Annotated in this window: 51 protein-coding genes and 1 pseudogene (1 of these 52 running past the window's edge); 11 read left to right on the top strand and 41 right to left on the bottom strand. The window is 40.2% G+C overall.

The annotated features are described in order from the left end of the window. From clpX to tig, 3 genes are all read right to left on the bottom strand, one after another. Positions 1-149 carry the 5' portion of an ATP-dependent Clp protease ATP-binding subunit ClpX gene (gene clpX / locus NBH15_RS03045; RefSeq protein ID WP_186959412.1) on the bottom strand. It extends 1,081 nt beyond the left edge of the window, so the window shows 149 of its 1,230 coding nt (coding positions 1-149); the start codon lies at positions 147-149; its stop codon lies beyond the left edge, outside the window. Between the two features lie 58 nt (positions 150-207). Then, positions 208-876: an ATP-dependent Clp endopeptidase proteolytic subunit ClpP gene (gene clpP / locus NBH15_RS03040; protein WP_009859577.1), complete on the bottom strand. Its 669-nt coding sequence runs from the start codon at positions 874-876 to the stop codon at positions 208-210. 190 nt (positions 877-1,066) lie between these two features. Beyond that, on the bottom strand, positions 1,067-2,419 hold the full coding sequence (gene tig / locus NBH15_RS03035; RefSeq protein WP_250821962.1) for a trigger factor: 1,353 nt from the start codon (positions 2,417-2,419) through the stop codon (positions 1,067-1,069). Positions 2,420-2,744: 325 nt separating this feature from the next. Here tig and rbp point away from each other — a divergent pair, with 325 nt between their 5' ends. After that, complete coding sequence (gene rbp, locus NBH15_RS03030; protein WP_009859579.1) at positions 2,745-2,990, top strand: RNA-binding regulator; 246 nt, start codon at positions 2,745-2,747, stop codon at positions 2,988-2,990. A gap of 82 nt (positions 2,991-3,072) precedes the next feature. Continuing rightward, positions 3,073-3,963: a CPBP family intramembrane glutamic endopeptidase gene (locus tag NBH15_RS03025; RefSeq protein ID WP_250821961.1), complete on the top strand. Its 891-nt coding sequence runs from the start codon at positions 3,073-3,075 to the stop codon at positions 3,961-3,963. Positions 3,964-3,975: 12 nt separating this feature from the next. Here the strand turns inward: NBH15_RS03025 and lptB are convergent, their stop codons facing one another. Next, complete coding sequence (lptB, locus tag NBH15_RS03020) at positions 3,976-4,728, bottom strand: LPS export ABC transporter ATP-binding protein (protein WP_009859581.1); 753 nt, start codon at positions 4,726-4,728, stop codon at positions 3,976-3,978. A 357-nt stretch (positions 4,729-5,085) separates the two neighbouring features. Between lptB and NBH15_RS03015 the strand changes: the two genes are divergently transcribed. Together NBH15_RS03015 and NBH15_RS03010 are read left to right on the top strand one after the other, a co-directional pair. Further along, positions 5,086-5,634 (top strand): hypothetical protein, encoded by a 549-nt coding sequence (locus tag NBH15_RS03015; protein ID WP_128135589.1) that lies wholly within the window; start codon positions 5,086-5,088, stop codon positions 5,632-5,634. 14 nt (positions 5,635-5,648) lie between these two features. Beyond that, on the top strand, positions 5,649-5,957 hold the full coding sequence (locus NBH15_RS03010) for a helix-turn-helix domain-containing protein (RefSeq protein WP_128135588.1): 309 nt from the start codon (positions 5,649-5,651) through the stop codon (positions 5,955-5,957). Positions 5,958-6,177: 220 nt separating this feature from the next. Here the strand turns inward: NBH15_RS03010 and NBH15_RS03005 are convergent, their stop codons facing one another. The 17 genes from NBH15_RS03005 to NBH15_RS02925 form a co-directional block, all read right to left on the bottom strand. Continuing rightward, positions 6,178-6,621, bottom strand: a complete 444-nt coding sequence (locus NBH15_RS03005) for a hypothetical protein (protein WP_128135587.1) — start codon at positions 6,619-6,621, stop codon at positions 6,178-6,180. Next, complete coding sequence (locus tag NBH15_RS03000; RefSeq protein ID WP_250821960.1) at positions 6,618-7,103, bottom strand: D-Ala-D-Ala carboxypeptidase family metallohydrolase; 486 nt, start codon at positions 7,101-7,103, stop codon at positions 6,618-6,620. The genes NBH15_RS03005 and NBH15_RS03000 overlap by 4 nt, the downstream gene beginning before the upstream one ends. After that, positions 7,100-7,294 (bottom strand): hypothetical protein, encoded by a 195-nt coding sequence (locus tag NBH15_RS02995; protein ID WP_128135585.1) that lies wholly within the window; start codon positions 7,292-7,294, stop codon positions 7,100-7,102. Before NBH15_RS02995 ends, NBH15_RS03000 begins: the two co-directional genes overlap by 4 nt. Before the next feature lie 11 nt (positions 7,295-7,305). Next, positions 7,306-7,749 (bottom strand): HU family DNA-binding protein, encoded by a 444-nt coding sequence (locus tag NBH15_RS02990; protein WP_128135584.1) that lies wholly within the window; start codon positions 7,747-7,749, stop codon positions 7,306-7,308. Between the two features lie 209 nt (positions 7,750-7,958). Then, positions 7,959-8,426: a hypothetical protein gene (locus tag NBH15_RS02985; RefSeq protein WP_224264352.1), complete on the bottom strand. Its 468-nt coding sequence runs from the start codon at positions 8,424-8,426 to the stop codon at positions 7,959-7,961. 78 nt (positions 8,427-8,504) lie between these two features. Continuing rightward, on the bottom strand, positions 8,505-9,446 hold the full coding sequence (locus NBH15_RS02980) for a beta-barrel domain-containing protein (RefSeq protein ID WP_128135583.1): 942 nt from the start codon (positions 9,444-9,446) through the stop codon (positions 8,505-8,507). A gap of 15 nt (positions 9,447-9,461) precedes the next feature. Further along, positions 9,462-11,351 (bottom strand): glycosyltransferase, encoded by a 1,890-nt coding sequence (locus NBH15_RS02975; RefSeq protein ID WP_128135582.1) that lies wholly within the window; start codon positions 11,349-11,351, stop codon positions 9,462-9,464. An 11-nt stretch (positions 11,352-11,362) separates the two neighbouring features. Beyond that, positions 11,363-13,561 carry a peptidase domain-containing ABC transporter gene (locus NBH15_RS02970; protein WP_128135581.1) on the bottom strand — a complete coding sequence of 733 codons (2,199 nt, stop codon included), beginning with the start codon at positions 13,559-13,561 and terminating at the stop codon, positions 11,363-11,365. A gap of 36 nt (positions 13,562-13,597) precedes the next feature. Then, positions 13,598-15,151, bottom strand: coding sequence for a vitamin K epoxide reductase family protein (locus NBH15_RS02965; RefSeq protein WP_250821959.1), 1,554 nt, complete (start codon positions 15,149-15,151; stop codon positions 13,598-13,600). Positions 15,152-15,164: 13 nt separating this feature from the next. After that, positions 15,165-16,385, bottom strand: a complete 1,221-nt coding sequence (locus NBH15_RS02960) for a DUF4934 domain-containing protein (protein WP_250821958.1) — start codon at positions 16,383-16,385, stop codon at positions 15,165-15,167. Positions 16,386-16,615: 230 nt separating this feature from the next. Next, entirely contained in the window at positions 16,616-16,729 is a 114-nt protein-coding gene (locus tag NBH15_RS02955) for a TIGR04149 family rSAM-modified RiPP (protein ID WP_250821957.1), read from the bottom strand. 118 nt (positions 16,730-16,847) lie between these two features. After that, positions 16,848-18,296, bottom strand: coding sequence for a glycosyltransferase family 2 protein (locus tag NBH15_RS02950; protein WP_244050687.1), 1,449 nt, complete (start codon positions 18,294-18,296; stop codon positions 16,848-16,850). After that, positions 18,293-19,201, bottom strand: coding sequence for a hypothetical protein (locus NBH15_RS02945; protein WP_128135751.1), 909 nt, complete (start codon positions 19,199-19,201; stop codon positions 18,293-18,295). The genes NBH15_RS02950 and NBH15_RS02945 overlap by 4 nt, the downstream gene beginning before the upstream one ends. A 498-nt stretch (positions 19,202-19,699) precedes the next feature. Further along, a complete protein-coding gene (locus tag NBH15_RS02940; protein WP_128135752.1) occupies positions 19,700-21,781 on the bottom strand; it encodes a glycosyltransferase in 2,082 nt (693 codons plus the stop codon). A gap of 153 nt (positions 21,782-21,934) precedes the next feature. Next, positions 21,935-22,288 carry a DUF3244 domain-containing protein gene (locus NBH15_RS02935; protein ID WP_250821956.1) on the bottom strand — a complete coding sequence of 118 codons (354 nt, stop codon included), beginning with the start codon at positions 22,286-22,288 and terminating at the stop codon, positions 21,935-21,937. A gap of 149 nt (positions 22,289-22,437) precedes the next feature. Beyond that, positions 22,438-24,426: a tetratricopeptide repeat protein gene (locus tag NBH15_RS02930; RefSeq protein WP_250821955.1), complete on the bottom strand. Its 1,989-nt coding sequence runs from the start codon at positions 24,424-24,426 to the stop codon at positions 22,438-22,440. A 123-nt stretch (positions 24,427-24,549) separates the two neighbouring features. Then, on the bottom strand, positions 24,550-26,586 hold the full coding sequence (locus tag NBH15_RS02925; RefSeq protein ID WP_250821954.1) for a methyltransferase domain-containing protein: 2,037 nt from the start codon (positions 26,584-26,586) through the stop codon (positions 24,550-24,552). 283 nt (positions 26,587-26,869) lie between these two features. Between NBH15_RS02925 and NBH15_RS02920 the strand changes: the two genes are divergently transcribed. Continuing rightward, positions 26,870-28,777 (top strand): glycosyltransferase family 10 domain-containing protein, encoded by a 1,908-nt coding sequence (locus NBH15_RS02920; protein ID WP_128135230.1) that lies wholly within the window; start codon positions 26,870-26,872, stop codon positions 28,775-28,777. A gap of 18 nt (positions 28,778-28,795) precedes the next feature. On the opposite strand, the gene NBH15_RS02915 is transcribed toward NBH15_RS02920, so the two are convergent. Next, positions 28,796-29,983: a DUF4934 domain-containing protein gene (locus NBH15_RS02915; protein WP_128135229.1), complete on the bottom strand. Its 1,188-nt coding sequence runs from the start codon at positions 29,981-29,983 to the stop codon at positions 28,796-28,798. Between the two features lie 327 nt (positions 29,984-30,310). Between NBH15_RS02915 and NBH15_RS02910 the strand changes: the two genes are divergently transcribed. Continuing rightward, complete coding sequence (locus tag NBH15_RS02910) at positions 30,311-30,904, top strand: HU family DNA-binding protein (RefSeq protein WP_250821953.1); 594 nt, start codon at positions 30,311-30,313, stop codon at positions 30,902-30,904. Between the two features lie 396 nt (positions 30,905-31,300). On the opposite strand, the gene NBH15_RS02905 is transcribed toward NBH15_RS02910, so the two are convergent. From NBH15_RS02905 to NBH15_RS02895, 3 genes and pseudogenes are all read right to left on the bottom strand, one after another. Continuing rightward, positions 31,301-32,167: a nucleotidyl transferase AbiEii/AbiGii toxin family protein gene (locus NBH15_RS02905; RefSeq protein ID WP_128135228.1), complete on the bottom strand. Its 867-nt coding sequence runs from the start codon at positions 32,165-32,167 to the stop codon at positions 31,301-31,303. Next, a complete protein-coding gene (locus tag NBH15_RS02900; RefSeq protein WP_244050684.1) occupies positions 32,164-32,748 on the bottom strand; it encodes a type IV toxin-antitoxin system AbiEi family antitoxin domain-containing protein in 585 nt (194 codons plus the stop codon). Before NBH15_RS02900 ends, NBH15_RS02905 begins: the two co-directional genes overlap by 4 nt. 166 nt (positions 32,749-32,914) lie before the next feature. Next, positions 32,915-33,651: pseudogene (locus tag NBH15_RS02895) on the bottom strand (ATP-binding protein). A gap of 172 nt (positions 33,652-33,823) precedes the next feature. On the opposite strand from NBH15_RS02895, the gene NBH15_RS02890 reads away from it, so the two are divergent. The 5 genes from NBH15_RS02890 to NBH15_RS02870 all read left to right on the top strand — a co-directional run bounded on the left by NBH15_RS02890 (position 33,824) and on the right by NBH15_RS02870 (position 38,821). Then, entirely contained in the window at positions 33,824-34,543 is a 720-nt protein-coding gene (locus NBH15_RS02890; protein WP_250821952.1) for an AAA family ATPase, read from the top strand. A gap of 164 nt (positions 34,544-34,707) precedes the next feature. Next, positions 34,708-35,133: a DUF234 domain-containing protein gene (locus tag NBH15_RS02885; RefSeq protein WP_250821951.1), complete on the top strand. Its 426-nt coding sequence runs from the start codon at positions 34,708-34,710 to the stop codon at positions 35,131-35,133. Between the two features lie 12 nt (positions 35,134-35,145). Next, positions 35,146-37,215, top strand: a complete 2,070-nt coding sequence (locus NBH15_RS02880) for a cation:proton antiporter (protein ID WP_250821950.1) — start codon at positions 35,146-35,148, stop codon at positions 37,213-37,215. An 82-nt stretch (positions 37,216-37,297) separates the two neighbouring features. Beyond that, positions 37,298-38,044, top strand: a complete 747-nt coding sequence (locus NBH15_RS02875) for an MlaE family ABC transporter permease (protein WP_044245154.1) — start codon at positions 37,298-37,300, stop codon at positions 38,042-38,044. A 3-nt stretch (positions 38,045-38,047) separates the two neighbouring features. Beyond that, positions 38,048-38,821 carry an ABC transporter ATP-binding protein gene (locus tag NBH15_RS02870; RefSeq protein ID WP_250821949.1) on the top strand — a complete coding sequence of 258 codons (774 nt, stop codon included), beginning with the start codon at positions 38,048-38,050 and terminating at the stop codon, positions 38,819-38,821. A 91-nt stretch (positions 38,822-38,912) separates the two neighbouring features. Here the strand turns inward: NBH15_RS02870 and NBH15_RS02865 are convergent, their stop codons facing one another. The 16 genes from NBH15_RS02865 to NBH15_RS02790 form a co-directional block, all read right to left on the bottom strand. Beyond that, the gene (locus NBH15_RS02865; RefSeq protein WP_250821948.1) at positions 38,913-41,825 is read right to left on the bottom strand and encodes a M16 family metallopeptidase; all 2,913 of its coding nucleotides are present in this window, start codon (positions 41,823-41,825) and stop codon (positions 38,913-38,915) included. Positions 41,826-41,903: 78 nt separating this feature from the next. Continuing rightward, positions 41,904-42,977, bottom strand: a complete 1,074-nt coding sequence (locus NBH15_RS02860) for a FimB/Mfa2 family fimbrial subunit (RefSeq protein WP_250821947.1) — start codon at positions 42,975-42,977, stop codon at positions 41,904-41,906. A 19-nt stretch (positions 42,978-42,996) separates the two neighbouring features. Beyond that, the gene (locus NBH15_RS02855) at positions 42,997-47,331 is read right to left on the bottom strand and encodes a hypothetical protein (RefSeq protein ID WP_250821946.1); all 4,335 of its coding nucleotides are present in this window, start codon (positions 47,329-47,331) and stop codon (positions 42,997-42,999) included. A 106-nt stretch (positions 47,332-47,437) separates the two neighbouring features. Beyond that, complete coding sequence (locus NBH15_RS02850) at positions 47,438-48,844, bottom strand: hypothetical protein (protein ID WP_250821945.1); 1,407 nt, start codon at positions 48,842-48,844, stop codon at positions 47,438-47,440. A 46-nt stretch (positions 48,845-48,890) separates the two neighbouring features. Continuing rightward, positions 48,891-49,637 (bottom strand): hypothetical protein, encoded by a 747-nt coding sequence (locus tag NBH15_RS02845; protein ID WP_244050682.1) that lies wholly within the window; start codon positions 49,635-49,637, stop codon positions 48,891-48,893. Positions 49,638-50,016: 379 nt separating this feature from the next. Then, positions 50,017-51,303 carry a methionine adenosyltransferase gene (gene metK / locus NBH15_RS02840; RefSeq protein WP_009859617.1) on the bottom strand — a complete coding sequence of 429 codons (1,287 nt, stop codon included), beginning with the start codon at positions 51,301-51,303 and terminating at the stop codon, positions 50,017-50,019. Positions 51,304-51,551: 248 nt separating this feature from the next. Continuing rightward, on the bottom strand, positions 51,552-51,743 hold the full coding sequence (locus NBH15_RS02835) for a hypothetical protein (protein ID WP_009859618.1): 192 nt from the start codon (positions 51,741-51,743) through the stop codon (positions 51,552-51,554). 55 nt (positions 51,744-51,798) lie between these two features. Then, complete coding sequence (gene folK, locus NBH15_RS02830; protein ID WP_128135713.1) at positions 51,799-52,248, bottom strand: 2-amino-4-hydroxy-6-hydroxymethyldihydropteridine diphosphokinase; 450 nt, start codon at positions 52,246-52,248, stop codon at positions 51,799-51,801. A 10-nt stretch (positions 52,249-52,258) separates the two neighbouring features. After that, positions 52,259-53,308 carry a tRNA preQ1(34) S-adenosylmethionine ribosyltransferase-isomerase QueA gene (gene queA / locus NBH15_RS02825; protein ID WP_010800578.1) on the bottom strand — a complete coding sequence of 350 codons (1,050 nt, stop codon included), beginning with the start codon at positions 53,306-53,308 and terminating at the stop codon, positions 52,259-52,261. Positions 53,309-53,422: 114 nt separating this feature from the next. After that, positions 53,423-54,130 (bottom strand): tRNA pseudouridine(55) synthase TruB, encoded by a 708-nt coding sequence (truB, locus tag NBH15_RS02820; RefSeq protein WP_250821944.1) that lies wholly within the window; start codon positions 54,128-54,130, stop codon positions 53,423-53,425. Between the two features lie 6 nt (positions 54,131-54,136). Further along, positions 54,137-54,937 carry an undecaprenyl-diphosphate phosphatase gene (locus tag NBH15_RS02815; protein ID WP_186959440.1) on the bottom strand — a complete coding sequence of 267 codons (801 nt, stop codon included), beginning with the start codon at positions 54,935-54,937 and terminating at the stop codon, positions 54,137-54,139. Further along, positions 54,934-55,176 (bottom strand): DUF3098 domain-containing protein, encoded by a 243-nt coding sequence (locus NBH15_RS02810; RefSeq protein WP_128135715.1) that lies wholly within the window; start codon positions 55,174-55,176, stop codon positions 54,934-54,936. Before NBH15_RS02810 ends, NBH15_RS02815 begins: the two co-directional genes overlap by 4 nt. A gap of 13 nt (positions 55,177-55,189) precedes the next feature. After that, positions 55,190-56,068, bottom strand: a complete 879-nt coding sequence (locus tag NBH15_RS02805; protein WP_009859624.1) for a cell division protein FtsX — start codon at positions 56,066-56,068, stop codon at positions 55,190-55,192. Positions 56,069-56,389: 321 nt separating this feature from the next. Beyond that, on the bottom strand, positions 56,390-56,560 hold the full coding sequence (locus tag NBH15_RS29195; RefSeq protein ID WP_287626341.1) for a DUF3874 domain-containing protein: 171 nt from the start codon (positions 56,558-56,560) through the stop codon (positions 56,390-56,392). Further along, on the bottom strand, positions 56,554-56,991 hold the full coding sequence (locus tag NBH15_RS02795; RefSeq protein ID WP_250821942.1) for a hypothetical protein: 438 nt from the start codon (positions 56,989-56,991) through the stop codon (positions 56,554-56,556). Before NBH15_RS02795 ends, NBH15_RS29195 begins: the two co-directional genes overlap by 7 nt. 52 nt (positions 56,992-57,043) lie before the next feature. Continuing rightward, on the bottom strand, positions 57,044-57,671 hold a 628-nt coding region (locus NBH15_RS02790; RefSeq protein WP_250821941.1), incomplete at its 5' end, for a transglutaminase-like domain-containing protein.

Raw genomic sequence — 57,671 nt, 5'->3', positions numbered from 1 at the left:
CTTTTCCTGGCAGGTTGTTGTTCTTTTACAATTTCATACGCTTGCTGTGCGCATTCATCACAGATGGCACCGGATATCCCATTTATCAGCATATTAACGTCCCGACTGCTTCTTCCACAAAACGTACAAACGTCGCCTGTTTTGGCCATAGATATTTTATTTATTTGTCGAAAAAGACAAGGCGCAAAGGCCTTGTCTCTATGTTTGTTATTTACTATTACGGACCAGGATCTCGTCTACCATTCCATAAGCTTTCGCTTCTTCGGCAGTCATCCAGTAGTCGCGATCGCTATCGCGTTCTACTTCTTCATAAGGTTTTCCTGAGTGAGTTGAAATAATAGTATACAGTTCTTTCTTTACCTTCAGGATTTCACGAGCAGTGATCTCGATATCCGAAGCTTGTCCCTGTACACCGCCCAGAGGTTGGTGGATCATCACGCGAGAATGCGGCAAAGCCATACGTTTGCCCTTAGTTCCGGCTACCAGCAATACGGCGGCAAAAGAAGCGGCCATACCTGTACAGATAGTAGAAACATCACATCCGATAAACTGCATGGTATCATAAATACCATAACCTGCATATACCGAACCGCCCGGCGAATTAATATAAATAGATATATCCTTGCCGGGATCGCTGGAATCCAGATATAATAATTGCGCCTGAATCACATTGGCCGAATAATCGTCGACCTGTGTTCCCAGGAAGATAATACGATCCATCATCAAACGAGAAAACACGTCCATCTGCGCAACATTCAGCTGGCGCTCTTCAATAATTGTCGGAGAAATATAACTGCTGGTGATATTCATATAACTATCCAGCGCATTACTGTTCATCCGCAAATGCTTTGTTGCATACTTTCTAAAATCGTCCATAGTTTACTGTTTATTGTATAACCGAAAGTCATAAAAAAAGGGATTTCCCTCTGACTTATCGGAATAACAAAGTTATAAATAAATTTCTGAAAGAAACAACTTATTTGCTATCCGCTAAGATATTTTTTAGAGAGGAACCCCTTTTTCTTGCTGAAACCTTAGTAAATACTACGATTTCTGAAGAATAATATTATTCAAAGAGTTTGTTGAACTCTTCTGCTGAAACTTCTTTTACGTCCAGTTCTACCTGTTCTTTCAACCAGGCAGCCAGTTTTTCTTCTACTGCACGGTCGATAACATTCTGTAAAGTCTGTTTGTTTTTCAACATATCTTTTGCATAGTTGGCCAATACATCTTCAGGAACAGAAAGCATGCCGTACTGTGCAAATTGAGCTTTTGCCACACGTTTTGCAAAGTTTTCAATATCTGCATCTTCTACCTTCAGGTTATTGCCTTTCACCAGGTTTTCTTTGATCAACTGGTATTTCAGGTCTTCGATAATCTTCGGATACTCTTCATCCAGTTTTTCAGCTGTATTCTTTTCATTTGCAGCCAGCAACCAACGTTTCAACAGGTCGTCGGCAAACTTCAGTTCGCCTGCTTTCTGTACCAATACTTCACGGGCATCCAACAGGAACTTGAAGTCGCTCTGAGGAGTGAACTGTTCTGCCAATGCATCCTTAATCTTATTCTTGAATTCTTCTTCGCTGGAAACAACACCTTCACCGAATACTTTGTCGAACAATTCCTGGTTCAGTTCTGCCTTTTTATGACGTGTGATTTCTTTAATCTCGAAGCTGAAATCTCCGGTAAGACCGGCAACAGCTTCTTTGTCAACCTTCAGCAAAGAAGCGATCTCTGCTTCAGCACCTTCGTAAGCCTTATTCGGGTTGAACACGATTACAGTGTTAGCTTTTGCACCGATGAATTTAGCTTTTTCAGCTTCATCCTTCAGATAAGAAGGCATCAGCACTGCATCTTCCACAACGATACCACCTTCTTTCGGAGAACCGTTTTCAAGTTCGGCAATAGTACCTTTAACCAGGTCTTTTTCTTCTACTTCTTCAGCAGTGTCATAAGATCCGAAGTTTGCAGTATAAGCGTCAACCTGCTGGTTCAACATCTCTTCGTCGATGGCAACCTGATAATAAGGAAGCTTGTCGCCCTTACTCAGTTCGATTTTGATTTCCGGAGCCAAAGCTACGTCAAAACAAAATTCGAAATCTTCCTGTGTATCGAAATTAATAGGCTGTTGTTCTGTTTCGTTAGGCATCGGTTCGCCTAAAACGTTCAACTTATTCTCGTTGATATATTTGAACAGATTTTCGGAAACCAACTTGTTGACTTCTTCAACCAGTACATGTTTTCCATACATCTTTTTCACCATACTCATCGGTACCATTCCCTTACGGAAACCCGGTACATTTGCTTTCTGACGGAAGTTGCGCAGGCTCTTTTCAACCTGTTCAGCATAGTCAGCCTTCACTATTTCTAATTTCACAATACCGCTAACGGCATCAATGTTCTTAAGCGAAACGTTCATTCTGAATGATTTATTTAATTAATAGTCGTATCGAATTTTAGGCTGCAAAATTAGAGTTATTCTTTTAATCTCGCAAATTGTTTACTTAATTTGTTATAAGTAAGCCAAAATTAGACACATATTAATTTTTTCAACCTAAAATCTTGTATTTCTAAAATAAATGTATTCCTTTGTAATGTGAAAGGGGATTTACCTTGAACGTAAATAACATTGTTTTTTATTTCTTCATTTACTTGTTACTTGTCGATTTATCTATCACTGTTACGAAATTCCGGTTTATTACTTTCATCAGTAACAATTTTATTTTTTAATTATTTCTATTTTTATGAACATTTACATTGGTAACCTGAACTATCGTGTTCGGGAAGAAGATCTGAAACAAGTAATGGAAGAATACGGAGTGGTAGATTCTGTAAAGATCATCAAAGACCGTGAAACAGGTAAATCAAAAGGCTTTGCTTTTGTTGAAATGCCTGATGATGCAGCAGCTAAAAAAGCTATTGGAGAATTGAACGAGGCTGAATTCGAAGGTCGTCAGATGGTTGTAAAAGAAGCCAGACCAAAAATGTAATTCATTCTTTCCTGAAGAAATAAAAACTTCTACCTATATTTGGGCAGAAGTTTTTTTATGTCCGTACATTAATATTATAGATATGGTATTAAAAGGTATATATGCCGGAAAACCGGCCATGTTCCAGTTATGGCTCCTGCTGGTCAGTCTTTTGTTCGGAGCAGTCCTGTCATCCCTGATCGGAACGGGAATCTTTGTTTTGTCACACGGTGTATCCGTCAATATAACGCAATACCCCGATATGATGCGGATGATGCAGTTGTTGTCAGCCATCGGGACTTTCCTGTTCCCGGCACTGGCGGTAGCCTGGCTGTGCAGTGCGGACCCGGCCGCCTACCTTTGTATAAAGCACAAAGTGGACACTAAAATCCTGCTGCTAGCACTGGTCAGCATGTTCCTGATGTCCCCGGCGATCACACTGACAGCTTTGCTGAACAAACAAATGATATTACCGGAGTTCATGGCCCCGGTCGAAAGCTGGATGAAAGCGCAGGAAGCCCTCGCCGAACAAATTACCAATACACTTTTAGCCGGCGACGGTATGCTCACATTCCTGTCGAATCTGTTTGTCATCGCTATAATGGCCGGTATTACAGAAGAATTTCTGTTCCGTGGTGCCCTACAACGGATTATAGGTCAATGGACATCCAATCATCATATAGTCATCTGGTCTGCCGCTATTCTATTCAGCGCATTCCATTTGCAGTTCTACGGGTTCCTCCCCCGTATGTTACTGGGAGCATATTTCGGTTATTTGTTATATTGGAGCAGAAACATCTGGGTTCCGGTCTTCGCCCATTTCGTCAATAACGCTTTTGCCGTTATCAGCATGTCGGATATCCATCTGCGGGAGAATGAATTTATCACCGGAGATATATCCAACGCAAACCTGTTGCCTTACTCGGCATTAGCCGTAGTGACATTAGTCCTGTTCTTCTTATGCACCCGGCACATCAGGAGACTTTTGCAATAAAATAAGTTGAATTTATAAATCTTTTTTCCGCAGCACGAAGTCTTTCCCCAAATACTTTTCGCGTACGATCTCGTTTTCTGCCAATTGCTCTGCTGTTCCCTGGAAAAGCACTTTTCCTTCGAACAGCAAATAAGCACGGTCGCAAATGCTCAATGTTTCGTACACATTATGGTCGGTAATCAGGATACCGATATTCTTATGCTTTAACTTGGCAACGATCGTCTGGATATCCTGCACCGCAATCGGGTCGACACCGGCAAACGGTTCATCCAACATAATAAACTTAGGGTCGATCGCCAGACAGCGGGCAATCTCGGCACGACGGCGTTCACCACCAGACAACTGGTCTCCCAGGTTCTTTCTAACCTTGTTCAAGCCAAACTCAGCGATCAAGCTTTCCAGTTTTTCTTTCTGATATTCAGGAGTAGTTTCCGTCATTTCCAAAACAGAACGGATATTATCCTCAACCGTCATTTTACGGAAGATAGAAGCCTCCTGCGCCAGATAACCGATCCCATTACGGGCACGTTTGTAAACCGGGAATTTCGTAATTTCCATATCATTCAGGAATATCTTCCCCTCATTAGGAGTCACCAACCCCACAGTCATATAGAATGTAGTCGTCTTTCCCGCCCCATTCGGACCGAGCAATCCAACAATCTCCCCTTGTTTCACATTAATAGAAACATGGTTCACCACCGTTCGCGTTCTATATTTCTTCACCAGGTCCTCCGTCCGGAGCACCATCTGTTGTTCGTCTGCCATATCCTAATAATTTACGGGTACAAAGAAACGCAATTAATTAGTTTTCCACAAGACTATTATCATTTCTTACAATTCCATTACCACCAGCACCGGATTATCATCTTCACCAACATCGGCTATTCCCTCTTCGGCCGCAGTGGCTGCATCTATAAATGAAGCGACTATATTATCCTTAATATACAATGATCTCGTATTAAGTAAAACTCAGAAGTTAATACCTTTTTGACCTAAAGTTTTATCCAACTGATGGTATACTTTTCAATTTGAGTAATTTGAGGGAGATTTTAGCCAAAACACAACTTATAAGTTGTACATTTGAATAACTTGTATTACATTTGCAATGTAAAAAATGGGATTATGACATTTGACGATATAACAGAAGATGGTCGACTATGGGCTGTACGCTATGATGGAGAAAAGGACAATGCACTTTATACATTGTTCAATAGATGGAGCGATGTGATGTGGTTGCGTTCATTTTTCAAAGCTAATTGGCAGGACTTGACTTCGTATTTCAAGATTACCGATGTCAATCAAGCCATTAAAGATACTATAGAGGACAGCGACAGATTGCAGGGCATCATTATGGACATTTCCCCTGATGCTAATCTGGATGAGATATTCCATCCGTTGGAGAACTTCAGAACAGCGGACATTCTTCTGGGTAAAGAAAAGGCAAGACTGAAAAAACAAAAACGTCATTCATCATGGCTCCGCATCTATGCCATCAAACTTTCAGAAGGTGTATATGTTATTACAGGAGGAGCCATCAAGTTGACACTTAAAATGGAAGAACGGGAACATACCCGTCAGGAAGTGGTAAAATTGGAAAAAGTCCGCTCCTTCCTATTGAATGAAAACATTATTGATGATGACAGCTTTGTAGAATATATGAATACAATATAAACAAGGAGGTGAATATGAACAATATTGTACAGAAGCTCAGCGAGCACAGGTCTTCAACTCCTTCAAAATGGAGAGAAGAAGCGGAATTCAGAGCCACCAATAAGAGTTGGCAACACTACTCCCAGCACATCGCCATGATGATGCTTGACAAGATGGAAGAACTCGGTCTTACTCAAAAATCATTGGCAGAGAAAATGGGATGCAGCCAACAGTATGTATCAAAGATACTGAAAGGCAAGGAAAACCTTTCTATCGAAACACTATGTAAGATAGAAATTGCATTAGAACTTTCATTGCTTCCACAGACGACAGAAGCATACTGATACCGACAAAGGGGCGTGGGAAATAATCCATGCCTCTTGTTTTTTACTCCTTGCAGTGAAAAATTTGTTAGGATTTCCGCAACAGGCAAACAGAACATTTCCACATGCTAATTACTAATAACTCATTCCAAGAAGCTATAACATCATAATTTACCCTCGTCTGATTAAAAATGCACTCTCATAGTGCAAAAGAAATAACTTCACTCCGCTAAGAACTCATCTATTTTATCCGTCGCAATTTTCGTAGCAGACAGATTAAAATGATCAAAACAAGAATTAATATCCACCAGACAATCCGGCTCGTTTTTCTTCTGGTCACTTCCTGCTCGACAGAGACGGATGAAGTAACACCCTGCTCATTAACCGTATTGGCAGACACAGACACCAATTCTGTCGAATCTGCCATTCCCCATTCTTCAGTAGCATATACAATACGTTCTACATACTGTTTACCGGTACTGTCGGGTACGGAAAGGGAGACCTCCCTCAAACGAGACCACCCCTGCAACTGCATCCCACGATTATAATGCAGGCAAGAAGTGTCCAACCGTGTATACGATATCGAATCCCTGAACGAACGAAGTTCTCTCCTGCTTCCGGGATTACGCGATGCACAGCCGGACAATCCTGCTATAAGTAATAAAAAACAAATACCACCTCTCATTTGATTATCACCTGGCGACGGTTCTTACCCGTCAATTTCAATGACAAATGAATAAAACCACGACGACGGTAATAAATCGCCTGATCAAAATTCAACCGACTTTGCTGTAAAGCCTCCAGCAAACGACAACTGCCGAACGTATAAATATCCGCCGCCTCCCCTTTCATATGCTGGGAATCGGCGACACCACCCACCAGATGATTCAATTCTTCACAACGATACCCACTGGAGATATGCATCCCCATAGGACAATCCGCATACTCCCGAAGCGGCTCCAATAATTTTCTAACCAGATTTCTGATTGCCCGCTGCGCTTCCGGTGGCGGCGTATTGTCCAGGCCCTTCTCCACAGCAACCGCACTGTAGATAAACTCACCCATGTAAAAATGATCACTGATCCAATCCGGATGATTTCTTCTCCACTTCATTTGTTCCGACGTCAAATGTTCCTCTATTGCATATTGACAAAATTTCGTTTTCATTCTTTTCTTATTTTATATGAATAATCCACTCCAAACAAGGCTCCGGCAAACGTACTGATCTCCCCGAACGCGACTAAAACGCTATTATGTATTTCCCCTGTCGGAGCCACCCAAAAACCGGAAAAGATCAGGATAAGACCGGCTGCACAAAGCAGCACGGCCATTACCAATTGAACATTCGTTCTTTTCATCCTCAACCGGTTTACTCGATTTCCGGACGATCCTCACCACCTCCGGGATTCTCCGTTTTTTCAACTTCCGGAGTAATCAAAGAATAACCCATCGTTTTCTTAGTCTCACGCAAATCAAACCCGGGAGTGAAAACAATCTTCGGAGCACGAATCATACTTGCAGAGAACTTCTTTTTATCCTCCACGCCCTCGCTTCCGACCGTAATACGGAAATTACCGAATTCCCCCAACTGAACAATACGACCATCCTGCAATTCCAGATCCAGAACATAATTTAGGTTATCCAGTACCGCCTTCACATCCGCACTCGACACCGTACTTCTCGCAGCGATCAGCTTACACAAACGTCTGATATCCGTAAATCCCGTACTTTTAGATACCGCATAATACAACTTCTTGGAATCTTTGACTCCCGGTTCCGACGGGCGCAGAACCAACTTGTAACCTTGTGCCATAATTAAAAATGTTTTAGTGAATAATTAAGTACAACACAAAGATACGGCGGTAAAAAAGAGGCAATAAGCAATAAGAAGAGGAAGCACAAATAATATAATCACATAAGAATCAAATGGTTGATCTTTTAAACGATCAATAAAGAGATTATAATCCCGGTTCTTACTGCTTTTCCGAAACGCCCATATTTTATATTCTTTAAATATAAACTTCAGCTTAACTTTACTTTCTCAATCAACTCAAACAACTCAACCAGATCATCCGTATCCACCTTGGCGTACCTGATTTTGTCAGATAATCCCTTGACTTCCAAGTCCATCTTAAACCCTAGCAAAAAAGAAAAAGCCAACTTGGAATAAGAAATCTTATGCTTTTTAGACGGTCGCTCAAACAGATTTAATATTTTCACAAACAACTCTTTATCTTTCAGATCGTACAGGAATTCCCCCAGAACCGTATCCTTGCGAACAAACTCCACAAACTGCTGTCGTTTACTCTTTATCAATGCGACCAAAAACTCACGGTAAGCAACATTCAGGTTTCCCCACTCAGAGAAAGCCAACCCGAAAGTACCTTTCACAAAACCGGCTTTTTCATTCTCCGGAAGATTTATCACTATTTCATTAAAATGCTGGACGGTAGGCTCGGCACCCAGCTGTGCCATCAGTAACTTTTTCATACGAATCCGGGAAGGGGATTGTTCATCCTTCCCGGCTCGAAAGCCACTAAACGAGACAAAAGAGACAACAAAAAAACTTCAGAACCCTTCTTTCAGTATCTTTTTCAGTGGCTGGAAGAAACGTTCTATCAAACGTACATCATCAGTTACAATTTCGGCTGTGGCTTTCATTTCATAAGAAACAGGCAGATTCTTCCTATAATTGGTGGTCAGTCCGTCCGGGAAGGCAATCTCCACCATATAATTGTCTTCCGAAGGCACCAGCGAAACTGACGACAAACGCCCGTTCACGATACCGAACTCCTGATCCGGAAAATTCGTAAACCGCACGATCACCCGCTGCCCGACCTTCACCTTTCCGGACCGCTGAATCGGCAGTAAGGCCCGCCCGATCCAGGTCTCCCCACCCTCAGGCACCATACGGGCAAAAATATCTCCAGCCGACAAATACAGGTTCGGAGCCCCTTGCACAAGCAACTGTACCTTTCCATCCGACGGCGCCACCAGGCAGTAAGACATCTCCCAGACACGGATCGCCGCCAGTAACTGTCCGACCGAAGCCCGGTAATCGCGGGCAGAAATATCTTTCGATGCCAGACTCATATAAGCCGGCTGAATATCCCCCAGCAACCACACATCCTGCAACAGATAATAGCTCAGACGTTCCGGCTGCTCCTGATAACGTGCCAACAACTTCTTCAGCCGGAACACATCCTCCGTCTTGGCCGGGTTCTCAACCACCGCCAACGGAGCACCCATCTTCACCTCCTGTCCGTTAAACACATAAAGTTCATTTATCTTTCCTGACGAGCGGGCCACCACCTCCGCCACCGGATGCCGGCTTGTCAATGTCATCTCCGTCGTGATCACATCCGGATATCTAAAGAAATAGCTACCCACCAAAAGCGCCAGCACCACGATAAACAAGATCGTAATCCCCCACCGCACAATCCAGGCCGGGATCTGCCCCATCACCTCCTGAACCTCTTCGCTACGTAATTCTATTTCTTTTCCTTCCATTGTTCCGATTATTAATTACCCGAGAACAGTATAAATCTGATCCATTATTGCAGATTCATTAAACAATTCAGCCCTTTCCAATGCCTTGTTTCGTAAATCATCCCTTAATGCCACATTTTCTATTACAGCTTTTAAAGCCTTATACAACAGAAACTCATCTTGTTCTGTTAGCAAACCATATTTTCCCTTGCTTAATACTTCTTCCGAGCCAGCATTCTTCGTTGCAACAACCGGTAACCCCAGACATAAAGCCTCACAAATTACAAGGGGAAAACCTTCAGACAAAGAAGAGGAAACAAAAACATCTGCTTCTTTCAAAAAAGGTATCGGATTTTTATGATACCCTTGCAAAAAAACAACATCATCTAATGAAAACTCTTTGATCAGTTCTTCCAACTTTACCCTTTGTTCACCTTCTCCTACAATCCATAAATCAAAATCTAATCCATCCTCAACTAAACGTCGAACAGCTTGTATCAATAACAAATACCCCTTTACCGGAGTCAATCTTCCAATACCACATAATGTAAATTTCCTTTTCGTTATACCTACACAATCCCATTTGCTCAAGAGTTCCGACCGATCAATAAGATTATAAATTACTAATAATTCAGATTTAGCATCTCCAAACAACTTAATATACTGCTCCTTTACATTATCACTCACAAAAATGATTTTATCCATTCTTTGAAAAATGCTATATTCATATTCATCATTTTCATAATATCGCTTTGCCCAATGATAATTACACAAATCTGCATGAACCCAAGCGACCTTAACAGCAACGCTCCCCCTTTCTGCAATATATTTTACCGCCAGTCCTTCCAAAAAAGCAACCTCTATATCATAAAATCGGTTTTTAACTTTTTCACTGCCCGAAAAGAACCACGAAACCTCCTCCGGTATATCTGCAAAATAAATTCCTTCTTCAAATAGGACTAAAAGGTCAACGGCATATTTCTCATAATCAAATCTTTTCAATATATCGATCAATAATTTTTCAGCACCCCCACCTCCTAATGTATCAATACAAAACAATATCCTGATTTTACCATCCTTTAAATGTATCTCTTCTTTTTCTCTAATATGACTATATACATTTCGAACAAGTCCTTTACACTCCTCAAAAGTCAATTTATTACTATTCTGTAATTCAACTGCACTATTCAAAAAATCAAAATAGGCAGGATCAAGCTCAATGATCTTATTCATTAAATAATCCAGATAACAACATTGGACATTTCTTAGACCTACTCGTTGTAAACTCGGATCAGCAAATAAAGACACATTTTCCCCTGTTCGAATATTCAACAAGACCTCCGGAATATTGGCAAAAAGATATCCCTTCATTATTAAATCAGTCCATATCTCATAATATTCCACACATTCATGTCTCTGTATTTTCCCTAAACACGTTTTTAGAAACTCTCCAAAAACAGACTTGCGCATTATCACCGACTGAGTATATATAGCTTTAGAAAACAACATCTCAATGACAATATCATTATGCCGTACCTGATAAAAATAATTTACTCCGGAATTTCCATTTTCCGTAACCCAGGTACCACAAACATCAACATCTCTATGGGCCTCCATAAAAGAAAATTGGGTATGAAGTTTCCTGGGAACCATTAAATGACCAGCATCCATTAAAACAACATATTTCCCCTTTATGCTTTCCATTACCTGCCCCCATACTCCCGGTTCTTCAAATGATACAACATTCAAAATTCTCAAACGCATATCGATTGCATCCATACCATCCAAAGTATCCTCGTAATTAGCCCCTTCCTTCAACACAAGAAGTTCAAAATCTGAAAACGATTGCATAAAGACATTATTCACAGCTTCCTGCAAATACCTATTTCCATCATCTACTTTCAGAATAACACTAATCTCCGGCATATCAGTACATTTTACGAACCCAATTCCAATTGATTCTTTACCAACTTATAATATACACCCCGTCGTGCCGTCAGTTCCTCATGCGTCCCTTCCTCCACGACCAGTCCTTTATCCAGTACCACTATATTATCCGCATCCCGCACCGTACTCAGCCGGTGAGCCACCACCACTACTGTCCTTCCTTTATAGAACTGATGCAGATGTTCCATAATCTCACGCTCATTATTGGCATCCAAAGCATTCGTTGCTTCATCCAAGAAGATAAATTCAGGATTCTTATATACAGCACGTGCAATCAGGATACGTTGCCGCTGTCCCTGGCTTACACCATTTCCTTCCATACCTATTTTTGTGTTATATCCCAATGGTAGCGAATCAATAAAATCACGGATATTAGCTACAGTCACGGCATGCAACAACCGTTCTTTATCGATCACTTCCGCACCTATAGCGATATTCTTCGCTATCGAATCCGAAAAAATAAACCCATCCTGCATCACACATCCCGTACAGGCACGCCATACATGCGGATTCATATTCTTCAATGACAGATCACCTATTTTGATATTTCCCTTGTTCGGCTCGTAAAACCCAAGCAACAACTTTATTAATGTCGTCTTTCCGCTTCCGCTGGCTCCGACAATAGCCGTCACCTTATGCTGTGGGATCGTCAGATTAATATGTTCCAACACATAATCCCGGTCTGCCCCGTCATAACTAAAACTCACATCCTCGATCTGCAAAGCCCTGTTTTCCGGTAAAGCATTTACTTTCAATGCTAAGGTCTGTTCTTCATCTTCCCGCTGATGGATCTCTCCTAAACGTTCCAAACTAATCTTTGCATCCTGAAACGAACGGGCAAAACCAATAAACTGTTCGATCGGAGCGGTCAACTGCCCCACAATATAGGTGAGCGACATCATCATACCTAGAGTCATCTCACCGGAAACAACAGCCCGGGCTGCGGTGAAGGAGATCAGGATATTGGTGGTTTGGTTAAAAAACACCGACCCGAGCTGTTGATATTGCCCTAAAGCTAACCCTTTAATACTTATTTTAAATAATTTCACTTGAATACGTTCCCATTCCCAACGTTTTTCAGTCTCACAGTTATTCAGTTTGATTTCCTGCATGCCTGTGATGAGTTGGAATAGATTACTCTGTTCACCGGCTGCCTGTGCAAAACGTTTGATATCCAGTTCTCGCCGATACTTCATAAAGGCTAGGATCCAAGCCACATACAACCCGTTTCCCAACAAAAAAAGTCCTAGTATCGACAAATCATAATACGCCAATACAAACCCGAAAACAATAAAATTGACGAAAGAAAACAACGTACTGATCGAAGCCCCCGTCATGAAAGACTCAATACGGTTATGGTCACCAATACGCTGCATAATATCCCCTACCATCTTCGTATCGAAGAAATGCAAAGGCAGCCGCATTAGTTTCGCCAAAAAATCCGAGATCAGCGCGATATTAATCCGCGTATTCACATGAAGCAATATCCAACTGCGGATAAAATCGACCGACAACCGCGCGATAAAGATAACCAATTGGGCAATCAGGATCAACGTGATAAAGCTCAAATTGCCATCCCGAATACCCGTGTCCACCAGACTCTGCGTTAGAAACGGCATAATCAATTGCAGAATACTCACCGTCAGCATTCCCAGTACCAACTGAAAAAGCTCCCGTCTATAAGGAGTTAGATAGCGGAAGAAAAAAGACAACTTCCTGTTTTTCTGCTCTTTGGACTCCTCTCTTTCTCCAAACGCAGGTCCCGGTTCGAGCAGTAACGCCGTCCCCGTATCCTTCCCTTCCACTGACGTACTGAACCAGCAGCCCCCTAACTCCATCCGGTTAAATACCACCCGACCAGCTGCCGGATCTGCAATATAAAACTTACCCATTTTTATCTTATAACATACTACGAAATGCCGCTGGTTCCAATGCAGGATACAAGGTAACAGGACTTCTTTTTCCAGTTGCTCTAACGTAATCCGTACCCCCATTGTCCGAAACCCGATATGCTCTGCCGCGTCACTGATCCCCAACATCGACACACCTTCGCGGGTAATAAAGGCACGTTCACGCAAGTATTGAACAGAATAACTGTAACCGTAATGCTTCGCAATCATGCGTAGACAGGTGGGGCCACAGTCTGAGGCATCCAGTTGATGAAAATGTGGGAATGAACTAATTTTCATTTTTGTAATTTACAGACTTCTAAAAATATCCATTCATTAATTCCAATCAATTTCTAATAACCCTAAATCCTCTATTTTATATTGTATTGGAAGTTCATAACCATTTATTAAAATAGTAGGAGTTGTTCGCAATTTAGTTTTTTTTATCCATGTCTCATGAGCCAAATATTCTTGTTCTACTGACTCATTTATCTCTAAATTATTTTGATCAAGAAAAGTGCTTATTTTATACTTTCCTTCTTTAAACCATTTATCATAAAGCTTTACTGTGTCTTCCATTCCATACCTTAAATAAGCTGCAATTAAGATTTTATTACTTATAGACAATGATTCATTAAAAGATGAAAAAATATATTGTATGCAATATTTATCAGAGGCTTTATTTAACAAATTATTCAATCGAAAATGCATTTTAGCACATGGTTCACAATGTGGATTAGTCAAAATTGTAATTAACGTCTTTGCTTTCGGATTTCCAAACATAATATGTGATGTAGACAACAAAACATCATAATATTGATTGGATTTCAGTAACGCCATAAACACATCTTCATTCATTTTAACATTATTAAGTTCGTATACAAGCTCTTGTTTAGACAAAGCGGCTCTAAAAATAGATAAAGATTGATGAATGATTAAAAGAGATAGTGCATATAGCATCATTAACCATAACAATTTTACTAAATCAAATGATTGGATATTAAAATATCCAAAATATAAATGCATTATAAATAATAACCAAAATATCCCCATTACAATTAGACACATAGGACACCATTGCTTCACTTTAAAACGTTGATACCATACACTCCATAAAGAAAAAGGAAGAGCACAAACATTAATCCATGTACAATAAGATATCCATGAAGTTCCCACAAGACACATAAAAAAAGTTGATACAAAATATGCAAAACCTATTTCGCTCCAAGAAAATACACCTAAAAATTTTGCTGCGTCAGATTCTAAAACACTATTACAGTTACTTTTATTAAACAAAGAACACAATTTATCCGCATAAGCACTTTGAACCTTCAACTGCTTTTGCAACAATAAAAAAGACACATATATACCGCCCAATAAAGCACTTAATATGGCAATTGATTCCATAGTAAACAAAGCAACAAAAACAAAATAAAACACACAAATAAGAAGCGCAATAATCCATAATAAATTAGATAACATTTTATCTATAAACTCTCGCTTTCTATTCTCAAAATAATCAGGCTCTATCGTTCTATCATTTGTTTCAATCATCAGCAATACACCAGACCATATTGAAACAAATTCCTCCAATGCAATATCTAAATATTCATTATTAAATAAACATTTAACTTTGGCATTTTTAATCTGTTTCACCAAGACAAAATCATTACTAGCATAAGCTATAAAAGGAGGATCAATATTTAGCACCTGTTGCTTATCTTTTAATCGTATAGCAACATTATCTATATTATATGAAGACAATATCATAGACAATCCATATAGACTATTACGATATGGATTACTACTACATAAATTTATTAGACATTTAGTAGTATATTTCACATCCAAAAGACGCAATAATTCTACAAGTATATTCACATATTTCATTGCACAATAATAATTATTTGACTATCACAACTATTGGATTACTATCTTCTGATATGTCAAAAGTTTTTTTATTACTCATCTTTTCTATATAAGAAGTAGCTTCTATTAACCCGACAAACTGACCATCAGATGTAGCTGTTTGCAAATTCTCTAGAAAAATTCCATTTACAGAATCTGATATATGAAGCTTATCTGTCACTTTTACTAATTTATTTTTCTTATTATAAGATCCCCAATAGGTTTTTGCATCTTGTAGATTGTAATAGTTCATCTGAAAAACAAAGAACAGACATTCTTTCCCTTCTAATACATAATCAATTGCAATTTTGTTCAAACTTCCTTCGAGATTATATCTATCTTTATAATCACAATGTTTATCCCCTAAATTAAAGACTAATCTAGGTTCCATTTTATTTTCTAAAACCTGATAGATCGTATCATTAAAATGTTCTTTACAATAAACATTTTTATCAAAGACCCATAAACAAGGATTTTCTGTATAGGAGAATACCATCCGACCGTCTTTCAATGTAAAAATCAAACAGCTAGTTGAAACAGGTATATTACCAAAACCTGAAAAAGAAATTGGAGTCTGAGAAAAATCAGAAGGTATAATTTCATCCTCATTTAAAAAAAAGTTATGTATTTTCCCATTCAGAATATCATACATTAAAATTTTATAATCCAGCTTATTAAATAGAGTTTGTTTATAAACATACAGTTTATTTTCTGTTGTAATTTGAGACACTGTTGTTAAACGAGGAAAACTATCAGGCAAATTTATAATATTTAACGGATTCCCATTCACATCAAAACGTAGGACTCGATTTCCATCTGTTTGTACATAAATAATTTCAGCTGTATCATCTATCCAAAAAACAGGAATATTATGTTGTAATGTATATTCATTTGCTCCCTGACCTATATTTCCGATAGTTTGAATAAATTCACCTGTTCTCTTATCAAACATCTTTATAGGTTGTTGAAAGGAACCTACAAGCAATTTATCTTTCAACATCCTAACATAAGCTCTCTTTCCTATTAGAGATTCTTCGGTTGTTTCTAACGAAACATAAGAAACAGACTCACCTATATCCATAACAGAGAGTTCTTTTATATCAACTAGCGCACTCTCTATATCAATATATTCACAACCATTATTATCACTATTAGAACAAGCCAAACCGACTATTAACAAGACTACTAAAATTGTTATTTTTATAATATACATCATATACACATAATATTAAAGATCAATTATACATGATAAAAAGTTTCCTCTTTAATATATCAATAAATATCAAAAGGAAACTTTTAAATCTAAAGAAGCTATTCCAATAATCCATTAAGAAAGCTTCTACCTCCTAAAATTCACACTTGACATCCACACACCAAATAATCAGAAGAAGAGTCCCAACCACAGGATCCTGAATAATGAAGACCATTCATAGTAAATGAACAAGGTCACGCACAACTGCTAGCAGAACAACCTGTAGCCCCTAAAATCCCTTTCATTTGATCTTTAGATAATTCCACAGGATCTACATTTTTCAAACGAAGCTTTGATAACTTTTTCATATAAATTATTATTAAAACACGTGGCAGCGTTGTAAAAACGCTCAAATAATACTGTATAGCCACAATTTCACAGCAATTATATATAAATATTTCATTTGATTACTCACCTTTATAAATCTTAAGATTTATCTAACATAGAAGACGAGATATCTTGAACATAGTATATATCACAATCATTATATAATATATCATCATAACATAAGATTCTATCTTTATCTTCTATTTGATAGAAATCATATTTATATTTCCGTTTATTCTGACTTAAATATCCTAAATGGAGTAACAATGTTTTTGCTTCAAAAAAATTACAATTTTTCTCCGCATAAGGAATTGAAGGAAAATGTAATTTTCTTTGATTTACTATTTGCATTCTCCCCTTATCTCTAAACATTCTCCATCTAAGCCATAACCCGTTCTTTGCATACGGATCCTTCATAAATCGGTATGTGTCCGTACTATTCCATAAGTTCGCAATATAAACACCTATTATATCTACATTTGAGATCTTCATCACCTCCCGCAAATCCACAAAACGATCATCAAACCGTTCATCCGCATCTATGAAGATAAACCATCCCGCTTTGAAAAAAGAAGCAATATCCAACAACATATTCCGGTTCTGTTTGTCATTGAACTCCGTGCGGACTTTCTTTGCTTTCAATAATAGTTTATCGGACCAGGCCATTTCATACGTATCATCCTGACTGTCATCATCCAATAAGATAATCCCGTCACAATATTTCTCCACACTCCGAAGACAATCCGTGATCCGTTCCGACTCATTATAAGTCGGGATCAACGCAATCAATGGATAAAACTTTTCAAAGACCACGTCAGACGGAATATCGAACTGCTTCAATGCCGAAAGATACTCCCGACACTGTTCATTTGCATATGGATGTTCTTGCCAATCATAAAGCAACTTTCCCGATCCCGTTTTTGATCGATTGTCTGCCTTGCTTTTTATGGGTAACAACATTTCATACAAAAGATCCTCTGGTACGCTTTGTTCCAAAGCTTCCGATAACCGGCTTTCCCCCAGTTGCAACAAGGCATCTGGATAATATAAACGGTGAATGTCCGCCAGTTCCATACGTCGACACAGGTTTTCTTCTGCCCCTTCCAGTACATCGAATTGTCCATCATAACCACCAACCAAATCCAAATACTCTTTCTTCACCATCAAACAGCCATAGGAAAAACCGATCGCATAATGCAACGGGTATTCATCCAGCGTCACACGCAATTCATAAATGACATCCGCTTGAAAGAGAGATTCAGGGAACATCAACAGGATATAGTTTTTTATCGACTGACAGATACCTTCATTATAGGCTACCGCACTATTTTGCCACGATCCAGCCACCACTTTCCAACTAATAAAGGGGTATTTACGGATACATGCCAACAAACTTCGACAATCCGCTTCTTCATCCACCAGCAAGACAACCTCTATGCCGTTCCGTTCGTAATAAGCCGTACGCAAAGGAAGACTATCCACAAACGATTCCAACCGGTCACCCAACGGTACCACAATGCTCAGGTCAAAATTCGGCAACTGTTTCATAAGGCAAAAAGGATTAGTTTCTCTTTCCACAACTCATACAAGTTCGACCATAAGATTTCCAAATCTTCACGGTCGTATCCATTCCTTTCCGCCAGTTCCTGAATAGAAACTGCCCCATCACACTGATCCAACAAATCGTTCATTTCCTGATCCAGTTCTTCGAAACAAATCAATCCGCGCTTCAGATACGATTTACCATCCAATTCTTCCACCGCAAAAAGTGAAGACAAACAGGGTTTCAATAACAACCGTTTCTGACGATTGTTCATATATGTAGACATGTTTGTAATCCGCTCTATCTCTTGTAACAGTTTTGTCTTAAATACATGCTTTCCATAAATTGCCAATACCTGTTTCTGAAGAGCTAAAACATCTTCCCGTCGGTCAAATGCAAACACTTTTCGTATCACTGATTCGAGCAAAACTGGAGAAACCGATTCTCCGAAGCTTCCTCCCTTACGCCCCTTAAAATGGACAGATTGCAATTGGACATAATTCTCCGAAGTCACCAATCCGCCCAAACCGTAATCACCCATAACGACACAAGGTTTGCATAAAGCTAATGCCTGCACAGCTTCCGAACCGGATGCCACCACTAAATGCGCTTGCTTATAAGCTGAAAACCAAGAAGAGCGCGACACAACTGTCACGAAAGGAGGAAAGGCATTTCTCAAACACGCATATTCATCGGAAACAATGGTCAATGAGGCATTGGTTTGCCCCAGAAAAGTCAACAACTTGAAATCGTTCTCGCCTACTGAATTTCCGGTTGGACAATAAACGATACGACAAACCTCCGGCTGCTGTTCGTAAAAATAATAATTACCTGTCCTTTCCACCGGACAACAAAGACGGATTTCCATTTCTTCTGGTATCCCTAGAGTAGACAGAACTATATTTCCCATATTTAATACACCAAACATATTTTCAAAAGGAGTAACATAACTATCTATATTTTGGGTAGTTGTAACAAATAATACCGGGCATTTCACATACTGTTTGATCAATTTTTTATAATGAATCAGACTAATAGAGTTCTGAATAAAAATTAAATCATAAGATTTTCTTAACTCCTGAGATTGGTCATTAAACAAATCCCCTATCAAATGAACCTGATAAAGACTTGAAAGAAGATTTATCAAATAACCTGCCAATTCTTTTGACCGGATATCCAGATACTTCCCAATTCCTATATATAATGCATACATCTGCTTCATGGTAGATTTATTGTTAAATTTCAAGACAAAGGTATGGACCTAAAAAAATAAAAAGTGGATTGAATCTATTTTAACACGCCACACAACACCCTGATAATAAACCCGCTAAACTTCCATGCTATGTAAAATTAAAAGAGCCCTACAAAAACATGGATTTCAAGCTAATAATTAGCCACGATCTCGTAATTAGATCGATATAATTTCATTGGTGTTTAAAGATAAATAAATTTGAGTTTCAAAATTCGTAGCAATGTTATTCCAGCTACATATATATTGTTTTAGTTGATTTTTGGACATACTACAAACTTTCATAAACTCTTTACCGCTCTCTATCCTCTGCCGTTCACTACAATATCGGGAGTTTCCATTTCGAAAATGAAACAAATGGTATAAAACTCCGGTAACTCGAGAAACTGGTAGTCCTAATATTTCCATCCGTTTTACACGTTCCTGATCCTCCATCCCCCAACCATAAAAGTGCTCATTCTCTCCCCCTGCATTCAAATAAATACTCCTGTGTACTAATAAAGCACCACCGACAGAATGAATAACACGGTTAAAATGTTCTCTTTCTTTCAAAAAATCAATAGAACGGTTATTTCGAAATACAAAACTATCTTCCAACGAACAAAAATTGAAACATCCGTCATAAGGGAAACTCATGACTGCTCTTCCTTCACGTATGTCGTCTATCGAACAATCTATCTGATTATCCGGAACTATCACATCGGTATCCCATATACCAACAATAGATGTATCGGCTTGCCTTAACAATTCATTCAGGTATTTCGTCCGGTAAAAAATCGGGTTATCGTCTTTCACAAATAAGTAAGTCACATTCGGATAATTTTCTGGCATTTTATATAAGGGACCGGAATCAGCTTCTAATATTATTATTTTAGTATGTGTACGTTTCGATAACTGATCTAACACCACATCCAGATTTGCCTGCCGTTCAGACGAGTCTATGCGAACCGGGATTACGAATGTAACTACATCATCTAGCGGTTTTTCTATATCATTGTAGTTCGTACTGACAATTTCTTTCGTTCCTAATAACCGTTTAGTTCGCTCTGGAAAGAGCCCCAAACCATCTATTATCCGGATGTCCTTCAATAAACACTCATCAATCATTCCCACCTCTTCCAGACGATCCAGTAATTGGATCAGGTTTTGTTTATTGAAAAGAGTTACAGAACTTTCTTCCGAAACATCTATCCGAAGCGTCAAATAATGTATCCAACCATATAAAGAATAGACTTCTTCTTTTTTCCAATTCATACAGAGAATGAGCAGGCGTTTATCCAGTTCCGCCAGCACTTCATCTTCTTTTCCTTCGGCAAATCCATTGCGCAGGATGTATATAAGACCGCATCCCAAGCTACATAAACTACATTCCCGTCCTAAAGAAGGAATAATTTCTATATCATTTTCCAATAATTGCTCTAATAACTCATCCGCTTGTTTTTCATAAATCACATCTCCGGTATAACTCGCATAAGTATACAATGCTATAATTCGTCCAATTTGCGGAATACCGACAGTCCACTCGTCCGGTGTTTGCTGATTGGCGCTCCTATAACGGTTTATAAATTCAATCTGATATTTACGGCATATATCATAAGCAAATGCTTTCTGTTCATCTCGATGTAACTGGGATATCTGAGACGCATGCCAACGGCACATCATCAATATATTCGGCAGATTTTCGACCTTTCCTGATAATGCAAGCCTCGACATAAGGTCATAGTCGGAAGAGTAGATATATTTTTCATCATATCCGCCATGCATTCTCATCACATCAGTTCGTATCATCAAAGATGAATGCAAAAAAGTATTATTCTGAAGCAAATGAATCATCAATTGTTCATATGATAAGGATAAATGTCGTTTCATCTGCGGATTCGAGAAAATAAAATTCGTACCTATTCCCCAAATATCCGGATGAGTTTCCAGATACTTATATTGGAACTCAAATTTTTGAGGATAGGCTATATCGTCCGCATCCATAACACAAATATATTTTCCAACGGCAAGTTCCAATCCTCTATTCCGGGAAGGATAGTTCCCGACATTATATTCATTACAAATCAATATAATACGTTTATCCGTATAAGACTTAATGATTTGCAATGAATTATCTGTTGACGCATCATCTATTATAATAAATTCAAAATTGTCAAAAGTCTGAGAAAGTATGCTGTCAATTGCTGCATGAAGATACTTCTCTTCGTTAAAGACAGGCATTATGACGGATATGTCGATCATAGTATTTAGCTTATAGAATTATAGAGATTCGCTTCTAGTTAAAAAACACACAGTGAACCCCACTAGTATATTGGACTATTTAATTATATAAACCATCTACTATATTCATGGAGCTCACTGCTATATCCATTATTTGGCACGTATAAGGAATGGTCATTCTATTGCAAAATCGCCATATAAACATGTATCGTCATAGGCTACTTCAAGCGTATAGGAACCAGATACATAAAGTGCCTGCAATTTAACGATTTGCGGTGAACTATAGGCCTCTATAAAAACTTTATTACCTTCGGCATCCAGTACTGTCACTGTTACATTTTGCGGAGCGTTAAAAAAGTTGATTAAAATTGTATTTCCTTCCAAAGAAGACCTTACAGGAATAACACTACGGAGAACATCTTTATCCGCCTTTCGTGCTTTTAAATGGATATCTCTTGAATCCATTATTTTGGAAAATGCACTAAATGCGACAAGCATACATAAGAATAAGATAACTGTTTTTTTCATAATTGACTTTAATTTGTTGTTTGTACAGCAAAATAACAAATCCTTTTTTGAAAAAATATGGATTTAACAAATAAAAAAAACAGAACCAGCACATTGATTATCAACAACTAACTCAAAGCAACAAATGTTCAAAATTTGAAATATGGATTTTACACTATACTAAGCAATATATCTTCTAATGATTTTTTCCCATACGATTCAAAATATTTTTCTTGAATGTTAGTTGGATATTTTGAAATGGTATTAGGTTCTAAATCCATAATTGCCGATATTTTTGCCGTTTTTACACCTAATAATAACAAACAACAGAACCTCTGTTCTTTTTTATTCATTTTAGGATAATTCTTACAAAGCTTAGGTATTAATTTAGGATAAATAGAACAAAACAACTCCTCAAAAACTTCCCATTCTTTATCTGAGTATTTGACAATAACATCTCCCTTATCATAAAGTTTTTTCATTTGCGGATAGTTATTTTCTAAATATTTACGTAAAAATCCTCTCGATTTATTTCTCAAATTCTTAATAACAGACTCTTTCGCTTTTATATCGCTCTGCAATATAGTTATTTGCTTATCTAAAGCATCTGCTTGCGCAGAATATACACTCTTTAGTTGTTGTTTTTCATATTCTATGAATTCAATTTTTGCTTCAGTATTTTCTAATTCATCCCTTTTTAATTGAAGTTCATGTTGTTTATTTTCATATAAAAAATCCTTATTTTCGATTTCACTTTGCAAAGTGACTATCTCTTCATTTAAAACTTTACATCTTTGAGCCAATGATTCTCCAAGCTGTTTTTTTTCAAGCATCAATGATTGAATCGTTACGACATTATCCTCCAATTCTTTCATTTTCAACTTAAGTTCATTTTCCTTTTCACTTAACAGAGTTTTATTAAATTCAATTACTGATAGACTCTTTGAAAGAGCAATTTCTCCATCTCTTATTATCACTTGCTTTTCACAAATTATTTTTTGATATCGAATAAAGACTATGAATATAAAAAACAACAAAGCTAATATTAAAATAGAAAAAAACAATATTGCATTTTTTTTCTTTAAAGCCAATTGACTCTTTTCATTGATCAATTTATCATAATTATAGCGTGCTTCAATCTCTGCCAATTTTTCAGGTTGATAAATATGTTCTATCGAATCACGTAATAATATATATCGTTCATTATATTCAAATGCAGTTTCATAATCTTTACTTTCAAAGAATAAGACAGAAAACTCCCTATTCAATTGACACTGTATATACAAGTCAGAACTGTCCATAGCTTTATTCAAATAATAAAATGCAGAATCCGATAGTCCTACCTGTCGATATAAGTAACCTAACGAATAATATAAAGAATAGGATAGGTTATCTTCTTCTACCCCACTCATAGATTTATAAAGATATTCAACTGCTTCCGAATATGATGATTGACTTTCACAAATATTCCCTAGACAGACAAGAAGGCTCCTACTCAAATCATTCCAGCCATTCTCATCTGATATTTCCAATGATTTTTTTAAATAGGAAGTTGCACTATCTAATTGATTCTGATACTCATAAGACGATCCTATATCTCTCAATACAAAAGCCACACCCAATAAATTATTTGCTAATTTATAAGAATCATACGCTTTTTGATAACAAGATAAAGCATCTTCGTAAAACGAAGTCTTATCATACAAATCTCCCAAATGATTATAAATACGTGCCTGCAAATTATAATCAGTAGTTTGCAGTACCATTTCTTCCGCTTTTAAATAACTGATAATCGCTTTATCAAAAAGCAACATATCAGTCAAGACTCTTCCCTGGCAATAATAAGCTTGTGCCTTTCTCTCCATATTGTCAGTCTTTTCAAAATAATCCACTGCTACATTTATCAAAGAGTCAGATGTAGGAGTAATGATATTTTTATCCTGTGCCTGAGTCAACAATAAACACCAGAGAGCATTTTGTTCCTGTGAAAGATTTTCCGGATGTGCTATACTATCTAATAGTAATAACGCACTATCCGGTCTTTCATTCATGTATTTCTCTGCTTCAATCAATAAGGGAGATACACTTGTACCGTCACCGCAAGCCACCAGACAGAAAAAAAATAGCAGATTCAGAATTAGTTTAGGGTCTTTCATCATATACATTCAAATTATTGAATGCAAGGTAAAACTTTATTTTCATAAGATCAAAACAAATATCGATAAAAGCTTATAATTCTTCTCCACAAGTGATTTCACACAACAAACAATAGATTTCTTCACTTAGAAATTACTCCACAAAACATATTGTTCCCATTCCGGAATAACTGAACCATAAGAATATTGTGAACGTGAAACGACTCGAAGATTTTTAACCCAGTTAAATACTTTTTTAAATAGAATATCGCTAATCTCTATTGGTTCACAAACCGTTGCCGAATGGTAGTGAACATGCATCGTAAAAAAACAATCCGGTTTGCAAACCCTTTGTAATTCCATTCCTACTAGTTCTAAAGAATCGATATGATCAATTGCATTGACAGATATTACTACATCAAAAAAATTATCCTCAAAAGGTTGTTTTTCAGCATAAGCTTCTATAAAATGAACATCCGGATACAATTCATGTGGAAACCCTAAATCTCTATAAACAGACATTAACGGGTCCAAAGCATATAGTTCACATCCAGAAAAACAAGTAGCACTCGGCATAGGTCCCGCTCCTAGATCCAAAACCTTTTTCCCGGAAAATATCTGTGAATCCAACTGCAATACCTGCAAATATTTAATTTGTTGGTGTAACTTCGTCCAAGTCATAATTGCAGAGTGTATTGGATTTTCCAATACAATGCATTGCTCCGGCAACGGAGAAGAAGTTCCGTACAATTCAGATAACTTTCCTTCATACCACAATTTATATCGAGAAATTTCATTTTTCCAAAAAGCTATCTCCGAACTATATTTTTCATTTTTTCGAAAAGTATCTGTAAGCTTTCTCATGTCATAACCATTCTTTTGAATAAAATTCAACAGTTCTCCTGCAGATAAACTACAAATTTTCAAAAACATCTTCCGATTATGCATTTCAATGTCTCCTTCAGCATATTTTGAATTATCATTACGGGGATGATATAAATGGAATAAAGGTCCTGGTGATCTAAAAACAGGTAGTCTCAATATTTCCATTCGTTTAATACGTTCTGTATCTTCCGGACCCCACCCGTAAAAAAGTTCATTTTCACCACCTGCTGCCAAATAAGTCTTTCGGTTTACAAAAAAAGCTCCTCCGTTTGTATTTAGTCTATAAATACCATAATTGTTCAATGTTTCAGGAGAACAATTCTCTCTAAAACGATTTGAATCAGAAGGGGGAAGCCAACAGCAACGTCCGTCATAAGGATAGCTCATAACTGCTTTCTTTTTCTTAATAGCATCAACTGCCATTTGAATCTGTTCCTCTGCCACCCAAATATCTGTATCCCAAACACCAACAATCGGAGCCTCAACCATCTTTAGCATGTCATTCAGATATTTGGTACGATAAAAAACGGGATCAGAATCTATCTTAAACAGATAATATACATTCGAATATGAATGCTTGAATGTATAACGAGGTCGATCATCTCCCTCTATTATCCAAACCTTACTATTGGGTATGTTTGTCAATTTTTCCAATAAGAAATCCAAATTTCTCTCCCGATCGATTGAATCAATACGGATCGCAACAACAAAAGCCACCTCATCTCTTTCAATATTATCAATCGGAATCAAAGATTCAGTATTTGTCTGTAACCCAAGCAAAGTTGCTGTTCTTACTGGAAAAATATTCATCAAATGAATCTTTTTTACTTCCGAATAGATATCTCTGGAAAAATGATATCCACTTTTGATCGCATTAGTCAAACGATCTAACAAAAAAATCAGATTTTGACGAAAAATAATTTCTGACAAACAGTTAGTTGGTTCTCTGTTACATAAAATACGTATTCGAAAATAGTATAACCAATCTGCCCAATTCGCAATAGCTTCATCGGGACGACAAGTCAACTGCCAAAACAAAAAATGATCTACTTCTGCCAATATCTCATCTGCATCACCGTCTACATATTGGTGCTGTAGCAAATAAATAACGCCACAAGCAGTTCCTAACAATCCATTTCCCAATTCTATAGGCATTTCACAAGAGAGTCCCTTCAAAACAATATCTAATAATTCCTCGGCTTGCTTCTCTAATTGACTATCTTTGAACAATCGTGATTTTTGATAACAATCAATCACATTTATCATATCTGAAGATATTTTTTCTTTTATACCATTCATTATATAAAAATTTCATGTTTGCATTTTTCAAATTAAAACATTTCTATTCTAGAAAAAATGGATTAATAAAAAAAAAGAATCAAGCTAACTAATTAATATTCCATAGATTACAAAGCAATAAAAAAATCACGTAACAAAATGTGGAATTTATCTCAAATAAAAGATTCTTTCTCACTAAAAAAGTTCTACAAAACAAAACAGCAAACTGATAACTAAGCAAAAAAACAATCAAACTGACCTTATAAATAATAAAAAAGTAATATATTCACTAGAAAATTATTATATGAGTACTTCATGTCCTTTTTTATCTATAATAGTTCCGATATATAATGTCGAAACTTATCTGGAAGAGTGTTTGAACTCCTTGATCAACATACGGATAATTTCAAAGGAGATTATTTTGATCAATGATGGCTCAACTGATCGGTCCGGTGAAATTGCAGAGAAGTTCGCATCTTCTCATTCCTGTATAAAGCTCTTTCATCAACCGAATCAGGGATTGTCGGCAGCACGTAATAAAGGATTGTCAGAAGTGCAAGGGGAATATATAATGTTTATCGACAGCGACGACTGGATAGTAGAAGGACAGACCGAAAAAATGTTCTCGGAAGCTATCGGTTTTCACCCCGACATAATAATGGGAAATTCCGTTTGCTATTATCCTGACGGAGAAACCGGGACCTTATTTAATTCAATCCCATCCCATTTATGCCACATCTGCCTGACAGGAAAAGAGTGTTTTTCAGAATTAATGAAACACGGGGCTTTTCCTCCGATGGTTTCTAATTACCTATACAAAAAGGACTGGCTAAACAAGCAAACATTGTATTTTGAGAATGTTGTCCATGAAGACGAACTCTGGACTCCCCAAGCTCTTTGCCTTGCAAAAAGCGTTTACATCACCAACATTGATTTTTACGGATACCGGCAACGGGAAGGTTCTATCATGAGGACATTGGTCACGTCCAAACGAGTACGAGACCTGATCTATATAGCTAATCGTTTGATTCTTTTTGCATCGGGATACAGTTTCAATGGCCCGGACCGGGATATGAAAAGCGAACTATACGCAAAAGCTTATATGTTATATAATTTAGCGTTCTTATCATTGGCTAAAATCAAAAATAGTAATTTCACTTTACCGTCACATGCATTGTATACCATTTTTAAAATATACCACCATCTCTCACCACTCTCAAAAAAGAGGATTTACCGCTATTACAAAAATGCCCAGAATAATTTGAAGAGTTATTTAAAATGGAAGATATCTTACTGGGCGGAAAAATTATCTCCTGAAATAATAAAAAACAAACATATTATATTGATATATAATACAATGTGGGATACTCCTCTAAACATTCCCGTTGAGCAGATTCCGGAAGACTATAGATTCACGACTGACAGGCAGTATTATCCTCAGGCACAAACAGTTATTTTCCACTTACCGACTTTAATCAATGAATTAGAAGACGACCTGGAAAAACCTGAAGGACAAATATGGGTTGCCTGGACATTAGAATGCGAAGAAAATTACCCGTTCCTCAAAGATCCGGAATTCATGGAACTATTTGACTACCGGATTTCTTATCACCAAACGGCAGACGTCATACAATCGTATTTGCATGACAATTTTATTCCTTTGATGAAACAACCAGTCGACACAAAGGAGAGAGCCAACAATATCTGTATGCTTATATCCAGCCCGATCAACCAAAGTTCGAGACAGGAATACCTGAAAGAACTTATGCGGGAAATACCTATAGATTCCTATGGAAAACTATTCAATAATAAGAAAATGGATCAGGATAACGGAAGGGAGTCCAAAATCAATTTATATAAACAGTACAAATTTGTTATTGCTTTTGAAAATGCCTGTGCAACCGATTATGTAACGGAGAAATTTTTTGATCCGTTGATCGCCGGAGCGGTTCCCATCTATTTAGGCGCCCCTAACATCAACGAGTTCGCACCAGGAGAGCATTGTTTTATCCATGCAAATGACTTTAAATCCCCTAAAGAGTTAGCCGATTATATAGAAGAATGTTACAATAATGAACAGGAATATCAATCTTTTTTCCAATGGAAACAAAAAGACCTCCGTCCTCAATTCATAGAGAAAGCCCAATTACAAAAAACAGCTCCCTTCATCCGCTTATGTGAACTACTGAAAACTAAGGAGAAAAGCCGATAATTGCACCCGATGCAACAATTATCTCTTGTGTTTTATCAGCATAATTACCGGATTGGATTCTTCATTCAATGTTGCAGCAGTTTCTTTCAGCTTTCCTGTCAGTTCTCCTTTCTTATAAGATTCAACAAGTTGGTCAGCTTCTAAAAGGTACCATGATTCGATTTCGTGGCTGACAAGTTTTGTTGCGCTCATGTATATTTCTTTTTTTGTTGTAAAATCACCATTATATACGGTATATCCTGAAAAAGACCGTTCTTTTGTGTCATACACCAAATAGTTTGTTGGGAATCCTTTTTGTGTATTCCAGTCATATACATTTTTGATCGTTTCCATAAAATAATAACGATCTGATAATAACCGGATAATCAAGAACTCTCCCGGATCCATAGATTGAATTGGCGGGGTTCTTACAATAAAAGGACGCAAGCTGTAATCCGGCAAAAAGGTATACACAGTATCAGACGAAAGTTCTGACAGTACCCAATTACCGTTGAATGGAAAGATGGAATAGTAAGGACTAGGTCCTACTCCAATCACACCTTTACCATCATTCCCTTCCTGCTTTAATTGACGTAAGAACTTCTTTTCTTTAAATGGAATTTTTATTTCGTGGGCAATATGACCATCCTGTTTGGACATAAGTACAAAGGGGATCTCTTCATGGTTTTCATCATAGCAAATTAAATGATGTCTGTCATAATTGAATACATCGATATAAAATTGGAAGTAGATGCCATTTTCGTGTTTAAAACTTCTTTTAAAGCTCCCATATAAATCATATACAACAATTTTTTTGCCTAAAATGTCATTAACAAACATTTCTTCGCTCTCTTCATCCAAGGTAACGCTATAAAGACTTATATACTCTTCGCCTCCCTGTCCTTTACGATTTATCTTCCGTATGGCTTTCCCGTTTCTGTCATACACAAAAATAGTTCCATCATTAATTCGGTTCCTGTTTTTTACTAATATAAATTCTTTACCAACATCCAACACAATACCTTGATTAATGAAATCATCATTCGTTTCTAACGCAATATACTCTACATCCATAAAGTCCTGAAGTATCAATTCCTTTTTGGGAGAATAACTCTTAACCACGTTAACGGTAATGACACCATCGTTACCTTTCTGTTTTTGCCCTCTGCCTTCTGGCACTACTGTCAAAAGAAGAATGATTACTAAAATTGAATCTATACTTTTCATATGCTGCTTATTTTTACTTTACAAGCATTAAGAGCTATTTTTCGGCAATTTACATAAATTCTTCATACGCCCCCCCCTCTTAAACGCCGTAAAATCCATTTATTTGAAAGAATATCATTAATATATGCTATCTCCGGTACAATTCCTTCCATTCCGTATTATATTTGTATTCGTACGTTTTTGCGTTTGATATATATCAAACGAATAAAACACATATATGCTTCTTTCGTTTGATGATTGATTTCCTTTCGTTCAATGATTATTGAATGAATGGGTGTACGGGATGAAAATTTGTTTTGGCTGGTATTAATTTAAAACAAGATAGTAATGAGTTTAAAATTCGGATGGTACAAGACACCGGTCCCGGGAGACAGGGAAGACAAAAAGATTCCGCATGCACGGATCATTTCACAAGGTACGCTCGATACGAAGTATATGTGCAAGATGATCTCGATGTCGAGCACGATCTCATCAGCAGACGTAAAAGGGGTATTGGAAGCACTTAACTTCTGGATGGGGTTTCACCTGGCGGAAGGGAATAGCATCGAGCTGGACGGACTGGGATATTTCACACCCACGCTGAAAAGCCGGACAGTAACGGATGAAAACGGTAAAACCAAAGTCATCGCAGAAGCCGACACCGTCAGTTTCCGCTGCGCAACCTCCCTGAAAGAACAGGTCAGGGAAGCCGGACTGGAACAGGTGAAAAAGGCGAAAACAGAAAAACTCACACAGGAACAACGGCTGGAGAATATTATGAAAGAGGTGAATAAAAACAGATGTATCAACACCGGCACCTGCGTGCAGATAAATCATTACAGCCGGTTTATGGCCCTGAACGACCTGAAGTTACTGATAGACAGCAACAAGCTGATTCAGATCGGCAGAGGGAAACAAACAATGTATATACGGTCATTTTAGCAGGGGTGAAATTTGTCATTCTGCGTTCTGTCTTTTATCTTTATTCGAAATTTCGCGGTGGCGAAAATAACCGCCGCGAAATTTCAGATTAATTCCGGTAATATGAAATTTTACCGATCCTTTCTAAAGAAGCAACGCAAACTGTCCGGTATGACATTGGAGATGTATTTCAGGGAAAAGCTGAAAGAACAGTAACTAACAACCTCAACATAACTCTGCAATATTGCGTCATAAACGATAAAATAAGGTCATTATGAATAATAGAAGAATTGCTTCTGGACTAGAGTTACCCACATACTTAGCACCATACTTGCCAAAGTGAATAATATCGAGAAGCAACTTTCTCCTTTCATTTTTCTATTTGAGATTTGTTTATTGCCATAGTTGTGATGCTGTTTATTGTTCCTTGTACTTTTCCCAATAGGGGAATAACCTTTCTTTTATCAGACTGACCGCCGTTTCAAAATCCGGTTCCGTCTTTCTGATTTTCTTTCTGAAACCTTTCCATAACATTTGAAACTGGGGATTCTTGGGAAAATCATCACTAAACAAGGGATGGTTCTCTTCATATTTGGTTCCTCTGTTCTTCAGGGTAGCGTGGATTGCTTTCTCCAGCATGTCGCTATCTAGTGTATTATGTAATAAGGTATAGAGGTCATAGAAATCCTTCATGCGACTGTTATTTTCCGACAATTCAATCATCGCCTGAAACTTCTCTGCCACTACCGTTTCCAGTGAGTAAGCCATGATACTGACAGCGGGCAGTTCGTCCAGCAACAGAGGATATTCCAGTTCCTGCGGTTCGGGTGTGATAACGTCACCGAAACCGATGTCCATAGCTATTTTCTGACGGACGGTATCCAACTGTGCCGCTACACGTAGCCGTATGCCTTTATATACACGGTTTTCATTGATTTCTTCAGTTTCGATACTATCCGTATCAAAGACGGTTCCGTCTTCCTTGCAGGATATGCCGCATATTTCGGAAAAAGCTTCTTCAATAATCTTTTTGTCGTTGTTGATGCTACTCCCGAGAAAGTCTATATCCAGTGTAGGTCGTGCCTTCAGCTGTTTATAGGCATAGAGTAACGCGCCTCCTTTCAGGTAAAAGCGGTTCTTGTACTTGCTCTGTGCAAGACGGTATAGAAGGCGTTCCTGTACATAGCGTATCAGTAACGGTTGGTAAGGCAGTCCTTCCACTTTCGACAGATTCAAGAGCTTCGCCTTTACGGACTTGCCGTAGTCTTTCGATTCTTTTGTCATAGTTGGATTTCCAGATATTTGTTGAGTATTCCGGCAATCCGCATGGACTTGGCATAAGCGGTCAGCCGAGTTATATTACGTTCCTTGCGTGACAGGTAGTTTTTCAATATCTCGGAACTCACGTCAATTCCGATTTTGTTCCGGTAACGGATGGCGTCACAAACCGATTTCTCCATATCGTAAATGGGTATTTCAAAACTGTCTATCTGTCGGTGGACAATGCCTACACTATAGATGGAACGGTCCCAATAATTGAGTATGATGGGCGGGTAGTCGGGCAATGTTATTTTTTGTTTTCTTGGTATGGCTACATAGAAACCTTGCGGTATCTGTGTGGTCAGTTCATAGTACGCCCATGCGGAGTAAAGACACAACACCCCGTCAGGTACTATCTTTTCAAGGTCAATCATGGTTCCTGCCATTGCGTCTTCCATGCAGTACACACCCGGTTTCAGACGGATTATCTCACCTGATTTCACTGCTTCCAGTAACCGGTAATACAGGTAACGGTTGCCGATAATCTCCTTACGGGTGATATATCCTCTATGTTGCTCTATCAGAAGTCTCAATTTATCATCCATATTATCCTTGTCTTATCGATACAAATATACGGCATTTATCTCTAAGTGCCGTATATTTGTACATATTTTCTTTCCCTACCTCGCTTAAAAAATATGTTTTATAACTATTTGATTTTTAGCTTAGTCGCGTTGTTTTTGTGCACCTTTTTGAAATACTAAGTTTCGCCTATAAAAAAATGGATTTATTACCGTAAATTTGATTTATCCACATGGAAAACAGCTTATCGGTCAAGGAAAACACTTTATTGATTTCAGTAATAATGTCTTTTTCCAGCAGTTTTTTTACGGCCGACTGTACTGAACTTGCAGATGTCAGGCTATGTCGTTTTATAAACAATCCGGATGTAATACGCTCTGCTTCGCCGTCTTTGGCAATAGCATAGAGTAATTCTTTCTGTTTTTCAGGGATATTTGATAATATTTCACGGAAAATCGTATCATTCGCCGCAATCATGTTGTTGATAGCTGCCCGTATCATTTCCAGCGTACAGATTTCCCCTTCCGGGGTGTCGGCAAAAGCTTCATTAAAAGTTTTCTGAATGTAGAACGTATGCCCTTTAAACAGAGTATAAACCCATTCTACATCTGCAACTTCGATTCGGCGGTTCCGTTTCAGGAAATGTCCGACAATGAACAGGATATATATATCCGGAGCAATTGCGGTCAACTCAAGCATATCCGCACTATGATAAAATCTCATCCAACGTATATTCGGGACGATCTATATCACCTAACTCTATATTAAATGTCGGTGTACCGGAAAGCGGATCAAATCCAAATTTTCCACTGATTGTTTCCGTTCGTGACAGACTTTATCAGGCGGACCGATTCCTGTATACGATCACAAAAATATTCCGGTTCTATTTTACCGGTTACGATAAAGGGATTTATAACTTTTGCCATATACTCGATCTTTTCAGCAAATATAATTATTTAATTCAAATTATTCAAATCGAATAATTTCATTTGCATCTAATAATGGTTTTCATTTGCATTATAAAAGAACAATAGCTACCTTTGTAATAGCCATTAATGTAACGGCCATTAAATTAATGATCATTAAAACAGTAAAGTCATGAAGTTTTACGATCGTACACAAGAGTTGGAATTACTCCGGGATATCAATAAACAATCACGAAACACTGCTTGTTTCACGGTGATGGTGGGACGCAGGCGCATCGGTAAAACCTCTTTATTGCTCGAAAGCATGAAAGGTGAAAAGTTTCTCTATCTCTTTGTTTCACGTAAAAGCGAAGTCCTTCTGTGTGAACAATTTCAACAGGAAATAAAAGACAGTCTGGAACTGGAGATTTTCGGAAACGTAACTGAGTTTCGTATTTTATTCGAACAACTGATGATATACGCCACTCAAACACATTTCACACTGATCATCGATGAATTTCAGGAGTTTGGCAATATTAACAGTTCCATTTTCAGTGATATTCAAAATATCTGGGATAGATACAAGGAGCAGGCAAAAATAAATTTCATCGCTTGCGGGTCGATATATTCCATGATGAAAAAAGTTTTTGAAAATAACAAAGAGCCTCTATTCGGGCGCCTTACTTCAAAAATCATTTTAAAGCCTTTCAGAATTTCAACAATCAAAGAAATTTTGAAAGATTATAATCCGGAATATACCCCGGAAGATCTTCTGGCCTTTTATCTTATCACAGGCGGTGTTGCTAAATATGTAGCTTTACTAATGGAAGCCGGAGCTGTCACTTTCAATCAAATGATCCGCTATACCATTCGACCGGATTCTCCTTTTTATCGGAAGGACGTGATTTACTGATATCAGAGTTCGGACGCGAATATGCTACTTATTTTTCCATTTTACAATTAATAGCTTCCGGAAAGACCAGCCAAAGTGAAATAGATTCGATCATTGGAAAAAATACGGGCGCCTATCTGGCTAATCTCGAAAAAGAATATTCCCTGATCAACAGAAACAAACCGATGTTTTCAAAACCGGAAAGCCGCAACAGTCGCTGGTGCCTGAATGATAATTACCTGATGTTCTGGTTCCGTTTCATATTCCCGAATCTGTCAATGATTGAACTGGGAAAAAACAATATGCTGGAACAATTCATCTTAAAAAATTACGAACAATACAGCGGGCGCATCCTGGAACGCTATTTCAGAGATATGATAGCAGAAAGTGAAGACATCACGGATATCGGAAATTACTGGGATAACAAAGGTGAGAATGAAATAGACCTTATCGCCCTCAACCGATTCGAGAACAAGGCGTTAATAGCAGAAGTAAAACGAAATTTTCACAAGGTAAATATAGCCCGCCTATACGAAAAGGTTGCAACAATAAAAAAACAGTTGGCACATTATACGCTGGATATAAAAGGATTATCAATGCAAGATATGTAAATCTTTATAGATATGATATTACTCTCAAACATAGATTTCACCCTCCCGCTGGCTGATCCGGTATTGAAGTTCTTACTGATACTGCTGATCATCCTGGCGGCCCCGCTCCTGTTGAATAAACTCAGGGTTCCACACCTGCTGGGACTGATCATTGCCGGAGCCATTATCGGGCCGAACGGCTTTAACCTTGTCCTGCGCGACAGCAGTATCATTCTTTCGGGGACAGCAGGGTTACTTTATATCATGTTTCTGGCCGGGCTGGAAATAGACATGGGGGATTTTAAGAAGAATAGCGGGAAAAGCCTTGTATTCGGGATGTATACGTTCCTGATCCCTATGATACTAGGGACGGTCGTTGGATTATGGGTGCTTGATTTCAGCATGGAGACGTCCGTACTGCTCGCCAGTATGTTCGCATCCCATACACTGATCGCTTATCCGATCATCAGCAAGCTGGGGATCAGCAAAAACAATGCTGTCAGCATAACCGTCGGCGGGACCATGATCACGGATACGCTGGCTTTACTGGTGCTGACAATTATTGTCGGGATGGCGACAGGAAATGCCGACAACGCTTTCTGGATACGCCTGGGCGTTTCCATCGTTATTTTTGCCTTGATTGTGTTACTGGTGTTTCCCTTTATCGGACGGTGGTTCTTCAAACGGGTACACGATAATATTTCGCAATATATATTCGTGCTGTCGATGGTGTTCTTCGGTGCATTCCTTGCCCAGTTAGCGGGGATGGAAGCGATCATCGGCTCTTTCCTTGCAGGACTGGCCCTGAACAGGCTGATTCCGCAAAGTTCGCCGCTGATGAACCGTGTAGAGTTTGTCGGGAACGCGATCTTTATCCCCTTCTTCCTGCTGAGTGTGGGGATGCTGATCGATTACCGGGCTTTCTTTACCAGCTTCGAAACGATCAAGGTCGGTATGGTCATGATCATCGTGGCTACGGCAGCAAAATATGCGGCAGCCTGGCTGACACAAAAGACCTTCCGGCTGTCGGTCGACCAGCGGAGTGTTATTTTCGGACTGAGCAACGCCCAGGCGGCAGCTACACTGGCAGCCGTCATGGTCGGGTATAACGTGATCCTGGGAACCGATGCCAACGGTGCTCCCATACGGCTCCTGAATGAGAGCGTACTGAACGGTACGATCCTGATGATCCTGGTGACCTGCGCCATCGCCTCCTTCTCCGCCCAGAAAGGAGCGCATAATATAGCGATGAAGGAATCCGGGGAGGAGACAGAAGACAAAGATACGAAGGACGAACATATCCTGATCCCCGTCAGCAATGAGGAGACGGTTGAAGAACTGGTCAACCTCAGCCTTGCCATAAAATCAAAAACGAATACCAGCGGGTTATATGCTCTCAAAGTGATAGACAACCAAAATTCGGACGACAAGACACTAAAATCCTCCAAACGGGTATTACAGACCGCTGTCGATACCGCCGCGGCCACCGACACGCGGTTGAAAGGATTGCTCCGCTACGACCTGAGCATCTCCAACGCCATTACCAGCGTCGTGAAGGAACGGGAGATAACCGACCTGGTCCTCGGGTTGCATAAGGAAAAGGACATACCGGCTGCATTCCTGGGAAATATTGTTGAAAACGTATTGCACCACAGCAGCGTAACGACCTTTATCTACAAACCGGTACAGCCCCTGGCCACCATTAAACGCCACCTGATTATCCTGCCGGACCGGGCGGAAAAGGAAATCGGCTTCATACCGGTCATGAACCGGGTATGGAACGTGTTGCAGAATACCGGGGCAAAAGTCGTGTTCTACGGTTCGGAGGATACGCTGAAAGCCATCAAAAAACTCTTCGCCAAAAGAGCGGGAGAAATATCATATGTGAACTTCAGCGACTGGGATGATTTCCTGATCGTGTTCCGGGATGTGAAAGCAGACGACAGCATGTGGGTGATCTTCAGCCGGAAAGAAGGTTATTCCTACGACCCCGTAATGCCGCGTATCCCCGGTTATCTGAACAAGTATTTCCAGAGTAACAGCTTCATCCTCTCCTACCCGATCCAGGCTAGTATGGACGAAGGGACACGGTACCTGACGTGAAAACAAATCATAAACAGTGAACAGTAGTTGACATATTTCAGTTATATTTGCAGACTGGAACAGATAAGTAATCAAGAAAATAATGAATAAAGCGTTACATAGAATGGGAGAATATGTCATGTTGATGGGGAAATCCATATCAATACCTGACAGATGGAGCATGTTCTTCAAACAATTGATAAAAGAGATATACAAGCTGGGTGTCGATTCTCTCTGGATCGTGGTTATCATTTCAGTATTTATCGGTACGGTTATCGCCATCCAGATATCATTGAATATCAGTTCACCGCTGATTCCTAAATTTACGATCGGGTATACAACCCGTGAAATTATCCTGCTGGAATTTTCTTCGTCCATCATGTGTCTGATCCTCGCCGGCAAGGTGGGGAGTAATATCGCCTCCGAGATCGGAACCATGCGTGTAACGGAACAGATCGATGCGATGGAAATTATGGGAGTCAATTCGGCTAACTTCCTGATTATGCCGAAAATTGCCGGACTGATGATCTTTATTCCGGTACTGGTTATTTTCAGTATGTTTACAGGAATTATGGGAGGTATAGCCGCCAGCCATTCGACAGGAACAGGTATGACGCCGGCCTCTTTCGAATACGGCTTGCAGTTTTATTTCAATGAATTCTATATATGGTATTCTATTATAAAATCTGTCGTTTACGCCTTTATAATCTCATCGATAGCCGCTTATTTCGGTTATTATGTGAAAGGGGGAGCACTCGAAGTCGGTAAAGCGAGTACGAATGCTGTTGTAATGAGCAGTATCATGATCCTGCTGGCAGACGTAATAATGACCCATTTAATGCTTACGTAAGAAATGATAGAAGTAAAAAACATAACGAAATCATTTGAAGGCCGCACAGTGCTGAATGATATCAGCGCCGTTTTTGAAACAGGGAAGACCAATCTGATCATCGGACGAAGCGGTTCCGGAAAAACAGTCCTGATCAAAAATATCATCGGCCTGATGAAACCGGATTCGGGTGAGATCCTGTACGATGGGCGCGACCTTACTTCCATGGATAAATTGGAATTGAACATGCTTCGCAGGGAAATGGGCATGCTGTTCCAGGGATCAGCCTTGTTCGACAGCATGACGGTTCTTGAAAATGTGATGTTCCCGCTCAATATGTTTTCTAATGATTCTTATAAAGAAAGAGAAAAAAGAGCCATGTTCTGCCTGGAACGCGTGAATCTTGCGGAAGCGGAACATCTGTATCCGTCGGAGATCAGCGGTGGTATGATGAAACGTGCCGCTATTGCCCGCGCGATCGCATTGAACCCCAAATATCTTTTCTGCGACGAACCCAATTCCGGACTGGACCCTAAAACGTCCCTGCTGATAGACGACCTGATCCACGATATTACAGCGGAATATAAGATGACCACGGTTATCAACACCCATGACATGAACTCCGTAATGAATATCGGGGAAAACATCATCTTCATCAAGGAAGGTGTTAAAGAATGGCAGGGAACAAAAGACCAGGTCATCACCTCCAACAACAAAGCCCTCAACGACTTCATCTTCGCATCCGACCTGTTCCGGAAAGTCAAGGAGGTGGAGATGCATCAGGACGATGGAATATGAGAATTGAAAATTACTTGATAGAAAAAGAGAGACGGTTGTTAAATCAAATGAGCATTTAACAACCGTCTTTTTAATTTTCAAATTCTAATTTTTAATACCCAAATATCTCTTCTTTACTCAGTTTCGTTACCGGTCCGTACTGTTCCAGGGACTTCAGATCCAGGTCCTTTTCATCTCCCAGTACACAATAGGTATAGGTACGTCCTTTTACCCATTTCTCCTGGAAGGCTTTGATATCGGTAAGGGTCATGGAAGGTACTTTTTCAAACAGTTCCTTCCTGCTGTCGGTATTCAATCCCAAATCCTGTGCATTCAGATACGACCATAACACTCCGGATTTTGTGATACGTTCCGTACGCATACGGGTTATCAAAGCTTCTTTTGCCAGATTGAACGCTTTTTCCGACTCCGGCATATTGTTGATAATATCATCAAAGGCTTTCATTGCATCGATCATTTTATCATTCTGTGTAGCAATAAACGTACGGTATACATACGGATATTTCAATTTCGAAGGAGTGATAAGATATGCCCCTGCAGAATAAGCCAGTCCGCGGGCTTCACGCATTTCCTGAAATACGATCGCATTCATTCCGCCACCGAAATATTCATTGTACATGTTCAATGTCGGCTCGATCGACGGATCGAATTTCTCGCCACGATTGGATACGGCTGAGAAATAAATCTGTTTGGCATCATATTGTGCCAGCAAAACTTTATTTTTCGGTGTTTCCTGTTGCTTGAACTCTGTTGCGGCCGGAACAGGAACAAGTTTTTCCGGAACATTATGATACTGTTTAACGATATCCAGTAAAGCCTGCGGTTTTTCAGGCCCGTAATACAGTATCTTATGTTCATAGGTATTTATCTTATGGATACGGTCGACCAATTCCTGAGGATCCATCTGTTGTAATTCAGCTGTAGAAAGGACATGTGTAGCCGGAGATTGCGGTCCCCAGATAGCATATTGAATCAGTTTATTGAAATTCTGTCCCTGGTTCAATTTAGCATCCGTCCGTTTTTTCAGAATATCGTCAGCCAGATTACCGTAAGTATCCTTGTCCACTTGGGCATCAGCCAGAATCTCCTCAAAGAGAGCCATTGCTTTCGGCATATTTTCCTTCAGGCCTTCCAGCATGACATACGTGCGGTCCGCTCCCGGGAAAACATTGAAGTAGCATGCCAAACGATAAAATTCTTCATTGATCTCTTTCAGGCTTTTCTTTGAAGTACCGAGATATTTCATATATTCGAAAGCCGTACCCATCGCCTTATCGTTGTTCGTTCCCATCTCAAAGACATACATCAGAGAGAAAACATCGTTCGTCATATTCTGTTTGTAAAGAACAGGAATATCCGACTTTGCTGTCAGCTTCTGCAAATCCTTGTCATAATCGAGAAATACAGGTTCTATCGGAGCAACCTCTACTGCCTGTATTTCCTTAAGGAACACGCTTGAGCTGTCACGGTTCATTACGATAGGAGTAATTTTAGGTTTGTCGATTTTCTTCTCATTCGGATCCTTGCCCTCTCTTTTGTAGATCAAAGCATAATTATCTCCGAAATACTTATTGGCAAAGTCGACGATCTGTTGTTTGGTCACTTTACTTAAACGCTCCAACTGAGCTACCTCGTCTTTCCAGTCAACACCATTTATAAAAGCAGAAACAAACATATCTGCCCGGCTACTGTTATTATCCAGGCGATACATTTGCATCAGTTTATAATTATTGATCGCAGCCTCCAGCAACCCTTCATCGAAATCTCCCTTTTTCAGTTTTTCTATCTCTGCAAGGAAAAGATCTTTCACATCGTCCAGCGTTTGCCCTTGTTTCGGACGGCCACTCATTACAAATGCATTATAATCGGCCATACCATAAGTACCTGCATAACAACTCAGTACTTTCTGCTGTTGAACCAGATCCACATCCAGCAAACCGGCTTTGCCGTTATTTACGATTTCGCCAGTGAGGTTCAGCAAATCTTCTTCCGGAGACGATGCGCCCGGGAAACGCCATCCCAAAGTCACATTTTCCGCATCCACGCCTAATACCTCTTTCACAACCGGAGCCTTGACGGGTGATTCATGGGTTACCGGCAACTTCGGTAAATTCGGGTTCGGTTGCAGATGACCGAAATATTTATTGATAACCTCAATTGTTTTATCCGGGTCAAAGTCGCCCGACATACAAATTGCCATATTATTCGGCACATACCAGGTATTATGATAGTTCTTTATATTGGTAATCGAAGGATTCTTGAGGTTTTCCTGAGTACCAAGTACTGTCTGGGTTCCATAAGGATGATCCGGGAAAAGAGCGCTCAAAACGGCCTCATATACTTTACGACCATCGCTGGTTAAAGACATGTTCTTTTCTTCATAAACGGTTTCCAGTTCCGTATGGAAACCACGGATTACATTGTTTTCAAAGCGGTCCGCCTGGATTTTAGCCCAGTTGTCGATCTGATTGGAAGGAATATCTTCCGTATAGACAGTCATATCAAATCCCGTATAAGCATTGGTGCCATTGGCTCCGATAGCAGCCATCAGCTTATCGTACTCATTGGGAATAGCATATTTGGACGCTTCATACGAAATACTGTCGATCTGATGATAGATTTCTTTCCTTTCGGCCTCATCGGTAGTCTTCCGGTAAACTTCAAACAGTTGTTCGATTTGATCGAGCAGCGGCTTTTCCATTTCATAATTCTGAGTACCAAACTTTTGTGTACCCTTAAACATCAGATGTTCAAAGTAATGCGCTAACCCGGTTGTTTCAGCCGGGTCGTTTTTTCCACCAACTTTGACTGCGATATAAGTTTGGATACGCGGTGTCTCTTTATTGACTGTCAAGTAGACTTTCAAGCCGTTGTCCAACGTGTAGATACGTGCTTTCATAGGATCGTTAGGGACTGACTCGTACTTAAACGGGGAGGTCTCCTTACATGCTGCCGCCAGTAATATAATCACGGCCAGCGAAAGAAACGAAATAATTTTACGCATAAGATTTAGATTTAGGAATTCTATGGCGCCAAATATAGGAAATTATACTCTAAAAAAATCCTGTAAGTGATAAAATGCTTAAGGTGTAAACAAAAAAGTATTGAAATCTATCGGAGTCGCTTCTGTTCCTATGCTGTAAAAGTGGTTGGTAATTATCGGAAAACGGTAAGGATCTTCTGTTGGAATGATGATTCCAGTGCCGCCGTTAGTCTCAGAGACCTCACCGTCTACGGATAATTTGACTTTATGAATATGCAAAGGGGTTCCGGCAGCATCTACCAACACGATCTGCAAGGTGTAATCTTTATCTGCAGGAAGCGGTACAGGGAGAATATAAGAACCTTTTTTCGTTGTTCCGCCTGCAATAAACTCACTCTTGGGTATATTGACAACGATCTTGTCGCCTGCGTTTGAACTCATCGGACTTATGATAAAATCATCCGGAGTTTGTTTGAGCAGAAAGTTACTTTTGTTTTGTATCGTATACAACTCAATATGTAAAGCGCTTACTTCGACACCGTTTATTTGGGTCGGAATATGATTGAAATACCCCGACACTCCGGCTACACGACGATACAAATCCACATATCCGGTATTGCCGTTTAGAAGACTTAGCGTGAAAACAGAAGAACCGGCGAATAACTCCGAAACTGCAATATCAGCACGCCCTTTGCCGGTAGCCAGTATGGCATTAGCATCCTTCAATAAGGTACCGGTAACCTGGTCGGCCCGAATCGCATCCGGCAGGCCATACGTATCCCCGGCCCGGTCATCCAACCCGATTGCCAGGAAAGTATATTCCTTCTGAGGCTGAAAGCCTCCATATTGCACCTTATATTTCTGCTCCCGTGTGGAAAGCCCGTTTTCAGCTCCTGCGACATACTGCCAGTTTATATTCTCAGAGGCCACACAACGGGCATCACCTGTTGTGCCATCGAAAATATACAATTGTACCTGTCGGACATGTTGAAGGTTGGCCGGACCGGTTAATAAGGTACGGGTCATCAAATCAGGAGAGGTGTTAAAGACTAACATTACCGGTTCTTTATCTTTACCGGGCTCTCCTACATCTTCGCTACTACACCCTAATAAAGAGAAGAGCAATAACGAACAAAGCAGCCTGTATAATCTTGTATATGACAACGTTTTCATATTCATTGTTTTTTTACTATTAATAGTTGCTGAGCTTAAGTACCCAGGGTACTTTTTCATCGATATAAACCTTAATCAGATTGATACCCGGAGACAAGCGTAACCGATATTCAGTTGCCGGATAGGATACCGAATCGACCAACCGTCCGCTAACATGGTAAACTTCGCAACGGGTCATTGTTGCAGATGTAGCACGCACGACCACCTCATCCGTTCCTTCTTTGTAACAGAAGATACGGTTTTCATCGGATATACCGTTTTCACTATTGGTCATTGTCTCTTTTCTCAGATAAAAACGCCCGACATTGGTTGAGAGATTCCCCAATACGATTGTTGTTTCAGGAGTATCGAGTGAATATTGTAGTCCTTTCTCTGCATCGAACAGGTTCCACCCGGTCCATTCCCCATTTTCTGTTTTGCGAACTGATAAACTTACATCCGCAGGAGTCCGCAGATAAAATCCAAGCAGGATCTCCGCAGCATCGTCAAGTTGCTGGATATCGAGTGCTTTTTCATCCGCAATACTGAAAAGAGCGACAGAGGGACGAACTTCATTATCGATAAGAATCCCAGCGTCTTCTCCCGCCACATATTTTTTATCCGCCATCGGATTCCATCGGATCAAGGCGTTGCTCTCCGCCTGCTCGGCGGACGCGGTCAAAAAAAGAGAGGCAGGATCCGGCTGTGCCGGGACAACCGTACTTTTCAACTTATTTTCCGTGCCGGGAGCAGAGACCAGCATAGCTTCCGTAAACCTGACCGATTGGCTGGCAGACGGAGACTCTATGGTTATGAAAAATGACTGCATGGGGGCAATCCGGGTATAACCGACACCGTTACTTAATAGCTGCCCATCTGCTTTGATAGTGGAATTACTGCTATTGCCATCATAAACCTGCACAGATTTTACCCCGGGATTCTCTTTCATAAATTCAGAGATATCTATGTGAGACATGAACATATTTCCCACCAGAAAATATGTTCCGGCCGTTTTATTTGTCAATGTAACCAAGATCGGGAAGGAAACACCTTGGGTATTATTTTCATAGATAAAACGACCGACTCCCGAACGGGCGATAGTCTCTTTTATGCCCGTACCCTGATTGTTCGTAGTCACATATTCATACTCGGTATGTTCCTTGGGGAAACGAAATATGAGCGGCAAAGTAGCTGTACCCTGCACAGCTTTCAGAGAAAAACCTTTTCCCATACTGTATTCCTGCGCCAATGCATTAAATGGCTCCGTCCATTGAGTTTCCGTAGGTTTTACGGTTACTTTTCCATTCCTCAATGTTTGACCGACAGCATCACTGGCCCATAAACGTTGATAAATACGGGGATTAAAACGATTTTGCGGTGCTGAACCAACATTCAGCGATGTAAATGGTGCCGGATTTCCTCCTGCCGGAATAAACATATCCCCGGTTACCATACTCTTCAACGGAGCCGCAAGCATATAATAACGATCCGGATTAAGCGTCAGGTCTACCCAGGCTTTTTGATAGATCAACAGATGAGTTTTTACGACCTCTCCTCCGGACTCAAAATAAATATTATTACATCCGTTTTGCTCTATGTTGGTCAGAACCGGATAAATATTGCAATCAGAAGGAATGGTCACGTTGGTACATATCAGCGGCGAACCATTGGTCCAGTTTTCCCAATGGTTCCAATCGGAATTTTCCGGATTGATCTTCCAGGTTGTATTCAAAGGATGCACTTTAAAAAACGGATCGGATACGATCTTTCCATTCTTATCTTTCACGATCAGATCAAACCGTCCGGATGTGGATATGGGACCGATCACCCAACTAAAAGAGCCGTCGGCACTCGTTATGGAATAAGAAAGTCCATTGATACCGAGGGCAGTACAAAACAAGGTATAATTATTCCCCTGAATGCCGCTACCGGTAACCGTAAGATTGTTGTTTTGACAAATCGGCCCCACATTGACATTAGTAAGACCGGTACGGTCGCCCGGACACGATTCCTCATCGATACAATCCGGTATGCCATCTCCATCGATATCATGACGAAAAAATAAGCCGTATAACTTCAGATTATTTAATAGATCGGCCACACCGTTCACCGTAATACGAACTTCATCAAAGGGGCTCCTGGGGCGCATCATCAAATATTCCTTATCTCCGTAGCCGATAGCATCCAAGCCCAACACACTCCAGTTTGTAAGCGTCTCGCCTGTAGAAGTGCCCTTATAATAGGTTTCCATAGTCATCCAGTTCCCGACCGCAACACCTGCCAGATAAGTCGACTGGTCTATGATCAACCCCAAATTATGAGTCGCATTCAATACACCGCCCACCTTAACTGCTATCTTTATGGAAGAAGCTACACCTATACCGTTGACAGAGGTATAGGTCGCCGGATTATTATCAATAAGATTTTCGAGGTTCAATATTGTACCGCCAACGCTTGCTAAGGCATTGATTCCGGTTGCCGCATAATTGATAGCTGCCCCGGTATTATCCGTCGATATGATCGTCGTACTACAGTCAATCGGACTGCCATAACAACTCAGGGGCGCCGGTTCGACAAATGCGCCATAAATGCGTAATGTGGAAATGTCCGTGGAAAGGACGCCACTTTTCCATAAGGCTATTTCATTGAAATTCTTGTCGGCAGGAACAACAATACTGTAACGAACTTTCAAAGAAGAATCGCTACCGATAGCCCCAACCGATATTACGTTTGTATTATCTATTACCTTTTCATACGTTTTTGTCTGGTTATTATAGACCCTTATCTGGAAGAACTGGAGCAGATTAGCGCTTAATAACGTAGACTTGGACTCAACAACGAAACCAACCCTCTTTGCCGTACCATCACTAAAAGTTCCGCCATTCTTTTTTATACCTACGATCTGTAAGTTATCTGCAATGTTCAAGCCTCCGTTATATTCGGCGTAAGTACTCATACTGGCATCGATAATATTCTCTTTATGAGTCATATTACTCAATGAAATCAGGCTTCCGCTGGATTCGTTGATAGCAGTCGACAAGGATACACCGGCTACAGGTTGGTTACAGGCATCGGATACTGCAGTCTGTATCCCTTTGATGATGGTTACCAGTCCGGTATCTCCATCAGAGGCTGTTGCCCGGAACACATAGTCACCGGTTACACCGGCTGTCATATTCGTAACCGTTCCGGTAGATGAGACGGCTACATTTTCTCCGGAGGGCTGGCTGACCACCTCCCATTTTGTGATGTCACTGTTTCCCGTAAGTTGGTAAGTCGTTTGCTCCGCACAAATCGCGGTATTCACGGTTAGCCCTAAATTGTGATGGTGAGGGACTGTCAGAGGGTCATAGATATAACCGTAATAGACAGATTTAGTACTTGTGCTTACTGCGCTAGTAAAAGATAATCTTGCCTTATTGAAGGCTTGGTCGGCAACGACAGATACCTGAACCATTCCTTGCGAAAGGACTCCCAATCCCAGGACAGAGGGATCTAAGGTTGTAGTAGATGTCTTACCTTTACTATCAGTAAGTATCAGCTTCGTCGTGGCAAGTAAACTAATATTCAATATTCCTGCATCTTTATATTTAAAACCTATTTCAGTTCCGGCGGGATAATCATTAGTCCAAGCTAACTCGACATAGGCAGTTCCGATAAGGGAACTGACCGTAGCGAAATCCGTCAGATTAGGAGTGATCAAGTTTCCTGCATTACTAACAGCTAGTACAGGAGCTCCGTTTGCACTTAACCCGGCTATCGAATTATTGGTAGTCAATGTTTTTTCCACAGCATCCCCCACGAAAGCATACCTGATCTTCAGTTCTCCGATAGCAGCCAAAGCGACTCCTGTATTTACAAGGCCGATCTCATCAAAATCCTTGGTAGACGAGACGGTTAGATAAGACACTGCTTCCTGTTGCCCAGGCAGTTGTATCAGATGAAGACTAAGCGCACTTGTATTTTGCCCCTCTTTTACGAGAATTGTTTCCTGAAGTGTCCCTCCCTTATACAACATAATACCTATGCCTTTCAATACATTCAGGGATAAAATACTGCTATTTCCCCCCGCTTGTATGCAAAAACCTGCTGTAGTACCTGCCGGATATACATTTTTAAGATCCTTGATCCGTACAACAGGACCTACCGCCACATCTACTCCGACTACCCCGCTGAACGTGGCGTAATTATTCAGATTCTCATCCAGCAAATAATCCATATTTTGTACACCGGAAGCCACTTTCGCCACATTGACCAAATTATTGATCAAGCAATCGGGAGCAACTAATGCTTTGCGTGTCAGGCTCTCTGCCGTACGTATGTTAAGTACGGAAAAAGCAAACAGAATGATTAACAGAGGTATATACTTTCTCATGATTTATTAAACTCTAAAAGTGCCGGATATATGTATTGATTGTACAGGAAACAGGGCGAAGCGATGTTGGAATCGCCTCGCCTGTTATTATCAGGATATATTCTCCTTATTCAACGACTAACTTATGGATGAATTCCCAGTTATCGTTTACACGAAGCGTTATGATTTGTCCTTTGAAAAGATCTTCAGGCTCTTCGGTTTCTCCTCCTCCGGGATTTTCCGGATCTCCGGGTTTGGCCATTGTCTTCTCGCCAATGGTATATAAATGGTTGCGCACGAAACTATAACTACCGGTCGATTCGTTTGCGATTGTTCCGTTATCTTTATTTACAACATTTGTCTGGGCTGTTGCCAGATTTACCGTCCAGTATTTTATAATTGTATTGGCGCCGTCTAATAATTGCAATTCTAATGTACTCCTATTTTGGTTGGCAAATGGTATAACGAAATTACCGGCAAATACGGTTCCTTTTTTCGCATTAAAATCAGCACGCATAGCTACGGGTATCGCCCAGGTAGGGAACTGTTCGGTGCCGGCATCCTGGTCGTTTAACAGACCATCGTCGTTCGTATCCATCGGATTGGCAGTGAACCAGTCGCTTAATGTAATCTGATAGAGAATAACTGCATTGTCGGCTCCTGCTGCATCATGGAATTTGGCGTTTGCTGTTGCTGAAGTTTTTCCGTTTACGACATATTTCACGTTCGCTCCTCCCGTTTTTCTGAAGCTACTATTGAAATTAGTCATTTCTAATTGTGTGTTTTTTGCTGAGGCTACCAAACGCAGGGTAACAGCGTCTTTATTATCTACTTTAGCCGGAATATTTTTAAAATAACCGAAAGCACCTGCCACCTGGCGGTGGAGATAAAGAACGTTGTTAGCGACATTGGCCGTCAATGTAAAATTCCGATTGGCGTCTACGGTAATTTTTTGGATGGAACCGGCAAATACTTCTTCTCCATCTGTTGTGGTCGTTGCAGTTACATAGCTAAACGTATTTGCGCCTGACCAGTCTTTTACGATATCGGTAAGAGCCGGAGCATAGGCATACTTAGAGCCGGAAGAGGTATAACCGATCGCATAGACTAAGTAATTACCCGGGTCCAGGCCGACATTACTTCCGTTTGTAATCTCGGTTTTCAGATTCAATGTCGTATAACGCCCATGATCCGCAGAGCCGTCATTTGCGGAACCGTTATATATAATTCCGGAGGGAGAAGATGCGTCGCTCCACTGATTATACTCTTTATCAAAAACACAGCCGGTGAGAGCATCACCCGTTCCTAAAGAGAATATCGCGACCTTCACTTTATCGATAGTCTGTGTCGCCTCCGAACTGTATAGCGGACGTCCTGCCTTTGTGGTCAGACCGTCACCGGTATTAGCCACACGAAGGATCAATTCCTGTCCTGTTCCGGATTCCGGACCCGGATCATCTTTCGGGTCACCATCGTTACTACATGCAGAGAACAAGAACATGCCTGTCGCTGCTAAACATAAAAACTTCTTCATCATTTTGAAAATTAAAGTGAAACAATAATTGTTACTTACTGATTTGTCAGTTGATTACCAAACCGTGCTGTTGCTCCCAGTTATCGTTTACCAACATGTAAATCAAAAATTCTCCGTTACCGTTGTACACATATCTTAATACAGTCAGTTCATTTCTCTTCAGGATAATATTCATTCCTTTGGGAGAGAAAGTCGAAAGATCGTACTTATCAGTAGCGTAGAAGTTTAGTTTTAACAGCGAATATCGATCTTTTCCGGAAGGCGCCAATACTGTTTTTATAACAGTTTCCTGAACATCCTGCCGGTCAAATCGTTTATAGACGGATGTTGATTCAGTGTAATTAAAGTGACGGTCCACTCGTTTAAAGAGACTGTCAATTGTGTTATCGGAATGATTTGCAGAACGAGGTAAATTTACCAGATGAACGATTAATTTACCTTTTACACGTTCCATATCTACAGTATAGAGATAATTCTCCGCATCATATACCAGTGTATCATCGGCCAGGTAAAGGTCATCGCTTTCCCGGTTACCAATGTGTAAAATTGCTTTTTGAGGATCATCCTTTAAAGGACTGTCATCCGATAATCCTCCCCATACGGTAAATACATATTTTCCAAACGGAATATTATCTGATAATCCGACAGAATATACTTTTTCATCTCCTATTATATTAAATACATTTTTATGTTCAATTACCTCTCCTGTATTGACATCTGACAAGGTATAATAAAGAGTAGGAATATATTCCCGAAAAGACAGATTTTCTTCCTTATATTCTTCCAATTCCACATTGTTGATATTAAAATAATTTTTATCTTTAACAGCTATATTTATTTGCAAGGGAGGACAGGGCTTAATTTCTTCTTTTATACAAGAAATATGCAGCCATAAAGACATAAATAAATATAGATAATTTTTAACACTCATATCCTAACTCAACAACATTTACCGTTGGATATTAAGAACACATCAGTAAGGTTTTAAGTTTTCAATTTCTCTTTCATTATTCGGAAATTTCGGAGCGGAATATGTTAATTATATTTCTTTAGTTAAAAGTCTATAAGTACCTGATAAAACACAATTAAAACGAAAACAAATTCAGGCAACAAGATAAAAAAAGGATATACCGCAGATGGCATATCCTTTTTTAAAATTATTTTTCCGGATATTAAATTCCGAATGCTTCTTTCACTTTATCTACATAATCCAGCTTTTCCCAGGTAAACAACTCTACTTCGCAGACTGTCGGCTGTGGGTTATAGCGGGATATAAATGTTTTGGTAACCGTTTCCGGCTTACGTCCCATATGACCGTAAGAGGCTGTTTCCAGATAGATCGGGTTACGCAGTTTCAGGCGTTCTTCAATGGCTTTCGGGCGCATATCGAAAAGATCCCAGATCTTTTCAGCGATTTCACCGTCTGTCATTTTTACATTTGCACGGCCGAAGGTATTCACGAAGATGTTCATCGGTTTTGCGACACCGATTGCATAAGATACCTGTACCAACATTTCATCAGCCACACCGGCAGCCACCAGGTTCTTGGCGATATGACGGGCAGCATAAGCGGCAGAACGGTCAACCTTCGAAGGGTCTTTACCGGAGAATGCTCCACCACCGTGGGCACCTTTTCCGCCGTATGTATCCACAATGATCTTACGTCCGGTCAATCCGGTATCCCCGTGAGGGCCACCGATCACGAACTTGCCGGTCGGATTCACATGGTAAATGATATCATCGTTGAACAAAGCCTGTACATGAGCCGGATACTGGGCTTTTACCCGCGGTACCAGGATACTCTTTACATCGGCTGCAATCTTCTTCTGCATAGCGATATCGGCTTCTTCCTGGCTAATGCCTTTCGGACCGATAAACTCGTCATGCTGAGTCGATACAACGATCGTATCGATGCGCAACGGCTTGCCGTTGTCATCATATTCAATAGTGACCTGGCTCTTTGCATCCGGACGGAGATAAGGCATCAGGTCGTTTTCGTTCTTGCGGATCTTAGCCAGTTCCCATAACAAGCTGTGTGAGAGATCGAGAGCCAAAGGCATGTAATTCTCTGTTTCATTGGTAGCATAGCCGAACATCATACCCTGGTCGCCGGCACCCTGATTATAAGGGTCTTCGCGTTCCACACCACGGTTGATATCGCCACTCTGTTCATGGATAGAAGAGAATACGCCACATGATTTCGCTTCAAACTGGTATTCACTCTTGGTGTAACCAATTTTTTCGATCACGCTGCGTGCAACATCCTGCACATCTACATAAGCACTTGATTTAACTTCTCCAGCCAAGACAACCTGTCCGGTTGTAACAAGGGTTTCGCAAGCAACTTTCGAGCTCTTGTCATACGCAAGAAACTCATCCAGCAAAGCATCCGATATCTGATCGGCTACTTTATCGGGGTGCCCTTCGGACACCGATTCGGAGGTGAATAAATAACTCATTACTTTTAAATTAGTTGACAGATGACAAGCGACAGTTGACAGTTATAAAAACTACAGACCGGAACCTGAGACTGACAATTGATTATTAATAATGAATTGATAACGGAAGGACCATATATGCCGAACGGCTAAGAAAAGTATCTTGTTTTTAGCATTTTTTCCTGTGGTTGCAAGCAATACAAATCTATCCACATCAATTCGGATGCAAAGATAAGAATAATAGACAATTCAAAATTGAAAATTGAAAATTATTTTTTCTTTTTAGTATTCCGAAGCGCTTTCTTGTACTTATACTCGGCTTTCATTTTGGCAGAGCCTGATTTATGGGTACCTCTCAGAAAGTCAGAATATTTGATTTTCTTGTCGCCGGTATTTTCGTCGCTGGCTTTTTTCTTGAAAACCATTCCTCCACCGGTCAGGATTTTTTCTATATCGTTCATTGTTTTATCTTTTATATTTATGTGAAAACAGTGCGAAGTTACAAAATGTTGCCTTTTATAACAGAGAAATAACAGGCTTTTTAAATACGGGATGAATTACATTCGGGGCAATTTCGGCCAAAGGTTCCATCACGAACAGACGCTCATGCATCAGCGGATGCGGCAAAGTCAGCTCCGGAGTTTGCATGACCAGGTCGTCATACAACAGAATATCGATATCGATGATACGGTCATGATAGGCACCGTTACTTTTCTGCGTACGCCCCATCTCGATCTCGATCTCCTGGGTCGCTTTTAAAAGTTCAAGCGGAGACAGAGCCGTCTCAAGCTGCAAAGCCGCATTCAGGAACGTATTTTCCGACTGAAACCCCCAGGGTTCCGTTTCATAAAAACCGGAAAGGGCGAGAACGTCTCCCACCCTTTCAGCTAACAGCGCTGCGGCCGTTATCATATTCCGTCTTTTATTTCCTATGTTCGTACCTAAAGCCAGGTATGCGATAGCCATAAACCGTGTCTTAGATAATCAACATTGCGTCACCATAGGCACCGAAACGGTATCCTTCTTTCAGGGCTACCTCATAGGCATCCATAATCAGATCGTATCCTCCGAATGAAGCAGTCATCATCAGAAGAGTCGACAGCGGCATATGGAAATTGGTGATCATGCTGGTAGCCACACTGAAATCGTAAGGAGGGAAAATGAACTTATTGGTCCATCCTTCGAATTCCTTCAGGTGTCCGTCGGTACTTACTGCCGTTTCAATCGCACGCATCACGGAAGTTCCGACAGCACAGATCTGGCGACCGTCGTCCTTACCCTCGTTCACAATGCTCACAACATCTCCATTCACGACCATCTGCTCGGAATCCATCTTATGCTTTGTCAAATCTTCCACGTCGATTTCACGGAAGTTTCCTAATCCGGAATGAACAGTCAGGAAAGCAAAACGGCAATCCTTAATCTCCAGACGTTTCATCAATTCGCGGCTGAAATGCAGACCGGCTGCCGGAGCAACCACCGCACCTTCTTCCGTAGCGAAAATGTTCTGATAGCGATCTTCGTCATCGGCTTCCACCGGACGGTCGATATATTTAGGCAGCGGAGTTTCACCCAACGCATACAATGCTTTTTTAAATTCATCATGATTTCCGTCATACAGGAAGCGCAGGGTACGGCCACGGGAGGTCGTATTGTCGATCACTTCGGCAACCATCGAATCGTCTTCTCCGAAATAAAGTTTATTACCGATACGGATCTTACGGGCCGGATCGACCAACACGTCCCAAAGACGAAGATCTTCGTTCAGTTCACGCAACAAAAACACTTCGATACGTGCACCGGTCTTTTCTTTGTTACCATATAAACGGGCTGGGAAAACTTTTGTGTTGTTGAAGATGAATACATCTTTTTCTCCAAAATATTCCAACAGGTCTTTAAATACTTTGTGTTCGATCTCCCCGGTGTTGCGGTGTACAACCATCAAACGGGACTCATCCCTGTTCTTTGCGGGATGAAGAGCGATCAGTTCCTGCGGCAAATTAAATTTGAATTTAGATAGCTTCATAATGTTACTTTATTTATTTTCTTTTTATTCTTATCATTTATCAGACTAATTCCCGTGCCCGACACGGGATCGCATTGGAACAGACCATATCGCTTGTTCCTTTGCGGCCCCGCATCAAGTGCGGGGACAAGCCTCTTCTACCGCTTCATCCAGAAAAGCATCGATATCTTCCGGATTCATGCATTTATCCAATGTTATATCTCCGATCCGGGTACGTTCCAATCCGATCAGATGGGCACCCGAATTCAGGGCTACACCGATATCGCGCGCCAAAGCACGGATATAAGTACCTTTACTACACACCACACGGATCTTAATGACCGGCAGGTTGCATTCCAGCAACTCCATCTCATCGATCACCAGTGTCTTCGACTTCAACTCCACTTCTTCACCTTTACGCGCCAGTTCATAGGCACGTTTCCCCTCCACCTTGCAGGCCGAAAAGACCGGCGGAATTTGCTGTATCGTTCCTACAAACGAATTCAGTACCTCTTCCACCTTCTCCCGGGTTATATGTTCCGTCGGATATACGGCGTCTATCTCCTTTTCCAGGTCAAAAGAAGGGGTCGTTTCTCCCAGCTTCAGGGTAGCGACATATTCTTTCGTCTGATACTGGAATTCGTCGATCCTTTTGGTTGCCCTGCCGGTACAAACGATCATCACTCCGGTAGCCAACGGATCGAGCGTTCCGGCATGTCCGACTTTTATTTTTTTTACTTTCAGCTTCCGCGATAATTTATAGCGGAACTTGTTCACCAGATCGAACGAAGTCCACGTCAGCGGCTTGTTAAAATATAATACCTCTCCTGCAATAAAATCCATTCTAATTTACTTCATCAATGTGCATGCAATAGTAACCAGACCGGCTATTGCACAATAAATAGCAAAGTAGATCAACTTTCCTTTCTTCACGATATTGATCATCCACTTACAAGCCAGACAACCGGACAGAAAAGCCGCTACAAAACCGACAACCAGCGAAAGCGTCGGGATATCCCCGGCGATATCTTCACCTTTTACCAGCTTCAATACATCCAACAGGGCCTCTCCCAGAATCGGGGGAATCACCATCAGGAAGGAGAACTGAGCCAGTTTCGCTTTATTATTACCCAGTAACAAACCTGTGGCAATCGTTGTTCCGGAACGTGAAAGTCCGGGCAAAACGGCACAAGCCTGAGACAAGCCGATAATAAAAGCATCTTTCATCGAAATATTTTCTTTCTGCCGGGGTTTTGCATAATAAGAAAAGGCCAGCAACGCCGCTGTCACCAACAACATGCAACCGACTATCAGCAAACCCGATCCGAAAATAGATTCGACCGTATCTTTGAAAAACACTCCGACAATACCGATCGGTATCATGGAGATCAGGATATTGATCGCATAACGTGTCTCACTGTTCATCTGAAACTTGAACAAGCCGCGAAATATCCATTCGATCTCTTTCCAGAGTATAACTAATGTACTAAATACCGTAGCCACATGGACTACGATTGTAAATGCCAGATTCTCTTCCCCTTCAATTCCGAACAGCGCCGATCCGATAGCCAGATGTCCGCTGCTGCTTACGGGAAGATACTCCGTCAGTCCCTGTACGATCCCCAGCACCAAGGCTTCCAACCAACTCATTCTGCGATTTCTTTACCTTTGCTGTTTTTCAGGATTCCTACAATCATCAGGCCGAACCCGATCACAGTTACTACCGGAGCAACAACGATACGACGTGCACTGAATATCTCCGGGTTAAAACTGGTTGTATCACCAGAACCACCGCCACTCATCAACATAAAACCCACAATGATCACCGCCACAGCAACCGCGATCAGAATAAAATTTTCTTTTCCGAAAGCAAAATCTCTCTTAGCCATCTCTTTTTGTTTATTATATATAATACAACTTATCAACACCCATACGGAGGTACTTGTTTACAGCAAATACGGTAGCCGTTACCGACAACAGGATTCCCAGCAAGAACACCGCCGCATATACAACCAGTAAAGCCTTCACATCCAATAGCTGGATAAAACCGTCCAATTCGTGTTGTAAATAATATAACGAACCGGTCAGCATTAATATTGCCAGGATGGATGCAAAAATACCGCTTACCACATTATAGCGCACAAAAGGGCGCCGGATAAACCCGGAAGTAGCTCCCACCAATTTCATTGTATGGATCAAAAAACGTTTGGAATAAATCAGCAAACGGATCGTATTGCTGATCAGGACAAACGATATAGCCATCAGCATAACAGCCAATGTGAGCAGGATAATGCTCAGGCGCTTCATATTATCGTTCACCATCTGCATCATATCCTTCCGGTAAAGCAGGTCGGATACAGAGGTATATGTTTTGATTTTCTTTTCGATATGCTGTAGGCTGTCCGGGTTTGCATATTCGGAATGCAGCTTCACTTCGATAGATGCCTGCAACGGATTAAAGCCGAGGAAGGTTTCCGGATTCTCACCCAATTCTTCTTCCAGTTCCTTCGCAGCCTGTTCTTTCGATATATATTCGGTAGATTTGATAAAAGGAAGCGCGTCCAGGCTTTTCTGCATCTTCTTGATATCTGCTTCTTTCTGATTATCCTTCAATACAATAGAAAATGATATATTTTCCTTGACATAAACCGACAACTGATTTCCAAGCAACCCCATCAACAAAATCAACCCGAGCAGGAAAAGCACCAGGGCGATACTTATGATGGAAGTAAGACGAGAATTAAAGAAAGAAACCGAGTTAACCTTATTATTTTCAGCCATCAGACGTAACCTTATTATTATTCAATAAATTGGGGAGATACGCACAGGGTGCATACCTCCCAATTTTTCTGCAAAGAAAAAAAGAATTTATGGAACAATCTCTGATTTATAATTATTTAACCTCTTAATGTCAGCTTCTATTGGATTGCGATTAGATGTATTAAGCGAATCATCCTATTAGCACCTGGGCTAAATTATATTTACACAAATCACCTACAACATCTACAACATACGAATAAGCCAACTATTTATCAGCAACTTAGCATACAGTGGTAGATATTTTTCATCTACAACAACCCCCCCTCTATCTACCACTATCCCCTACTTTTCAACCACCAAATACAACCGCCCCCTGCTCGCCAGGTGCGTCATTACCCCTACTTTCTTCAGGAAACGACCAAAGACAGGCACTTTACTCATCGGTAGTTTCACACCGCTCTTCTTTTGTAGCGAAAGGTAAATTTCTCCGGCTTTATGACTTATTTTTACCACCAAACCTGTTTCCCCTTCTCATACGTAAATATCCGTTCTTCTTTTCCTCTGGTATAATTGCGTAGCCAGTATAAAGTACCTTGGGGGATTTGTTTATATATTAATAATTCATCCTGCTCTGCCGTTTGTTTTCCGGCAGAGGCCCATGCACCCGATTCATCTATATAGAAAAGTTCATAGAGATTTCCTTTTCGTATTCCGTTGTCATCATTCCGGATGATATAGCGTATTTTGTTAATATGTGCCGGCTTGGATAATGCCAGACCAGCCCAACTCATGCTGTCGCGTGTGTGGAAGAAGGTGAGAGGGTCTCCGTCGAATACATTATATTTGGTCGCATGCGGGTTGTAGATGCTGGTGTTGTCTGTTCCGATAATTTCCCCTTTTAGTATTTGCTGACTATTTGTATCGTAAAATTCCAGTTCAGCCATATTTCCCCGTAGATTGGGAGAAGACTGGTATCTGTAATATTTGTAACTCTTTTTAGGATTCACCTCGATAGTGGTATACTTGAAACTTGGAGCTTCTGTGAACGTATATAAATCTTCCGCTATCCGGAAATCCACATAATCCGACCCCTGGAATCTGCCACCGACGAATGCCGGAGGTATGGCTTCGAGATGTTTGGGTTCGCGGTATTTGCGTTCGAGGTACGATGGATACGGTCTGCGGATGAATAGCAGGAAAATGCTCTGTAATATCTTTCATGAAAGGATTTTTGAAGAATGCAGGAATTTCTTCTTTAGATGTATTTGTCATCACTAAAGAGGTCTGTTGTACGGAAAATGTTTTCTGATAGACTTTCGGTATGCCATCAAAACGTTTGAGATGATCCCCCGGATGGTGCTCACCTCCAGCAAAATCATAATAGTTTCCGTCTTCGCCATTTAGAAGGTTGAACGCGTGGCTATTATTGCTATGTCCCCAATGCGGAATACTTCCTGTTGTAACAGGTATCCCTACAGATCGCATGGCATATATTGCCAGGTTGGTATAGTCCCCGCATAAACCGAATTTTATATGGATAAGGCTACTGGGTTTTATGTCCGCCGGTTTTGGGAAATCGTTAAAGACATGGATCGGTAATTTAATCAGTTCATTGTTGATGGCA

It is taken from the genome of Parabacteroides caeci (genome assembly GCF_023656795.1).
Classification (GTDB): Bacteria; Bacteroidota; Bacteroidia; order Bacteroidales; family Tannerellaceae; genus Parabacteroides; species Parabacteroides segnis.
The sequence above is the reverse complement of the archived record's forward strand: the minus strand, read 5'-3'. Positions and strand labels throughout refer to the sequence as shown.

What these genes read in the sequence shown, in the direction of transcription:
- clpP (WP_009859577.1), bottom strand. Translation starts at nt 876, where the DNA reads ATGGACGATTTTAGAAAGTATGCAACAAAGCATTTGCGGATGAACAGT.
- NBH15_RS02980 (WP_128135583.1), bottom strand. Translation starts at nt 9,446, where the DNA reads ATGGAAGGAAAAGAAATAGAATTACGTAGCGAAGAGGTTCAGGAGGTG.
- NBH15_RS03025 (WP_250821961.1), top strand. Translation starts at nt 3,073, where the DNA reads ATGGTATTAAAAGGTATATATGCCGGAAAACCGGCCATGTTCCAGTTA.
- lptB (WP_009859581.1), bottom strand. Translation starts at nt 4,728, where the DNA reads ATGGCAGACGAACAACAGATGGTGCTCCGGACGGAGGACCTGGTGAAG.
- NBH15_RS02860 (WP_250821947.1), bottom strand. Translation starts at nt 42,977, where the DNA reads ATGAAAACGTTGTCATATACAAGATTATACAGGCTGCTTTGTTCGTTA.
- NBH15_RS02935 (WP_250821956.1), bottom strand. Translation starts at nt 22,288, where the DNA reads ATGAAAAAAACAGTTATCTTATTCTTATGTATGCTTGTCGCATTTAGT.
- NBH15_RS02925 (WP_250821954.1), bottom strand. Translation starts at nt 26,586, where the DNA reads ATGAATGGTATAAAAGAAAAAATATCTTCAGATATGATAAATGTGATT.
- NBH15_RS02875 (WP_044245154.1), top strand. Translation starts at nt 37,298, where the DNA reads ATGAATAAAGCGTTACATAGAATGGGAGAATATGTCATGTTGATGGGG.
- NBH15_RS03015 (WP_128135589.1), top strand. Translation starts at nt 5,086, where the DNA reads ATGACATTTGACGATATAACAGAAGATGGTCGACTATGGGCTGTACGC.
- NBH15_RS02915 (WP_128135229.1), bottom strand. Translation starts at nt 29,983, where the DNA reads ATGAAAAGTATAGATTCAATTTTAGTAATCATTCTTCTTTTGACAGTA.
- truB (WP_250821944.1), bottom strand. Translation starts at nt 54,130, where the DNA reads ATGGATTTTATTGCAGGAGAGGTATTATATTTTAACAAGCCGCTGACG.
- NBH15_RS02955 (WP_250821957.1), bottom strand. Translation starts at nt 16,729, where the DNA reads ATGAAAAAGTTATCAAAGCTTCGTTTGAAAAATGTAGATCCTGTGGAA.
- rbp (WP_009859579.1), top strand. Translation starts at nt 2,745, where the DNA reads ATGAACATTTACATTGGTAACCTGAACTATCGTGTTCGGGAAGAAGAT.
- NBH15_RS02850 (WP_250821945.1), bottom strand. Translation starts at nt 48,844, where the DNA reads ATGAAGAAGTTTTTATGTTTAGCAGCGACAGGCATGTTCTTGTTCTCT.
- NBH15_RS02870 (WP_250821949.1), top strand. Translation starts at nt 38,048, where the DNA reads ATGATAGAAGTAAAAAACATAACGAAATCATTTGAAGGCCGCACAGTG.
- NBH15_RS02940 (WP_128135752.1), bottom strand. Translation starts at nt 21,781, where the DNA reads ATGATCGACATATCCGTCATAATGCCTGTCTTTAACGAAGAGAAGTAT.
- NBH15_RS02945 (WP_128135751.1), bottom strand. Translation starts at nt 19,201, where the DNA reads ATGGGAAATATAGTTCTGTCTACTCTAGGGATACCAGAAGAAATGGAA.
- NBH15_RS02965 (WP_250821959.1), bottom strand. Translation starts at nt 15,151, where the DNA reads ATGAAATATGTGAATATACTTGTAGAATTATTGCGTCTTTTGGATGTG.
- queA (WP_010800578.1), bottom strand. Translation starts at nt 53,308, where the DNA reads ATGAAGCTATCTAAATTCAAATTTAATTTGCCGCAGGAACTGATCGCT.
- NBH15_RS02960 (WP_250821958.1), bottom strand. Translation starts at nt 16,385, where the DNA reads ATGATGTATATTATAAAAATAACAATTTTAGTAGTCTTGTTAATAGTC.
- NBH15_RS02835 (WP_009859618.1), bottom strand. Translation starts at nt 51,743, where the DNA reads ATGAACGATATAGAAAAAATCCTGACCGGTGGAGGAATGGTTTTCAAG.
- NBH15_RS02810 (WP_128135715.1), bottom strand. Translation starts at nt 55,176, where the DNA reads ATGGCTAAGAGAGATTTTGCTTTCGGAAAAGAAAATTTTATTCTGATC.
- NBH15_RS02880 (WP_250821950.1), top strand. Translation starts at nt 35,146, where the DNA reads ATGATATTACTCTCAAACATAGATTTCACCCTCCCGCTGGCTGATCCG.
- NBH15_RS02920 (WP_128135230.1), top strand. Translation starts at nt 26,870, where the DNA reads ATGAGTACTTCATGTCCTTTTTTATCTATAATAGTTCCGATATATAAT.
- NBH15_RS02855 (WP_250821946.1), bottom strand. Translation starts at nt 47,331, where the DNA reads ATGAGAAAGTATATACCTCTGTTAATCATTCTGTTTGCTTTTTCCGTA.
- NBH15_RS02995 (WP_128135585.1), bottom strand. Translation starts at nt 7,294, where the DNA reads ATGAAAAGAACGAATGTTCAATTGGTAATGGCCGTGCTGCTTTGTGCA.
- NBH15_RS02905 (WP_128135228.1), bottom strand. Translation starts at nt 32,167, where the DNA reads ATGACAAAAGAATCGAAAGACTACGGCAAGTCCGTAAAGGCGAAGCTC.
- NBH15_RS02815 (WP_186959440.1), bottom strand. Translation starts at nt 54,937, where the DNA reads ATGAGTTGGTTGGAAGCCTTGGTGCTGGGGATCGTACAGGGACTGACG.
- NBH15_RS02930 (WP_250821955.1), bottom strand. Translation starts at nt 24,426, where the DNA reads ATGATGAAAGACCCTAAACTAATTCTGAATCTGCTATTTTTTTTCTGT.
- NBH15_RS02900 (WP_244050684.1), bottom strand. Translation starts at nt 32,748, where the DNA reads ATGGATGATAAATTGAGACTTCTGATAGAGCAACATAGAGGATATATC.
- NBH15_RS02890 (WP_250821952.1), top strand. Translation starts at nt 33,824, where the DNA reads ATGAAGTTTTACGATCGTACACAAGAGTTGGAATTACTCCGGGATATC.
- NBH15_RS02950 (WP_244050687.1), bottom strand. Translation starts at nt 18,296, where the DNA reads ATGAAACAGTTGCCGAATTTTGACCTGAGCATTGTGGTACCGTTGGGT.
- NBH15_RS02970 (WP_128135581.1), bottom strand. Translation starts at nt 13,561, where the DNA reads ATGAAAATTAGTTCATTCCCACATTTTCATCAACTGGATGCCTCAGAC.
- NBH15_RS02805 (WP_009859624.1), bottom strand. Translation starts at nt 56,068, where the DNA reads ATGGCTGAAAATAATAAGGTTAACTCGGTTTCTTTCTTTAATTCTCGT.
- NBH15_RS02975 (WP_128135582.1), bottom strand. Translation starts at nt 11,351, where the DNA reads ATGCCGGAGATTAGTGTTATTCTGAAAGTAGATGATGGAAATAGGTAT.
- NBH15_RS03010 (WP_128135588.1), top strand. Translation starts at nt 5,649, where the DNA reads ATGAACAATATTGTACAGAAGCTCAGCGAGCACAGGTCTTCAACTCCT.
- NBH15_RS02885 (WP_250821951.1), top strand. Translation starts at nt 34,708, where the DNA reads ATGTTTTCAAAACCGGAAAGCCGCAACAGTCGCTGGTGCCTGAATGAT.
- NBH15_RS02990 (WP_128135584.1), bottom strand. Translation starts at nt 7,749, where the DNA reads ATGGCACAAGGTTACAAGTTGGTTCTGCGCCCGTCGGAACCGGGAGTC.
- metK (WP_009859617.1), bottom strand. Translation starts at nt 51,303, where the DNA reads ATGAGTTATTTATTCACCTCCGAATCGGTGTCCGAAGGGCACCCCGAT.
- NBH15_RS02910 (WP_250821953.1), top strand. Translation starts at nt 30,311, where the DNA reads ATGAGTTTAAAATTCGGATGGTACAAGACACCGGTCCCGGGAGACAGG.
- tig (WP_250821962.1), bottom strand. Translation starts at nt 2,419, where the DNA reads ATGAACGTTTCGCTTAAGAACATTGATGCCGTTAGCGGTATTGTGAAA.
- NBH15_RS02865 (WP_250821948.1), bottom strand. Translation starts at nt 41,825, where the DNA reads ATGCGTAAAATTATTTCGTTTCTTTCGCTGGCCGTGATTATATTACTG.
- NBH15_RS02985 (WP_224264352.1), bottom strand. Translation starts at nt 8,426, where the DNA reads ATGAAAAAGTTACTGATGGCACAGCTGGGTGCCGAGCCTACCGTCCAG.
- NBH15_RS02795 (WP_250821942.1), bottom strand. Translation starts at nt 56,991, where the DNA reads ATGGCTGAACTGGAATTTTACGATACAAATAGTCAGCAAATACTAAAA.
- NBH15_RS03005 (WP_128135587.1), bottom strand. Translation starts at nt 6,621, where the DNA reads ATGAGAGGTGGTATTTGTTTTTTATTACTTATAGCAGGATTGTCCGGC.
- NBH15_RS03000 (WP_250821960.1), bottom strand. Translation starts at nt 7,103, where the DNA reads ATGAAAACGAAATTTTGTCAATATGCAATAGAGGAACATTTGACGTCG.
- folK (WP_128135713.1), bottom strand. Translation starts at nt 52,248, where the DNA reads ATGGCTATCGCATACCTGGCTTTAGGTACGAACATAGGAAATAAAAGA.